56 protein-coding genes and 1 tRNA gene (2 of these 57 only partly in view) are annotated in these 57,671 nt (G+C 45.4%); 31 read left to right on the top strand and 26 right to left on the bottom strand.

Features of this window, described 5'->3' with window-relative positions:
* Window positions 1–1,469, bottom strand: the 5' portion of a protein-coding gene (locus DP923_RS14550) for an ankyrin repeat domain-containing protein (RefSeq protein WP_165838206.1). 235 nt of this gene lie to the left of the window's left edge; only the first 1,469 of its 1,704 coding nucleotides appear in the window; its start codon is at window positions 1,467–1,469; its stop codon lies off the left edge, out of view.
* Window positions 1,470–1,800: 331 nt separating this feature from the next.
* Here DP923_RS14550 and DP923_RS14545 point away from each other — a divergent pair, with 331 nt between their 5' ends.
* The 7 genes from DP923_RS14545 to DP923_RS14515 all read left to right on the top strand — a co-directional run bounded on the left by DP923_RS14545 (window position 1,801) and on the right by DP923_RS14515 (window position 9,447).
* Window positions 1,801–4,038, top strand: coding sequence for an ATP-dependent helicase (locus DP923_RS14545; protein WP_112306583.1), 2,238 nt, complete (start codon window positions 1,801–1,803; stop codon window positions 4,036–4,038).
* A gap of 143 nt (window positions 4,039–4,181) precedes the next feature.
* A complete protein-coding gene (locus tag DP923_RS14540; protein WP_112306582.1) occupies window positions 4,182–4,865 on the top strand; it encodes a DUF4290 domain-containing protein in 684 nt (227 codons plus the stop codon).
* A 3-nt stretch (window positions 4,866–4,868) separates the two neighbouring features.
* A complete protein-coding gene (gene murA / locus DP923_RS14535) occupies window positions 4,869–6,173 on the top strand; it encodes a UDP-N-acetylglucosamine 1-carboxyvinyltransferase (protein WP_112306581.1) in 1,305 nt (434 codons plus the stop codon).
* Between the two features lie 241 nt (window positions 6,174–6,414).
* The gene (locus DP923_RS14530; RefSeq protein ID WP_112306580.1) at window positions 6,415–6,975 is read left to right on the top strand and encodes a hypothetical protein; all 561 of its coding nucleotides are present in this window, start codon (window positions 6,415–6,417) and stop codon (window positions 6,973–6,975) included.
* Window positions 6,976–7,062: 87 nt separating this feature from the next.
* The gene (locus tag DP923_RS14525) at window positions 7,063–7,869 is read left to right on the top strand and encodes an alpha/beta hydrolase family protein (protein ID WP_165838205.1); all 807 of its coding nucleotides are present in this window, start codon (window positions 7,063–7,065) and stop codon (window positions 7,867–7,869) included.
* Window positions 7,870–7,950: 81 nt separating this feature from the next.
* Entirely contained in the window at window positions 7,951–8,385 is a 435-nt protein-coding gene (locus tag DP923_RS14520; RefSeq protein WP_112306578.1) for a DUF1810 domain-containing protein, read from the top strand.
* Between the two features lie 219 nt (window positions 8,386–8,604).
* Complete coding sequence (locus DP923_RS14515) at window positions 8,605–9,447, top strand: 1,4-dihydroxy-2-naphthoyl-CoA synthase (protein WP_112306577.1); 843 nt, start codon at window positions 8,605–8,607, stop codon at window positions 9,445–9,447.
* 104 nt (window positions 9,448–9,551) lie between these two features.
* On the opposite strand, the gene DP923_RS14510 is transcribed toward DP923_RS14515, so the two are convergent.
* The gene (locus DP923_RS14510; protein ID WP_112306576.1) at window positions 9,552–10,745 is read right to left on the bottom strand and encodes a THUMP domain-containing class I SAM-dependent RNA methyltransferase; all 1,194 of its coding nucleotides are present in this window, start codon (window positions 10,743–10,745) and stop codon (window positions 9,552–9,554) included.
* Window positions 10,746–10,923: 178 nt separating this feature from the next.
* Here DP923_RS14510 and murB point away from each other — a divergent pair, with 178 nt between their 5' ends.
* The 3 genes from murB to DP923_RS14495 all read left to right on the top strand — a co-directional run bounded on the left by murB (window position 10,924) and on the right by DP923_RS14495 (window position 13,067).
* Entirely contained in the window at window positions 10,924–11,940 is a 1,017-nt protein-coding gene (gene murB / locus DP923_RS14505; RefSeq protein WP_112306575.1) for a UDP-N-acetylmuramate dehydrogenase, read from the top strand.
* Window positions 11,941–12,029: 89 nt separating this feature from the next.
* On the top strand, window positions 12,030–12,485 hold the full coding sequence (locus DP923_RS14500) for a hypothetical protein (RefSeq protein WP_112306574.1): 456 nt from the start codon (window positions 12,030–12,032) through the stop codon (window positions 12,483–12,485).
* 147 nt (window positions 12,486–12,632) lie between these two features.
* A complete protein-coding gene (locus DP923_RS14495; protein WP_112306573.1) occupies window positions 12,633–13,067 on the top strand; it encodes a hypothetical protein in 435 nt (144 codons plus the stop codon).
* A 53-nt stretch (window positions 13,068–13,120) separates the two neighbouring features.
* Here DP923_RS14495 and DP923_RS14490 read toward each other — a convergent pair whose 3' ends face one another.
* Window positions 13,121–15,526 (bottom strand): endonuclease MutS2, encoded by a 2,406-nt coding sequence (locus DP923_RS14490; protein ID WP_112306572.1) that lies wholly within the window; start codon window positions 15,524–15,526, stop codon window positions 13,121–13,123.
* A gap of 238 nt (window positions 15,527–15,764) precedes the next feature.
* Between DP923_RS14490 and DP923_RS14485 the strand changes: the two genes are divergently transcribed.
* Window positions 15,765–16,220: a YhcH/YjgK/YiaL family protein gene (locus DP923_RS14485; protein WP_112306571.1), complete on the top strand. Its 456-nt coding sequence runs from the start codon at window positions 15,765–15,767 to the stop codon at window positions 16,218–16,220.
* A 15-nt stretch (window positions 16,221–16,235) separates the two neighbouring features.
* Window positions 16,236–16,859 (top strand): FMN-binding negative transcriptional regulator, encoded by a 624-nt coding sequence (locus DP923_RS14480; RefSeq protein WP_112306570.1) that lies wholly within the window; start codon window positions 16,236–16,238, stop codon window positions 16,857–16,859.
* Here DP923_RS14480 and DP923_RS14475 read toward each other — a convergent pair.
* From DP923_RS14475 to DP923_RS14465, 3 genes are all read right to left on the bottom strand, one after another.
* Window positions 16,856–17,632, bottom strand: coding sequence for a TIGR02757 family protein (locus DP923_RS14475; RefSeq protein ID WP_112306569.1), 777 nt, complete (start codon window positions 17,630–17,632; stop codon window positions 16,856–16,858). The two genes, DP923_RS14480 and DP923_RS14475, sit on opposite strands and share 4 nt — an antisense overlap.
* Before the next feature lie 117 nt (window positions 17,633–17,749).
* Window positions 17,750–18,697, bottom strand: coding sequence for a LysM peptidoglycan-binding domain-containing protein (locus DP923_RS14470; RefSeq protein WP_239021047.1), 948 nt, complete (start codon window positions 18,695–18,697; stop codon window positions 17,750–17,752).
* A gap of 16 nt (window positions 18,698–18,713) precedes the next feature.
* A complete protein-coding gene (locus DP923_RS14465; RefSeq protein WP_165838204.1) occupies window positions 18,714–19,568 on the bottom strand; it encodes a DUF4905 domain-containing protein in 855 nt (284 codons plus the stop codon).
* Between the two features lie 3 nt (window positions 19,569–19,571).
* Here DP923_RS14465 and DP923_RS14460 point away from each other — a divergent pair, with 3 nt between their 5' ends.
* The 5 genes from DP923_RS14460 (at window position 19,572) to DP923_RS14440 (ending at window position 23,096) form a co-directional block, all read left to right on the top strand.
* Complete coding sequence (locus tag DP923_RS14460) at window positions 19,572–20,927, top strand: NfeD family protein (RefSeq protein WP_112306567.1); 1,356 nt, start codon at window positions 19,572–19,574, stop codon at window positions 20,925–20,927.
* Between the two features lie 67 nt (window positions 20,928–20,994).
* Complete coding sequence (locus DP923_RS14455) at window positions 20,995–21,378, top strand: hypothetical protein (protein WP_112306566.1); 384 nt, start codon at window positions 20,995–20,997, stop codon at window positions 21,376–21,378.
* A 105-nt stretch (window positions 21,379–21,483) separates the two neighbouring features.
* Window positions 21,484–21,834 (top strand): hypothetical protein, encoded by a 351-nt coding sequence (locus DP923_RS14450; RefSeq protein ID WP_112306565.1) that lies wholly within the window; start codon window positions 21,484–21,486, stop codon window positions 21,832–21,834.
* A 75-nt stretch (window positions 21,835–21,909) separates the two neighbouring features.
* Window positions 21,910–22,644 carry a 3-deoxy-manno-octulosonate cytidylyltransferase gene (gene kdsB, locus DP923_RS14445; RefSeq protein ID WP_112306564.1) on the top strand — a complete coding sequence of 245 codons (735 nt, stop codon included), beginning with the start codon at window positions 21,910–21,912 and terminating at the stop codon, window positions 22,642–22,644.
* A gap of 20 nt (window positions 22,645–22,664) precedes the next feature.
* Window positions 22,665–23,096, top strand: a complete 432-nt coding sequence (locus DP923_RS14440; RefSeq protein ID WP_112306563.1) for a hypothetical protein — start codon at window positions 22,665–22,667, stop codon at window positions 23,094–23,096.
* Between the two features lie 30 nt (window positions 23,097–23,126).
* Here the strand turns inward: DP923_RS14440 and DP923_RS14435 are convergent, their stop codons facing one another.
* The 4 genes from DP923_RS14435 to gap form a co-directional block, all read right to left on the bottom strand.
* Entirely contained in the window at window positions 23,127–23,474 is a 348-nt protein-coding gene (locus tag DP923_RS14435; RefSeq protein WP_112306562.1) for a translation initiation factor, read from the bottom strand.
* A gap of 4 nt (window positions 23,475–23,478) precedes the next feature.
* Entirely contained in the window at window positions 23,479–24,366 is an 888-nt protein-coding gene (locus DP923_RS14430; protein WP_112306726.1) for a diacylglycerol/lipid kinase family protein, read from the bottom strand.
* Between the two features lie 114 nt (window positions 24,367–24,480).
* On the bottom strand, window positions 24,481–25,323 hold the full coding sequence (locus DP923_RS14425) for a universal stress protein (protein WP_112306561.1): 843 nt from the start codon (window positions 25,321–25,323) through the stop codon (window positions 24,481–24,483).
* A 191-nt stretch (window positions 25,324–25,514) separates the two neighbouring features.
* Window positions 25,515–26,510, bottom strand: a complete 996-nt coding sequence (gene gap / locus DP923_RS14420; RefSeq protein WP_112306560.1) for a type I glyceraldehyde-3-phosphate dehydrogenase — start codon at window positions 26,508–26,510, stop codon at window positions 25,515–25,517.
* Between the two features lie 176 nt (window positions 26,511–26,686).
* On the opposite strand from gap, the gene DP923_RS14415 reads away from it, so the two are divergent.
* Window positions 26,687–26,758 (top strand) — tRNA-Glu (locus tag DP923_RS14415).
* Window positions 26,759–26,953: 195 nt separating this feature from the next.
* On the top strand, window positions 26,954–28,423 hold the full coding sequence (locus tag DP923_RS14410) for a caspase family protein (RefSeq protein ID WP_112306559.1): 1,470 nt from the start codon (window positions 26,954–26,956) through the stop codon (window positions 28,421–28,423).
* Window positions 28,424–28,645: 222 nt separating this feature from the next.
* Here DP923_RS14410 and DP923_RS14405 read toward each other — a convergent pair whose 3' ends face one another.
* Window positions 28,646–29,014, bottom strand: a complete 369-nt coding sequence (locus tag DP923_RS14405) for a hypothetical protein (RefSeq protein WP_112306558.1) — start codon at window positions 29,012–29,014, stop codon at window positions 28,646–28,648.
* Window positions 29,015–29,190: 176 nt separating this feature from the next.
* Between DP923_RS14405 and DP923_RS14400 the strand changes: the two genes are divergently transcribed.
* The 8 genes from DP923_RS14400 (at window position 29,191) to DP923_RS14365 (ending at window position 39,699) form a co-directional block, all read left to right on the top strand.
* The gene (locus DP923_RS14400; protein ID WP_112306557.1) at window positions 29,191–29,523 is read left to right on the top strand and encodes a hypothetical protein; all 333 of its coding nucleotides are present in this window, start codon (window positions 29,191–29,193) and stop codon (window positions 29,521–29,523) included.
* An 80-nt stretch (window positions 29,524–29,603) separates the two neighbouring features.
* Window positions 29,604–31,997 carry an EcoAI/FtnUII family type I restriction enzme subunit R gene (hsdR, locus tag DP923_RS14395; protein WP_112306556.1) on the top strand — a complete coding sequence of 798 codons (2,394 nt, stop codon included), beginning with the start codon at window positions 29,604–29,606 and terminating at the stop codon, window positions 31,995–31,997.
* Complete coding sequence (locus tag DP923_RS14390) at window positions 31,997–32,422, top strand: hypothetical protein (RefSeq protein WP_112306555.1); 426 nt, start codon at window positions 31,997–31,999, stop codon at window positions 32,420–32,422. The genes hsdR and DP923_RS14390 overlap by 1 nt, the downstream gene beginning before the upstream one ends.
* Entirely contained in the window at window positions 32,419–34,065 is a 1,647-nt protein-coding gene (locus tag DP923_RS14385) for a class I SAM-dependent DNA methyltransferase (protein WP_239021046.1), read from the top strand. Before DP923_RS14390 ends, DP923_RS14385 begins: the two co-directional genes overlap by 4 nt.
* Complete coding sequence (locus DP923_RS14380) at window positions 34,065–35,375, top strand: restriction endonuclease subunit S (protein ID WP_112306554.1); 1,311 nt, start codon at window positions 34,065–34,067, stop codon at window positions 35,373–35,375. The genes DP923_RS14385 and DP923_RS14380 overlap by 1 nt, the downstream gene beginning before the upstream one ends.
* Window positions 35,375–35,767: a hypothetical protein gene (locus DP923_RS14375; protein ID WP_112306553.1), complete on the top strand. Its 393-nt coding sequence runs from the start codon at window positions 35,375–35,377 to the stop codon at window positions 35,765–35,767. Before DP923_RS14380 ends, DP923_RS14375 begins: the two co-directional genes overlap by 1 nt.
* Window positions 35,733–36,500 (top strand): restriction endonuclease subunit S, encoded by a 768-nt coding sequence (locus DP923_RS14370; protein WP_112306552.1) that lies wholly within the window; start codon window positions 35,733–35,735, stop codon window positions 36,498–36,500. The genes DP923_RS14375 and DP923_RS14370 overlap by 35 nt, the downstream gene beginning before the upstream one ends.
* A complete protein-coding gene (locus DP923_RS14365) occupies window positions 36,481–39,699 on the top strand; it encodes a type I restriction endonuclease subunit R (protein ID WP_112306551.1) in 3,219 nt (1,072 codons plus the stop codon). The genes DP923_RS14370 and DP923_RS14365 overlap by 20 nt, the downstream gene beginning before the upstream one ends.
* 462 nt (window positions 39,700–40,161) lie before the next feature.
* Here the strand turns inward: DP923_RS14365 and DP923_RS14360 are convergent, their stop codons facing one another.
* From DP923_RS14360 to DP923_RS16740, 4 genes are read right to left on the bottom strand one after another with little or no spacing between them, the layout of a single operon-like run.
* Complete coding sequence (locus DP923_RS14360; RefSeq protein ID WP_112306550.1) at window positions 40,162–42,381, bottom strand: xanthine dehydrogenase family protein molybdopterin-binding subunit; 2,220 nt, start codon at window positions 42,379–42,381, stop codon at window positions 40,162–40,164.
* Window positions 42,378–43,373, bottom strand: coding sequence for an FAD binding domain-containing protein (locus DP923_RS14355; protein ID WP_112306549.1), 996 nt, complete (start codon window positions 43,371–43,373; stop codon window positions 42,378–42,380). Before DP923_RS14355 ends, DP923_RS14360 begins: the two co-directional genes overlap by 4 nt.
* The gene (locus tag DP923_RS14350; protein ID WP_112306548.1) at window positions 43,370–43,870 is read right to left on the bottom strand and encodes a (2Fe-2S)-binding protein; all 501 of its coding nucleotides are present in this window, start codon (window positions 43,868–43,870) and stop codon (window positions 43,370–43,372) included. The genes DP923_RS14355 and DP923_RS14350 overlap by 4 nt, the downstream gene beginning before the upstream one ends.
* Window positions 43,871–43,918: 48 nt before the next feature.
* Window positions 43,919–44,056, bottom strand: coding sequence for a hypothetical protein (locus DP923_RS16740; RefSeq protein WP_165838203.1), 138 nt, complete (start codon window positions 44,054–44,056; stop codon window positions 43,919–43,921).
* Window positions 44,057–44,194: 138 nt separating this feature from the next.
* Between DP923_RS16740 and DP923_RS14345 the strand changes: the two genes are divergently transcribed.
* From DP923_RS14345 to DP923_RS14330, 4 genes are read left to right on the top strand one after another with little or no spacing between them, the layout of a single operon-like run.
* Window positions 44,195–44,605 carry a c-type cytochrome gene (locus DP923_RS14345; protein ID WP_112306547.1) on the top strand — a complete coding sequence of 137 codons (411 nt, stop codon included), beginning with the start codon at window positions 44,195–44,197 and terminating at the stop codon, window positions 44,603–44,605.
* Window positions 44,606–44,621: 16 nt separating this feature from the next.
* Window positions 44,622–45,386 carry a sulfite exporter TauE/SafE family protein gene (locus DP923_RS14340; RefSeq protein WP_112306546.1) on the top strand — a complete coding sequence of 255 codons (765 nt, stop codon included), beginning with the start codon at window positions 44,622–44,624 and terminating at the stop codon, window positions 45,384–45,386.
* 27 nt (window positions 45,387–45,413) lie between these two features.
* Window positions 45,414–45,656 (top strand): MoaD/ThiS family protein, encoded by a 243-nt coding sequence (locus tag DP923_RS14335; RefSeq protein ID WP_112306545.1) that lies wholly within the window; start codon window positions 45,414–45,416, stop codon window positions 45,654–45,656.
* An 11-nt stretch (window positions 45,657–45,667) separates the two neighbouring features.
* Complete coding sequence (locus DP923_RS14330; RefSeq protein ID WP_112306544.1) at window positions 45,668–46,084, top strand: molybdenum cofactor biosynthesis protein MoaE; 417 nt, start codon at window positions 45,668–45,670, stop codon at window positions 46,082–46,084.
* 1 nt (window position 46,085) lies between these two features.
* Here DP923_RS14330 and DP923_RS14325 read toward each other — a convergent pair whose 3' ends face one another.
* The 11 genes from DP923_RS14325 to DP923_RS14275 all read right to left on the bottom strand — a co-directional run.
* Window positions 46,086–47,147, bottom strand: a complete 1,062-nt coding sequence (locus tag DP923_RS14325) for a HesA/MoeB/ThiF family protein (protein WP_112306543.1) — start codon at window positions 47,145–47,147, stop codon at window positions 46,086–46,088.
* Entirely contained in the window at window positions 47,137–48,318 is a 1,182-nt protein-coding gene (locus DP923_RS16800; RefSeq protein ID WP_207801977.1) for an NTP transferase domain-containing protein, read from the bottom strand. Before DP923_RS16800 ends, DP923_RS14325 begins: the two co-directional genes overlap by 11 nt.
* On the bottom strand, window positions 48,299–48,775 hold the full coding sequence (gene moaC / locus DP923_RS14315) for a cyclic pyranopterin monophosphate synthase MoaC (protein WP_112306542.1): 477 nt from the start codon (window positions 48,773–48,775) through the stop codon (window positions 48,299–48,301). The genes DP923_RS16800 and moaC overlap by 20 nt, the downstream gene beginning before the upstream one ends.
* A 53-nt stretch (window positions 48,776–48,828) precedes the next feature.
* Complete coding sequence (locus DP923_RS14310; protein ID WP_112306541.1) at window positions 48,829–50,031, bottom strand: molybdopterin molybdotransferase MoeA; 1,203 nt, start codon at window positions 50,029–50,031, stop codon at window positions 48,829–48,831.
* A 75-nt stretch (window positions 50,032–50,106) separates the two neighbouring features.
* Entirely contained in the window at window positions 50,107–50,418 is a 312-nt protein-coding gene (locus DP923_RS14305) for a GIY-YIG nuclease family protein (RefSeq protein ID WP_112306540.1), read from the bottom strand.
* 96 nt (window positions 50,419–50,514) lie between these two features.
* Window positions 50,515–51,501: a GTP 3',8-cyclase MoaA gene (gene moaA / locus DP923_RS14300; protein ID WP_112306539.1), complete on the bottom strand. Its 987-nt coding sequence runs from the start codon at window positions 51,499–51,501 to the stop codon at window positions 50,515–50,517.
* Between the two features lie 133 nt (window positions 51,502–51,634).
* Window positions 51,635–53,782, bottom strand: coding sequence for a xanthine dehydrogenase family protein molybdopterin-binding subunit (locus tag DP923_RS14295; protein WP_112306538.1), 2,148 nt, complete (start codon window positions 53,780–53,782; stop codon window positions 51,635–51,637).
* A 2-nt stretch (window positions 53,783–53,784) separates the two neighbouring features.
* Window positions 53,785–54,249 (bottom strand): (2Fe-2S)-binding protein, encoded by a 465-nt coding sequence (locus DP923_RS14290; protein ID WP_112306537.1) that lies wholly within the window; start codon window positions 54,247–54,249, stop codon window positions 53,785–53,787.
* A 70-nt stretch (window positions 54,250–54,319) separates the two neighbouring features.
* Window positions 54,320–54,919, bottom strand: coding sequence for a nucleotidyltransferase family protein (locus DP923_RS14285; RefSeq protein ID WP_112306536.1), 600 nt, complete (start codon window positions 54,917–54,919; stop codon window positions 54,320–54,322).
* Between the two features lie 318 nt (window positions 54,920–55,237).
* Entirely contained in the window at window positions 55,238–56,464 is a 1,227-nt protein-coding gene (locus DP923_RS14280; RefSeq protein ID WP_112306535.1) for an XdhC family protein, read from the bottom strand.
* A gap of 72 nt (window positions 56,465–56,536) precedes the next feature.
* Window positions 56,537–57,671, bottom strand: partial view of a xanthine dehydrogenase family protein molybdopterin-binding subunit gene (locus DP923_RS14275; protein ID WP_112306534.1) — the 3' portion only. 1,109 nt of this gene lie beyond the right edge of the window; the window shows 1,135 of its 2,244 coding nt (coding positions 1,110–2,244); its start codon lies off the right edge, out of view; its stop codon occupies window positions 56,537–56,539.

The following is a 57,671-nucleotide window of genomic DNA, read 5'->3' as shown; positions in this document are numbered from 1 at the left end:
ACTTCCATGATGCCAACGTGCTGCCCAATGGTAGCCTTTAATCCTTGTGCCAGTGCTGTATTGCCCTCGTTATCTTGTATGTTCAGGTCAGCGTTGTAGTGCATCAGCGTATCAATGAGTTGGATCTGCTCCAGCTCAAACAACTCCGTTTTTACCCGAGAACTGCCAACTACGTGGTGCAAGGCTGTTTTGCCAGATCTGTCGCGGGCATTTACTTCGGCTCCTTTCCTGAGCAAGATACTTGCGCCCTGCAAACGTACTTCCGGTTCATAAATAACGCCGTAATCTTCTAATAGCAAGGGTATAAAAATAGTATGCATCAGGGGTGTGCGGCCATCCAGGTTATCGCCAAAATCATCCGGTTCAGCCAACGTGTTCACGTCTGCGCCTGCATTTAGAGCGCGCTTTATCATTTCGGGGTTACGGGTTACAGCTGCAATCACCAGTTTCTGATCTGTTGTCTGGTTAATATACTTTAGCTGCTCAAATGCATTTATACTTCCCTTTGATACGGCCTGCCGGTAAAGTTTGCGCGCTTCGGGTAGTTTGATCTCTCCTAAATTACCTTCTTCGTACAACAGCCCCAAAGTATAAAGCGACTCACGGTCGCCGGCTACTACACCTTTTTTAAGCCAGTAAACTGCTTTATCCATACTTGGCTTTACGCCCTCCCCTTCCAGGTACAGGTTAGCCAGCTGGCAATAGGCCACCACATCGCCTTTTTCAGCAGCGCGGTTCAGGTAGTTAAAGGCAAGACCAAGATCTTTCATTTCGCCGTAGCCGGTGTAGTACATACTTCCCAGCAGGCGGTTAGCAAAGGCATCGCCCTGCACGGCTTTTTCGCGTATTTCGATGGCGGCAGTACGCATGCGCTGCAAAAAATTCTGTTTATCGGCCTGCGTCTGTAAAATCATCAGTTCAGCCAGGCCCAGGTGGCCCAGTAAACTATTTTCGGAGATGGCTCTATCGAAATAAAAACGAGCCGAGTCGGTGTTTGCTGCAAAATACTGCGTTGCGTCCTGGATATCTTTCAGCGTATCGATCTTTACAGCATTATACTTCAGCTCGCGGTACTGGTGCATCCGCCCCAGAAAATAATAGGCATCTTTATCGCCCTGCGCAGCCGCTTCCCTGAATTTTGCTTCCGCTTTGGCATAATTAAGGCTCATGTAAAAACCTAAACCTTCCTGCAACGCCGGCGTCCGCCAGATCAGGGTTGCAGGAGCCGCTGGTTTCGCTTCAGGAGTTACATTGGCTGTAGTGGTTTTGCCTGGAGTTGCTTTTTTAACTGGTTTAGCCGCAGGTTTCTTTACAGATTTGGCTGTAGATTGCTTTGCTTTTACTGCCGGCTTCGTGGTGGTCTGAGCCTGCACATTAGCAGCTATCAAAAAGCTGAAAAACAATAAAAAGAAGTACTTTGGAAAGTATGAATCAGTAAAAAAGAAACGAAATGCTGAGGTATTTTTCATAATGTTTTGGGCCGGCACAGGCTGCAATTTAAAAGGAATAGCTGTATTCATCAAAAAAGTGCCTGTTGCAAAGTATAGCCATCCTGCTATACTTAGATAAACTGTTTATTGTTCGGTGATTTATACTTTGTAAACTGCGCGTAAACCTGCTTTCAGCTTTATACTTTAATTTAATTCCTGCTACTAAACACTTTCTCTTTAAATGGTGTTCAATAACGGGGTTACTGCGCTATACAAGCACGCTCCGTGCCAAAAGTATAAGCGCCATTCTGAATACGGATTTGTATTCGTAACTTGCATAGATTTTTAAGACGCACGCCGAAGAGAAGAAATGGATTATATCAGTTTATTAAACGAATCACAGCGCAGGGCCGTGCTGCACACCGATGGCCCGGCCATGATTATAGCAGGTGCAGGCTCAGGCAAAACAAGAGTACTTACTTACCGGATCGCTCACCTCATTAGCCAGGGAGTAGACCCGTTTAACATACTGGCCCTTACTTTTACCAACAAGGCGGCCAAAGAAATGCGCAAACGCGTGGAGAAAGTGGTGGGCGCCGAAGCCAAGAATATCTGGATGGGCACGTTTCACTCGGTGTTCTCCCGCATACTTCGCGCCGAAGCCGACAAAATTGGTTACCCAAAAAGCTTTACCATTTACGATACCGACGACTCCAGAACACTTATCCGGAACATCGTAAAGGAAATGAACCTGGATGATAAGCTCTACAAGCCTAATGTAGTGTTAGGCCGTATCTCATCCGCTAAAAACAAACTGATCTCGGTGCGCCAGTACCTCAACGATGCCACTATTCAGGCCGATGACGAAGCTGCAATGCGCCCGAAGATCGGAAAGATCTACGAGATGTATCAGAGCCGTTGTTTCCGGGCGGGCGCGATGGATTTTGATGATCTGCTGTTCAATACCAACGTGCTTTTCAAAGACCACCCGGATGCGCTGAACAAGTATCAAAACATCTTTAAGTTTGTGATGGTGGATGAGTACCAGGATACCAACTACTCGCAGTACCTGATCACGCGCAAGCTGGCTGCTCAGAACCGAAATATTGTAGTGGTTGGTGATGATGCCCAGTCTATTTACGCTTTCAGGGGTGCTGATATCCAGAACATCCTGAACTTTGAACGCGATTACCCGGAGCTGGATGTTTTCAAACTGGAGCAGAATTACCGCTCTACCCAGAACATTGTACACGCAGCCAACTCGGTTATCAAGCACAACCAGGCGCAGCTGCGCAAAGATGTTTTCACGGATAATGAGCAAGGCCCGCTGATCGAGGTTATAAAAGCCAACTCCGATAACGAAGAAGGCAAGCTGGTAGCTACTACCATTTTCGAGGAGAAGATGAACAACCACTTCTCTTACGATGACTTTGCCATACTTTACCGCACCAACGCGCAATCCAGGGCTATGGAAGAAGCCCTGCGCCGCATGAACATCAAGTATAAAATCATCGGTGGCCTCTCCTTCTATCAGCGAAAAGAAATAAAAGACCTGATCGCGTACCTGCGCCTGACGGTGAACCCCAACGACGAACAGGCACTCCGCCGCGTAATCAACTACCCGAAACGCGGCATCGGCGAAACTACCGAACAGAAACTGTTCGTAACTGCCAACGAAATAAACCACAGCGTTTGGGAAGTGGTGATGAATGCAAGCGAGTTTATGGGCAACCGCGTAGGCACCGCTATCGAAAACTTCTCGTTCATGATCCGGGAGTTTGCCTTGATGGCCGAGAACAACGATGCGTTTGAAGTAGCCAAACACGTAGCCAAAAAGTCCGGCATCGTGGAAGACCTGTACCAGGATAAAACCGTGGAAGGCCTTGCCCGCTACGAAAACATACAGGAATTGCTCAATGGTATTAAAGAGTATGTAGATGATCCGGAGAAGGAAGATAAAAGCCTCGGCGCTTTCCTGCAGGATATTGCCTTGATTACCGACGCCGATACCAAAGCCGATGACGGCGGTGAGTTTGTAACCCTGATGACGATCCACTCTGCCAAAGGGCTGGAGTTTAAGAATGTGTTTATTGTGGGCATGGAAGAAAACCTGTTCCCGAGCCAGATGATGCTGAACTCGCGTGCCGACCTGGAAGAGGAACGCCGTTTATTTTACGTAGCTATTACACGCGCCGAGAAAAAACTGTTCCTGACCTACGCTACCAGCCGCTACCAATGGGGCAACCTGCGTGCCTGCGAAAAAAGCCGCTTTATTGAGGAAATTGACCCGAAATACCTTAACTTTAAGTATGGCGACACAGCAGGCGGCGGAGGCGTTTTTGAACGCGTTATGCAACGCAAAAGCAATTTAGTTTCGCCACCGCCGCGCAAACAGGTAGCTGCCAACTATACGCCACCTGCCGATTTTAAAGCCAGCGATACCTCGAAACTGGCCGCCGGCATGAAAGTAGAACATCCAAAGTTCGGATTTGGCGTAGTGGCTAAGATGGATACGCAAGGCAATAGCACCAAAGCGATCATCAACTTTGATGAAGTAGGCGAAAAAACGTTGCTCCTGAGCTTTGCCAAACTGCGCATACACACTTGATCAATTACGAATTAAGAATTACGAATGTGAAATGATTTACTACTGTCCTGCTTTTCAGCATCAAATAATTCATTTAATGTCATAATTCGTATTTCTGATTTTTTAATTCGTAATTCGTAACTCTTAATTCGTAATTAATAAAAATGGAAGCGAGTACCTCCTTTAAACAAGACCTGCTGCTGCGCGAATATGGCCGCAACGTGCAAGACCTTGTCAACTATATCTGTAAAGTAGAAGACCGCAGCGAACGTACACGCCTGGCTCAGTTGCTAATTAACCTGATGGCTAAGCTGAACCCACAGCTGCGCGATACGCTGGATTACCAGCAAAAACTCTGGAACCACCTGTATGTAATGTCCGGCTCTACGCTGGAGGTGGATGCGCCTTATAAATTAAGCGCCATGGAGTACCTGAACGATAAGCCGCAACGCATGGATTATTCGCTGGTAACGCCGCGCTTTAAGCACTACGGTACCAACGTCGAGAAGCTGATTCAGAAAGCCACGGAACTGGAAGATGAGAAAGAGCGCGAAGGAGCCATTATTTCGATTGGCAAGCTGATGAAAACCCTGTACCGTTCTTATAACAAGGAGTCCATTACAGACGAAATCATCCTCAACGATATCAAGTCGATCTCAAGAGGTAAGCTGAACATGGACCTTGCTTTTATCGAGAGCAATAATCTGTTTGAATCGAATATAGGGGGCCGTCCGCAGCAGGACAACCAGCGCAACCAGCAACAGCAAAACCGTGGAGGCAGCAACGACAACCGCAACCGCAAAAACACCAACAACCGATCTCAATCCAACAACCAACGAAATAAGTAATACATGGCTTCTTTCGAAGTAAAAGGTGGTAATAAACTGAAAGGCGAAATTTACCCGCAGGGCGCAAAAAACGAAGCGCTTCAGATATTATGTGCCGTACTCCTAACACCAGAACCTGTCCGGATCTCTAATATTCCGGATATCCGGGATGTAAATAAATTAATTGAACTGCTCCGTGACCTGGGTGTAACCGTAGAGCGCAACGCACCGGATACCTATACTTTCACGGCAGCGAACATCGACCTGGATTACCTCGAAACAGAGCAATTTGTAGAGCAGGGCCGTGCCATACGAGGTTCGGTGATGATTGTAGGTCCGATGCTGGCGCGTTTCGGAAAAGGCAAAATGCCAAAGCCCGGAGGTGATAAAATCGGTCGCCGCCGACTGGATACGCACTTTACCGGCCTGGAAAAGCTAGGCGCTAAATTTAACTACGATACTCCGGACAGCTTTTATGGTGTAGAAGCCGATAAACTCAAAGGCGCTTACATGTTGCTGGACGAGGCTTCCGTAACCGGAACGGCCAACATCCTGATGGCTGCCGTACTCGCCGAAGGTACTACCACTATTTACAATGCCGCCTGCGAGCCCTACGTGCAGCAACTTTGCCGCATGCTGATACGCATGGGCGCTAAAATTACAGGTACCGGCTCTAACCTGTTGGTGATTGAGGGCGTTGAGAAACTGCATGGCACCGAACATACTATGTTGCCGGATATGATCGAGATTGGTTCGTTTATCGGGCTGGCTGCCATGACGGGGTCAGAGATCACGATCAAAAACTGCCAGATTCCAGAACTGGGTCTTATACCTGAAACTTTCCAGCGATTGGGTATTAAGATGGAATTCCGGGGTGATGATATTTTTATTCCGGAGCAGGACAAGTATGAAGTAGATACTTACATTGATGGTAGCATCCTGAATATATCAGACCATACCTGGCCGGGCCTGACGCCAGACCTTTTAAGTATAGCGCTGGTAGTTGCCACGCAGTCCAAAGGAACGGTACTGGTGCACCAAAAGATGTTCGAAAGCCGGTTGTTCTTTGTTGATAAACTGATCGATATGGGTGCGCAGATCATACTTTGCGATCCGCATCGTGCTACCATTATCGGCCTCAACAAGAACATCCCGTTACGCGGCATCCGCATGGCCTCCCCTGACATTCGTGCAGGAGTAGCCTTGCTTATTGCAGCTCTCTCCGCCGAAGGTACCAGCATCATCGATAACGTAGAGCAGATCGACCGTGGTTACCAGAACATTGATGGCCGCTTAAATGCTCTTGGCGCTGATATCAGAAGAATTTAAAGTATAAATCTTAAGTATAAAGTATAAAAAGGAGCACTCAGAAATGGGTGCTCCTTTTTTGTGCACAAGAATTATAAATGAAAGTTTCTATATTAGCTAAAACTTATCCCCTTGTCTACCTCGCTCAATCACTTTACAAAATTTGGCACATAAATTCCCAGTGGTAGACTTAAGGAGTTACATACATAGTGCAGATAAGCGTATGTTGTACTTTATCCAGTAGTTACATGCAATTATAATTATGAAAAAACTCTCTATTCTACTTGTAATATTAAGCTCATGCGTAGCCAAAGAGAACGTTAGAATGGAGAAACAGGAATTTGGCGCTTTCTCCATTGACCTGCCAGCAGATTGGAAAGTGAATGAAGTACAAGGGATTGACTCCTATGTCAGTGAAATAGTCACAGGTGACGGAGATACCATCCACATCGATTCTGGAGTATATTCAAACTCTTTAGAAGAAGAAAGTGTATGGATGTACCCAAGCAGCATGATTCCTTTCTTTCTGGAAAGAGAAACAGATACCACGGGAATGGTGTTCCTAAACAAAGAGAAAATAGAAGAGGCGGATAGGGAGAAGTACAGAAAATGGAAGAACTCCTTTGAGAGGATTGATGGCTATCAAGCTAAGATAGTAGAACCTAAAGTAGTTGGAGACGGACTAACAGGAGTTTACTTTGATAGCTTAGGCGTTGGGCCCATGGGTAAGCTAAAGTTACAGATTTCTGGTTTTGACCTTACACCTGAAAGCAATAGGTTATTTCTCAAATCAATCATGACTATCAAAATAAAGGAAAAATAAAAGCATGTAACAAGGTGCAACCCTAACCCTTGCTACGCTATGGGCTTTGGCTGCACGAACACGTTACCTTTAATCCCCAACTATAAAATGAAAAACATACTCTTAACATTTGTTTTACTGTTTTCTCTCGACTGTTATGCCATCAAGCCAGTAAGAGAGTACGTAACCACACCAGATAGCTTAAAGATGAGCTATAAGCAGCAGGTAGTAAAAACTCCTGATGGGTATGACCTGAACACGTGGCATATTAAGCCAGAACCATCTAAAGACAACAAGACCACCTTAGTGCTGGCTTATGCCGACGGGGGTAACATGTCCTATTGGCTTTACCACATTAAGGCGCTGACAGAAAGCGGCTACACGGTGGTTGCCTTTGATTACAGGGGCTTTGGACAAAGCTCAGACTTTGAGATAAACCCGCTGAACCTCTATTACAACGAGTTTGCCACTGACCTTCAATCCGTGTTGGGATGGACGAAAAAAAACATCAAGGGACACAATACTGGTGTGCTGGCCTACTCTATGGGCACCATCGTCGCAACTTTTGCCCTGCAGCAGGAGAAAGCGGACTTTCTGATAGGGGAAGGATATGTATATGACCCGTCTGCCTACGTGGCAAAAATAAAGGCACTGAAGGGCAGGGATATCGTCTTGCCAAAGGGTGTCGACAAGTATACCTCACAGCTGAAAAGAATAAAGTGCAGCATGCTCCTCGTGGCAGGTGAGAAAGACGAATTCACGACAGTGGAAGAGAGTGAGAAGATTGCCCAGTTAAGGAAAAACAGAGAAATCTTAAGGCACAGCGGTAAACACACAGAAGGATTTATTACAATGACCAAAGAAAGCTTCGGTGATATGTATATAAAAGAACTCATTAAGTTCACTCAAAAGTAAAAAGCACTATAAGGGAACCACACCCATAAGCCAGCTACGCCGCCTTATGTCCAAGACCGTTATAAAATCAAAATAACCACCATGCCCGACACCCACAACCTTAACCGATTCATCGAAGCGCAGGAAAGCTCCTACCAAAACGCACTTACTGAAATAAAAAACGGACGAAAAACCAGCCATTGGATGTGGTATATTTTTCCGCAGGTAGCCGGGCTGGGCTTCAGTGAAACATCAAAATTCTACGGAATCAAAAGTATAAACGAAGCAACCGCATACCTGAACCATCCGGTGCTGGGCAAACGCTTATATGAAATAACTGAAGCTTTACTCAAACACGAAGGCAAATCCGCTAACCAGATTTTTGGCAGCCCCGACGACATGAAGCTGAAATCAAGTATGACGTTGTTTGCAGCAGTTAGCCCCGGAGATACAGTTTTTGAGAAAGTGCTGGCCAACTATTTTGCCGGCCAAAAAGATACAAAAACGTTACAGCTACTGAAAATAACCAAGCCGTAAGCCTTTCTATACTTTTACGCTTGCTGGTGAAAACATGCAGGAAGGGCAGCTCTGATTAATTTTAAATCGCTAAACAATTTCTTGGTCATAGCAATCAGGATGTATTGTATAGTCCCACATTGGCTTTTGAACGAGCATTTTCTCAGTTTAATACATATCCACTCAAAAACCTTTTGAGCCAACGTATAGAATAAGCTAAATTGCAGCAAAATTCTAAATATGAGCAAAGCAAACTGGACAACCGTTAAGGAATACGAAGATATAACTTACAAAAAAGCAGACGGCGTGGCCCGTATCGCTTTCAACAGACCAAATGTGCGCAATGCATTCCGGCCGAAAACTGTGTTCGAATTATTCGATGCGTTTCTGGATGCACGCGAAGATACAAGTATAGGTGTGGTTTTGCTTTCTGCGGAAGGCCCGTCTACTAAAGATGGCGTTTATTCGTTTTGCAGCGGCGGCGACCAGAATGCGCGTGGTTTCCAGGGGTATGTAGATGAAAGTGGTACGCCACGATTAAACATACTGGAAGTGCAGCGCCTGATCCGTTTTATGCCGAAAGTGGTAATTGCCGTGGTTCCGGGCTGGGCAGTGGGCGGCGGCCATAGTTTGCACGTTGTCTGCGACCTGACTATTGCCAGCAAAGAGCACGCAATATTTAAACAGACTGATGCCGATGTTACCAGCTTTGATGGCGGCTATGGTTCTGCTTATTTAGCGAAGATGGTAGGCCAGAAGCGCGCCCGTGAGATTTTCTTTTTAGGCAGAAATTACTCCGCACAGGAAGCCTATGACATGGGTATGGTAAATGCCGTTATCCCGCACGACGAACTGGAAGATACCGCTTACGATTGGGCTCAGGAAATACTGGCTAAATCACCAACCTCTATTAAAATGCTGAAGTTTGCCTTTAACGCCACGGATGATGGCATGGTAGGCCAGCAGGTTTTTGCAGGCGAAGCAACCCGTTTAGCTTACATGACCGAAGAAGCCAAAGAAGGCCGAAATGCATTCCTGGAAAAGCGCAAGCCAAACTTCAAAAACATCCCCTGGATTTCGTAACCCACCCCTGCCCCTCCGAGGAGGGGAATTAGGTAAAGTATAAAACAAAGGCCTGCTACTTAATGGTAGCAGGCCTTTGTTTTGAAAAATTAATATCAGAAAATCTATTCTATACTTTCTTTGTTCTTCTCCTCTCCCCTTTTGCTGCCACGGTACAATTCATACTTCAGCAGGCGGCAATCGATGGGGCCGTTGTAAAGCGGTGTGCGGCGCGAGGCACGCAGGCCAATATTTTTAGCTGCTTCCAGGTTACCGGTCAGTATAAACGCATCAAAACCCTGGTAATTTGTTTTCAGGGTATCGCCTATACTTTTATAAAGCTGGTTGATATCATCGGATAAGATACGCTCGTTGTATGGCGGGTTCATCACTACAACGCCTTCTGATGTTGGGGCAACGGTTTCGAAAAAGTTGGCCTGTTGCAGCTTAATCACTTTCTCAAGGCTGGCGTTATCGATGTTATTTTGTGCAGCTTCAATGTAATCGGCATCAATATCGTAGCCAATAATCTCTGCCTGCGGTTGCTCTTTTGCTTTGGCTTCGGCGGTGCGCCACACCATTTCAAAAGTCTTTTTATCGAAATCTTTCCACTTCTCAAACCCGAAATCATCGCGGCGGTATAAAGCTGGGGCAATATTCTGCGCCATCATAGCCGCTTCGATCAGCAAAGTACCAGAACCGCACATCGGATCGATAAAAGTAGATTTTTTATCCCAACCCGAAAGCATGATGATACCCGCAGCCAGTACTTCGTTCAGCGGCGCTACGTTGGTTTGCAAACGATAACCGCGGCGGTGCAGCGAGTCACCGGATGAATCCAGGGAAAGCGTGACCATGTTTTCGTGCATGTGTAAATTCAGGCGCAGGTCGGGCCGCACACGGTCTACGGAAGGCCGTTCGCCGGTTTTACTTCTAAACTGGTCTACAATGGCATCTTTGGTAAGCTGGGCCAAGAACAGCGAGTGCTCAAATGTGGAATGACTCACAGCTGCATCAATGGCAAAGGTCTGGTCCAAAGTCAGGTAATCAGACCAGTTAATTTTCTGAACCTGCTCGTACAGGTTGCGTTCGTCGCGGGCTTTAAAGGTGGCAAAAGGTTTTAAAACACGAATGGCCGTGCGGCACCACACATTTGCTTCGTAAAGCTGGCGTTGGTTGCCAGAGCAGGTTACAGCACGTGTTCCTACTTTTATATAGTCCATATCCAGCGCACGCAGTTCTTCTGCCAGAATTTCTTCCAGGCCTGCCAGCGTGGTGACCGTTATATTAAAGTTGCCGTTCGGATTTTTCTTTGCCATATTTTATACTTTCTAATATGCAAAGATAGCTTTCTGAGTTCAGAGTTTCGAGTTTAAAGTTACGAGTTACTCCATTTTCAGCTTAAATAACTGGCTTGATAAAACTGAAGTTGAAATTCGTAACTCGTAATTCGTAATTCGTAATTCGTAAACCTATCTTTGTAGCAAATTACGACCCATGAAACTACAGGCAGATTTTTCGCTGAAACCTTATAATACCTTCGGAATCGATGTAAAAGCAAAACTTTTTGCCCGCTTCGAAACGGTGCAGGAATTACAGGAGCTGCTCCGGATGCCTGAACTTGAAAACGAAGAAAAGCTTATACTGGGTGGCGGCAGCAACCTGCTTTTTACGAAAGATTTCGACGGTGTAGTCTTACAGAATGGCATCAAAGGCATTGAGATAATTGCTGAAAATGACACGCATACTTTTGTAAAAGCAGGTGGCGGCGAAGTATGGCATCGCTTTGTTCTGTATACGTTAGATCAAAACCTGGGCGGCGTCGAGAACCTTTCGCTGATTCCGGGTACGGTGGGCGCTTCGCCTTTACAGAACATCGGGGCCTACGGCGTGGAACTGAAGGATGTGTTCGAAGAACTGGAAGCAGTTGAACTGGCAACCGGCGATATTCATACATTTGACAAAGAAGCCTGCAGGTTTGGCTACCGCGAAAGCGCTTTTAAAAACGAGCTGAAAGGCCGCTACCTTGTAACAGCTGTCACCTTCAAACTCCAGAAAAACCATACCTTAAACACGTCTTATGGAGCTATCAAAACCACGCTGGACGAGCTGAAAGTAATACAACCCACCATACAGGATGTAAGTGCGGCCGTTTGCCATATCCGCCAGAGCAAACTTCCTGACCCTGCCCAGATCGGAAACGCAGGCAGCTTCTTTAAAAATCCTGAAATACCGCTGGCCCTTTACGAAACCCTGAAAGTTAACTTTCCGGAGATGCCGGCTTACCCGGTATCGGAAACAGCTGTAAAAGTACCGGCCGGCTGGCTGATAGAACAATGCGGCTGGAAAGGAAAAGTGATCGAAAATTACGGTGTACATAAAAACCAGGCACTGGTGCTGGTTAACTATGGCGGTGCTTCGGGAGGTAAAATTCAGCAACTTGCTTATGATATCATCGCTTCTGTAGAGCAGAAATTTGGCATAACGCTGCGCCCTGAAGTAAACATTATCTAATATTCGGCTGCCAGCGGAAAATATACCTCTTTCAGGTCAACCTTATGTATAGTTGTAACGGTATACTAGGGTTATTTAAAATATCGACCATGACAAAACATACTTTCCGCACCCTGCTTTTAATGCTGTTATCGCTCACCGTTTTTACTGCCTGCGATTCTGATGACGACGAGGATACAACCTTAACTAATACAGACCTGATCACAGCCGAGACCTGGAAAGGCGACGAAATTCGTGTTCCGGCACTTGATGCTCTCAATATATCGTATAAAGACAGGCTGCCGGACCCAAAGACCATGACCATTAAATTTGATAGGAACGGCACCTACGAAGCCCAGTATACTTTAAACGGCCAATCTACTAAAACTACCGGCGACTGGGAATTTACAGATAACGAGAGAAAATTATCTGGCAACTTTTTCAATTTCCCTTCTTCTGAGGCAGATATTGATGAGTTATCGGCAACACAGCTTCACCTGAGTACCATGATAACGGCTCCCAATATTCCGATACCGGTAAAAGCTGAAGTACGGTTAGTGCGGTAACCATTTTAAAAACTATTTAAAACAAGACAAGCTCCTGAAATCAGGGGCTTGTCTTGTTTTAGGGAAGGCTTCCTTTTAAAAGTATAAGTTCATTTGAAACATATTATTAATTATATATTTATATTTATGAAAAATATACTCCTTTAAATGAAAAAATTAAGACTCATCGCTTTTCTGTTCTCATCACTTTTCCTGCTTACACTGGTAAGTTGTAAAGATGATGCTAAAGATACAGAGCCTACAAAACAAGACTTACTGACTTCGGGTGAGTGGACTGGTGCTAAAATTTATATGTCTGGCAAGGATGTAACACAGCTTTATAAAACTGAGCAAAACTACGACATGTCAAAAAATATCCTGAAGTTTGAAAAAGCAGGGACATATACCGATTCATACGAACGCTCAACCATCTCAGGTAAATGGGAATTTTCAAAAGATGAGCAGTATATCATCCATGATAAAGGTACAGCGGATGAAAGTAGCTTCAGAATTAAAGCACTTTCTGCTAAACAACTTATTATGACGCAGGAATTCTCCAATCAGGGATATACCTCAACTTTTGAGCTTGAATACAAGCGCTAAAACAGAAAGGCTACCAAAACTGGTAGCCTTTCTGTTATATAAATGATTATACTTTACTTCAGCACTGCAAGCGTTGCTCCATCTCCGCCGCGTTCTTCGGCTTCGCTGCCCAGGCTGGCTACTTCGCGCACCGAGTATAGGTAGTCGCGCACAATCTGGCGCAAGATACCGTTGCCACGCCCGTGAATGATCTTGATCTCCGGCATGCCCAACATGATGGCTTCGTCGGTAAAGTTCATCAGTTTGGTCAGGGCTTCTTCGGCATACTCTCCCCTGATATCGAGGGTACTGCCAAAATCGGCCATGCGCTGCGTGATATTCATGCCGCGTGTATAACCTTCGGCTGCTTTGGCTTTGGCATCTTCTTTCTTCTTCCTGTTGGCAGCTTCTACTTCCACACGCTCCAGGTTATCCAACTTCACAAAAGTTTTCAGGCCGCCAAATAGCACCTCGGCATTTTTGCCTTTTATACTTACCAGTTGCCCGATAGAGTCCTGCCCGATGAGCGAAACATGATCGCCTGCTTTTAAAGGGCCGCTGTTTGCCAGGCGGCGGTGTAACGGACGCGGTTCTTCCTTGCGCACTTCGGTTGCAAAAGTTTCCAGTTCCTGGCGCGCCTGCTTGATCTGCTCTTTTTCTGCCTGCCCCTGCCTGATCTGGTAAATCGTAGACTCGATCTTCTGATTAGCATCCCGCAGCAGCAACTTGGCTTTGCCTTTGGCTTCGCGCATGACGTCCTGCTTGCTTTCCTCGAGGTAGTTTTTCAGGTCGGTATACTCTTTTACAGAGCGTTTCAGCTTCTGCTCCAGCGCTGCGGCTTCGCGGGTTTTCTGCTCCAGTTCCTGTTTTTCGGTTTCCAGTTCTTCGAGTAACCTATCGTAGCGTATCTTGTCTTTACCAACCAAACTACTGGCTTTATCTACGATCTGCTTTGGCAACCCAATTTTACGTGCAATCTCGATAGCAAACGAAGAACCCGGCTTTCCTATTTCGAGTTGATAAAGCGGCGCCAGGTTTTTATGATCGTAACGCATCGCGCCGTTTACAATCCCCGCTGTGCGCTCGGCAAAGTTTTTCAGGTTGGTATAGTGCGTTGTAATCACACCGTATACTTTGCTGTCGTTTAAAGTCTGAAGAACGGCCTCTGCAATGGCACCACCCAGCACAGGTTCTGTACCCGTACCAAACTCATCTATCAGCACCAGGCTTTTATGATCGGCTACCGTCACGAATTTCTTCATATTGGTCAGGTGCGAACTGTAGGTACTCAGGTCGTTTTCGATGGACTGCTCGTCCCCGATATCAATAAACACATCCTGAAAAATACCTGTTTCCGAACCATCTGCTGCCGAAATCAGCATCCCACACTGCACCATGTACTGCACCAGGCCTACTGTTTTTAAGCTCACTGATTTACCACCGGCGTTTGGCCCCGAAATCAACAGGATGCGTTGGTCGCGGTTCAGTTCCAGATCCATGGGCACAGTTGGTTTGCCCATTTGCCTGTGCGACAAGTATAAAAGTGGGTGTACCGCCTGTTTCCAGTGGATATGCGGATATTTGTGTATGGTTGGCAACGTGGCGTTTATACGGCGTGCAAAAGCTGCTTTAGCACGTATAAAATCCAGCAAGCCTAAGTATTGGTAAGCTTTGCGAAGTTCTGGTATGTGGTTACGGAGCGTATTGGTAAGCCCGATCAGGATGCGGATAAGTTCGCGGTGGTACGCGTTCTCCAGGTCCTTGATGTCGTTGTTGAGTTCGAAAATAGATTCCGGCTCGATGTAAACAGTTTGCCCCGTATTCGACTCATCGTGGATCAGACCTTTTACGCGGCGCTTATACTCTGTGATAACCGGAATTACCAAACGGCCTCCACGTATCGTCGGCTCCGCATCAGAAGGTGTCCAGCCTTCGTTTTTAGCGTGCCGAAGTATGGAGTTTATCTGCTTCCGAAGTATGGATTGCTGCCCGATCAGGTCGCGTTTGTAGCGTTGCAGTTCGGGTGTGGCATCTTCGCGCACGGCACCGGCATCGTCTACTACTTTATCCAGCGCCGCGATCAGGTTTCGTTCTACGTTTATGTCTGCGCCTAACGCTTTCAAGGCTTCATACTTGCCCTCCTCCGACTGCGAAATAAAACGCTGCGAATCGCGGATGGTACGCAACGACATCTTGATTTCGGAAAACTGAACAACATCCAGGTAAGTACCCGGAATGGCAGCACGATCGAGGTAAGTTGTTACATCGAAATAATGTTGAAGCGGAATTTCGGCGTCTGATTCCAGCAGTTGCCGGAACTCGTCGGTTTGTTGTAAGAGCCGCTGCACCAGGTCGTGGCGGTTCAGAAATTTCATGCGGTTTACATGGTGTCGGCCCAGTGCGCTCAGGCAAAGCTCCGAAAGCATTTCGCGTACCTGCGTAAACCCTATTTTAATTTCAAAGTTTTCTGGATATGTCAATTGTTATCTCTTATTTTAAAGCAAATTTAGCATTTTATAACAAGTAAAACCTGTGGTTTAGTTCGAATTGAAAGACACGAAGTAAGCTGAAAGATGTACGAAATAAGAATATTAAGTTATGCGTTTATTTGTTAGATTTCAGATTAACTTCTTAAGGATTTATACTTTGTCAAACCGTAAAATTTAGTTTGTAATTCATACCTCTAAATTCGTACTTCCTCCCTCTTACTTCAAAATAATGATCTTAGATAAACTTGCCAACGCCGACCGCTATAACTGCCTGCACCCGCTTTTCGGAAAAGCATTTGATTACCTGAAAAATACAGATTTAGCAACCATTGAAGCAGGCGTACACGAAATTCAGGAGAAGCAGCTTTTTGCTATTATTTCTGAAGCGGCCGGCGTAACCAAAGACGCTTATAAACTGGAAGTACACCGCAAGTACATTGATATACAATACATTATTTCCGGCACCGACCACATGGGCTGGAAAGACCTGGCGCTTTGTTCTGAGCCAAACGACCCTTATAACGAGATCCGCGAAGCCGCCTTTTTTCCGGATAAAACGGACAACTGGTTTGATGTACCAGCTGGCTCTTTCACCATTTTTTACCCTGATGATGCGCACGCTGCCATGGTAACCGGCGAAAATGTAGTCCGGAAAGTAGTGCTGAAAATTGCGGTGGAAGTATAAACAAGCATAAACCTGATGTATATTCCTAAACTTAACCGCACCACAGATCAGGAAGAGATTATAACTTTTATGCAGAAGTATAGTTTCGCCACTATTATTACCGTAAAAGACAACTACCAGACTGCCACGCACCTGCCTTTTATTATCAGTAAAAGGGAAGATAAAATCATACTTACTTCACATTTCGCGAAGGCAAACCCACAGTGGCAGGAACTGACAGCCAATCAGGTATTAGTTATTTTCAGTGAACCGCACGCCTACATCTCCCCAAAACATTACGACAAGCAACTGAACGTACCAACCTGGAACTACATCGCCGTACATGCCTACGGAAACGGAACACTTCTCCTGGATACAACAAAGGCATTTGAGGTACTGGAAACTACAATCGAAACGTACGAAGCTGCCTATAAAGCCCAGTGGAATAAACTGCCCGACGACTATAAACTGAACATGATCAAAGGTATTGTAGCTTTTGAAATTGAGGTCGCAGATTTACAGGGCAAAAAGAAACTGAGCCAGAATAAAACCGCAGCAGAACAGGCCAGTATTGTTGCAGCCTTGGAAAGCAGCGACAGTACTACGGAGAAAGAACTTGGCCTGTATATGAAAAAAGAAATGCTGAAGAAGAAAGTTTAAAACTTTTCCTCTACGCCCATCCCAAAGAGCGCATAATCATACTTTACTGGGTCTGTTGGGTCGAAAGTGCGGAGGTGGTCGGTTAGCTCTTCGGCGGTTTGCCAGTTCATACCGGTGCGTGTTATCAGGCCAAGGCGGCGGGCAACGCGCTCTACGTGCACATCACAAGGGCATACCAAATCAGCAGGTTGCATATGTTGCCAGATACCAAAATCCACGCCGTTGCTATCGTTCCGGACCATCCAGCGCAGGTACATGTTCAGGCGCTTGCAGGCCGATTTGCGGGCTGGCGTAGCGATATGCTTTTTGGTGCGGTGGGGCGCATCTTCCAAACTAAAAACCAGGTTATGAAAATGCTCCAGCCGCTCTTCTTGTGTTCGGATCTGGGTTTGCTCGCCTGTAAATGCAGTTTCGAGGCTATTGTGCTGGCTGTAATACCACCTGAAAAAATGGATCAGGTACAAGAGATCGGTATCGTTAAAAGTGCGGTGCTTAAAACCCAAGAAACGTTTCAGGTCCTGCTCTTCGTGCTGCAATATAAACTGGTGCGGTGCATTATCCATCAAATCCATTAGTTTAATGCAGTTGTTGATGATGGTTTTGCGTTGGCCCCAGGCAAGTATGGCTGCAAAAAAACCGCTCAGTTCGATGTCCTGCTTCTGCGTAAACAAATGCGGAATCGAAACCGGGTCGTTTGGAATAAAAGCGGGTTGGTTATACTTCGCCACTTTCTCATCGAGCAGAATTTTGATAGCGGCCAGGTCTTGTTTCATAAAGTATAAATTGTTTCTAAAGTATAAAATATACCTGCTTGGATAATTGGGCTTCTAACGCAAAAGACCCGAGTTTTGGCTCAGGTCTTTTGTAAAATCTATACTTGCTACACCAACTTACGGCATGTACGAAACTTCTACTTTAAACCTGGCATCGGAAGCATTCAGTTTCTGGTAAGCTTTCTTGGATACACGCACAATCAGATCGTTGTTGCTATCCTGTAATTTGCCGATGACGCGCACATAAACCACCTGGCCGTTGTTCAGGTTTTTTACCTGCATAATGGTGCCCACCGGAGCGGTGCGGTGCAAAGCTAAGTATTTGTTTGAGTCAGCTTTCGGGTCGATGGATTCGGCCATACCGGTTTCAATCGTTTTCTTTACGCCCGATTCATCTGCCTCACTGTTTTCCACGCGCTCAGAAGTAGTAGCAGCTGGCTCTGTTCTGGCAGGCTCAGATTTAACCGGGGTTGCCAGTGGCTCCACTGTTTTAGGCTTGGTCATTTCCTCGTCGCTCTCCGGCACGTAAACCGGGTTTTTGGTTGGCTTCGAAGCACCTTTTCCTACAATAATGGAAGCACCCACGTTAATGCTGTTGTCTGTAATATTGTTCCAGCGTTTGATATCATCCACCGACACGTTATACATTTTTGAGAGCGAAAACAAAGTCTGCTTGGCCGCTACCGTGTGTAGTTTATCGCCGTTATCATTCACGGTAAACGTGCGGTTGCTGGCAGTGGCTACTGTCGTATTGGCTGCCGGTGTTTTGGCAGCTGTTGTAGCCGGGCTGGCGGCCGGCGTTTTGCGCGGAATAAGCACGATCTGGCCTACATTAATGCTGTTTTGTACGCTTGGGTTGGACTCAACGATCTTAGCTACCGGCACATTATACTTTCGTGATAGAGCATACAGCGTTTCTTTGGGCTCTACTTTATGCTGCACAAATACTTTCCCGTTTTTACGCTCTATGCCCACCGAGTCGGGGAGCGCCGTAAAACCTGCCGCCATGGCTGTAAAAGTAAGGAAAGGTGCTACCAACAAGGCAGTAACTAAAACTCGTATCATAGCTAATAATAATCTGTTAAATCAAATCGTAAACATGCAAACTTACTTTTTCTTTGATAAAGTATAACCTGCCCTCAAAGATAAAAAAAGTATCTGAACCTATGCCACTTAATCCGGTAGCAAGCTCGATCTGCAATAGCAATTCTCCTGCCAGAGTCCAGGCGGCCAGATTATTCTGCCATGTTTCTTTACCCGACGAAGTATAATAGCTGATAATGATCGCATGATCGGTTTCGGCATACTCCATACCTGCTATGGCCGTAACTCCCAGTTGCTGCTCCAGAAAAGCCTGTACCTGTTCAAAGTAAGGTTCCCCCTGCAAGTATAAATCGGGGGTAATGTGCTGCTTAAACCGCTGTAGTGTATGTTGTTCTACCAGTTGCAGGGCCTGTTGCTGTGCCAGGCCGGTCTGTATGATTTTACCTGAGGAGGTTTCTGCAATTTCAAAACCGGCTTCGGGCTGCTCAGGGTCATAGAGCACGATGCCTGCTTTGGAAATGCCATAAAAGGCTTTGGCTGGTTGCTGCCAGCTAATCTGGTTTTTAGCGGCATCAAGCGCAGTTATACTTTTATGCTGACCCAGTTTACGGTCGCCGTAGCCATGCAACAAAACCATGCCCTGGTGCGCATCTTCCAGGCCAAGCCACCAGGCAGGTTCTTCGGGGGTGTTCAGTTGGGTTAACGTAAAATGGGCCAGATCTAAGGTATAAAAATGAGCCAGCAGCACGTCGCCGTCCCGGATCTCGAGCGCGAGACGGTTGCCTTCCGTATCCAGGGCCATGCGCCAGACGGGAGCTTTAAAATCGAATAAGTATAATAAGGAAAGTATAAGCTTGGCTTTTTTTGTTATCTTAGGTTTGTGAAGCTCCAATTTATGAAATCTCCTGCAAAGCACCGGCATCCTTATTTTTTATACTTCCTGTTTTGCCTGCTATTGTTCCCTTTGGTAAGTATGGCCCAAACCACCAAGCCCAAAGTATTTGTATTTGAGATCAACGCTGAAATAGACCCGCGTACCAACCGCTACACCGAACTTGCCCTTACTGAAGCAACTAACGCCAAAGCCGACCACGTGTTGCTGGTGCTCGATACGTTTGGCGGCGCCCTGACAGATGCCGACCAGATCCGGAAACGCATTCTGGAATATCCGAAGCCGGTGTATGTGTTCATCAACAAAAATGCTGCTTCGGCGGGTGCGCTTATTTCGCTTGCCTGCGACAGCATTTACATGGCTCCCGGCGGAAATATCGGTGCGGCCACGGTGGTGGGTGCCGATGGGCAGGCTGCCCCCGGAAAATACCAGAGTTACATGCGCTCTATTATGCGCTCTACCGCTGAGGCCAACGGCCGCAACCCACAACTTGCCGAAGCCATGGTAGATGCCAACGTAGACAGCACAATTTCTGCCGGACAGGTGTTAACGCTTACCACTGCTGAGGCCATAAAACAGGGCTTCTGCGAAGGCACTGCCACTGATGTGAAAGGCGTACTGTCCAGGCTGAACCTGGCAGATGCCGAGGTCATAAATTTCGAGCTCAGTACAACAGATAAGATCATTTCATTTTTCCTGAACCCTGTTATAAGTGGTATTTTACTGTTGCTGATCATCGGTGGGTTATACTTCGAGCTGCAATCGCCGGGCATTGGCTTTCCGTTGCTTGCGGCGACTGTGGCCGGTGTTTTATACTTAGTACCGTATTACCTGAATGGCCTTGCCGAAAACTGGGAAATCCTGCTCTTTGTGGTGGGGCTTATCCTGATTTGCGTGGAGGTTTTTGTGATTCCGGGGTTTGGCGTAACAGGCATCAGCGGCATTATACTGGTCTTTGCATCGCTGGTGCTGGTGATGGTGAACAACCAGAATTTCGACTTTACGTTTGTGCCTGCCAGTGACCTGAAACAAAGTCTTGTAGCGGTGCTAGTAGGCATGGTGGGGGCCGCGGTACTGATCGCACTGACCTGGAACAGACTCTCGAATAGCAAAGCCATGCAGCGCATTGTGCTCACCAATACCCAGCAAAGCAGCGAGGGCTACCGCGCTGCTGAGGCGCAATACCAACTGATCGGCAGAACCGGAGTTGCCCATACCCGCATGGCGCCTAGCGGTCGTGTGTTGATAGATGATACTTTGTATGATGCGCAGGCCCGCGAAGGGTATATCGAAGCCGGTGAAACCATCGAAGTGATCGACCAAAGTACCTTCGCCCTTATCATAAAAAGAGTTAGCTGAATTCCGGCAACAATTTCAGCTATACTTGCCTTTGCTATCGTATTGACTCAAAAAACAAACCTAACCTATGAAATTCACAAAACTGTTTTTACCAGCCATACTTGGTCTGGCGCTTGTAACCACCGCTTGCCAAGAAGGCGCTATGCAGCAGAAAAAGGACGATACAACCGGCAGTACTTCTTCAACAGAAGGAACTGAAAAAGCCACCGGCACACTTACATGGGCTGGAGAATACATGTCTGATGGTTGCGGCTTTACTTTAGAGATAGACGGTAAAACCTACAAACCGGAAAACGAAGATACCATTGATGCTGCTTTTAAAGTAGAAGGCTCGATGCCGGTAGAAGTGGAATTTGTGCGCCTGAACGAGCAGATCGACCGCCGTTGCGGCCTGTCGCCGGATAGCAAAGCCATGGATGGCATCCGGATTGTGTCTATCACAAAAAACTAGCGCATTTTATACTTTGTAATGGGTTGCAGGCTTTTGTTTAAGAGGCTTGCAACCTTTTTCTTTTGTAGATGCTCTTGTTGGCAACTGATTTGCTAGACTTCTTTTATGAAAAAACTACGTAACAACGCTTTCTCCTTTCTACTGCTTTTCGGGTTGCTTGCCTGCGATACCGATGACGAAACTACGGTTGATCCGGTTGCTAAAACAGAAACGATACAGGCTTCCCTGCAATGGACCGGGGACTATGCGGCAGATGGCTGCGGTTATATTTTAAATGTGGGGACATCAAAGTATAAACCTACAAACGAAAACGACATCCCGAACAGCTACAAAACACAGGACCCGACTTTGGTGCAGGCCACTATTATCAACTACCGGAAGTCTACTTCGGTTTTCTGCGGATTTGCCAACACTAACATGAACAGCGTTAAAATTGTGAAGCTCGAAAAGTTGTAGCCTGCAAAAAAGTGAAATAGCGCTAGTATAAAAGGCACGCTTCTGTAACTTGCACCAAAATCATACAGCACAACCATGGATATACTTGGCATTATACCGGCCCGCTACGCCAGCACCCGTTTCCCCGGAAAACCGCTTACCCTTATCAACGGCAAAAGTATGATCCAGCGGGTATATGAACAGGCTACCAAGTCGGGTTTAACAGCTGTGCTGGTTGCCACAGATGATGCGAGTATACTGGAACATGTGGAAGCATTTGGCGGCAAAGCTATACTGACAGGCGAGCATCACCAGAGTGGCACCGACCGCTGTTTTGAAGCCTACCAGCGCTACGACAAGCCTTTCGAATACATCATCAACATACAAGGCGACGAACCTTTTATAAAACCGGAACAGATCGATCTGGTAGCTTCCTGCTTTCAGAACCCGGCTACGCAGCTGGCCACGCTCATTAAAAAGATCACGCAGGAAGAAGACCTTTTTAATGTGAATGCGCCTAAAGTAGTGATTAACCAGAATGGCGAAGCTTTATACTTTAGCCGGCAGGCTATACCCTACTGCCGCAACGTACCTGCCGATATCTGGCACAAGCAACACACGTATTACAAGCACATCGGCATTTATGGCTACCGCGCCGATATTCTGGAGCAGATAACGCAACTGCCGCCCTCTGCACTCGAACTGGCCGAATCGTTGGAGCAACTGCGCTGGCTTGAGAACGGTTTCCGGATCGCTACGGCCGTAACCGCGTTTGAAACGATTGGCATCGATACACCCGAAGATCTGCTGAAAGTGCAACAGTTCATGTAATTATCCAGCCCGGCTCTCTCATGAAAAACTATACTTTGCAGCGCTTCGTGAAGCTGAATTTATACTTCTTTTGTATGTACAGCGTGCTTACGGCGATATGGTATGGTATAAATGGCAGGTTCAGCGAAAACTTCGGAGCGTTGGATGAGATTTTCCTGAATGCGGCTTTCTTCTCGCTGATCTTTACAATAAGTATACTGGTGTGGTACCGCAGAACCGAGCTCAGGATTCCGGTAACGGCTCTGAGCCAAACGGCCCTGGACAAAGCATTACAGGAAATTGGCTTTCTGAAGATCAGCGGCGCGCATCAGGATAAGTATAGCCTCTACAAACCAGCACCGCCCAAAGCGCCTGTTTTGGCTGGTAAAATATTTGTGGCCAGGTCAGCTAACTTTTACCACTTGCAAGGCGCTACAAGAATCCTGAAAACACTAAGTTATAAGCCGGCCTAAAGTATAAATCTATACTTTCAAAAGTATAAATCAGCCGCCAGCTTTTTTTGCTTTATAACCAGCCGCTAAAAGTATCTGCAACACTTTATCCCGGAAATCTCCCTGAATCAGGATCTCGCCATCTTTTGCTGAGCCGCCTACGCCGCATTTGCTTTTCAGTGTTTTTCCCAGCTCTTTCAGGTCGTTATCGGTTCCAACAAAGCCTTCGATCAGGGTTACCTGTTTTCCGCCCCTGGATTTTTTATCGAGCATCACTTTCAGGTTTTGCTGTTGCGGCGGCAGCGTGGTCGCTTCGTTCTCCTGCTCATAGTCGTAACTGAAATCAGAACTGGTGGAGTACACAACTCCCTGGCGGCCTTTTTTATTTTTATCGCTCATAATTTTAAGTTGAAGGAAGTATAACGTGTAATGAAAGCGGTAATGTCTGCACCTCGAACTGCTTCGCTTTGCCGATAAATTCGCCATCCGCATGAAACATCATAGGTTCTTCGGTTTCTATTTCTACGTTGGTTGTTTTAAAATATTCGGCGCTGTCGGCGTTGGCCAGTTGTTTGGCGAGCATGCAATAGCTCAGGTTCAGGGCCTTTACAAAATCCAGTTGCCGGATCAGGCAAACATCCAGTAAGCCATCCCGGATATCAGCCAAAGGCGCAATATATGCATTGTTGCCGTACTGGGCCGCGTTGGCGAATGCCATCACAAAACAGTCGGTGCTTATACTTTGTCCGTTAATGGTAACTGTAACCGGCAGGTGTTTATACTTGCGTATTTCTTTCAGGATGAGCTCTACATACGTTTGCAAACCACGCTTTTTATTGCCGGCAAATACCGAACTGATGTAGGCATCAAAGCCAATACCAGCCGTCGTGAAAAAAGGATGCCCGTTAATACTGCCACTATCTATCCGGCTTTTTACCCCGTTGTTCAAGGCAAGTATGGCTTTATCGAGCTGCAACGGAATCTGTAAATGGCGCGCTAACCCATTACCTGACCCTCTCGGAAGTATGCCCAGCGCTGTGTCGGAGTGCAGCAAACCTTTGGCCACTTCGTTCATGGTGCCGTCCCCTCCTACTGCTACCACTACTTCATACCCAGCTTCGGCTGCTTCTCTGGCTAATTCGGGGGCATGGCCTGCATGCGTGGTATATACAATGTCGGGTTTATACTTTGTCTGATCGAGCAGCAGGTTAATGCGTGCAGCCACATCTACCTTGTTCCGGGGGCCGGACGTAGGGTTGATGATAAATCTGATAGGGGAAAGTTTGCTCATACTTTTGCAGCCAAAAAAAGCCGGTGGTAAAATTACGCCATAAACCACGTAATGCAAAAAAGCCTGCCACACAAAGTATAACAGGCTCTTCAGAAGTATAATTACGACAAGCAGTTAACGCAGGTGAAACGTCAGAACCGGCGTTGTAGTATGGTTTACAATATCTTCGGCAATACTGCCGCTCAGCAAATGCGACAACCCCGTACGTCCGTGTGTGGCCATCATGATCAGGTCGGCTTTAATATTGTATGCGAAATGCAGGATACCATCCTCTTCTGTTACATCGTTGAAAATGTTGACAGAGTAATTCTGTAAATTGTGGTCTTCAGCTAACTGCACCAGGCGCTGCTGCAGGTTTAGGCTGTTTTCGAATGCGCTCGGTGTATTAACATATACCAGGTGCAGCTTCGCGCCAAACATTTCCTGCAGCGATTTGAAACGCTGCATCGCACCTTTAATCTCACGTTTAAAATCTGACGCTACTACAATTTCACGCGGTTCGAAATGCTGCTGGCGGTCTTTTACGGTAAGTACCGGGCATGTAGCCGTACGCACCACTTTCTCGGTGTTCGAGCCGATCAAAATCTCCTGTAGCCCGCTTGCCCCTTTGGAGCCCATCACGATCAGGTCAATGCCTTGTTCCTGCACCAGGTTATTTACTTTGCTGTGTAGCCTGCTCACATCCACCGCTTCCGTGACATGTAAGCCTTCGTATGGAAAAGCGTTTTTAAACTTGTTCATATCGCGCTTCACATTCTCCAGTAAATGCAGCATATATACTTGCTCCATACCATCCGAAGTGTTCTCGCCTGTTGTACTGAAAGTGGAATTATAAGGCATCTCGATTGTGTGAAGCAGCACTATTTCAGCATTTATTTTACGTGCTATAGCCAGCGCCACTTCGTAGGCATTTTTCGATTCTTCAGAAAAGTCGGTTGGGACAAGTATCTTTCTCATATGTATAGGGAAGGTTAGCGATACAATTATTCGGTTATAAAGTATAAACCCAAAAGTAGTAGTATTACTGATCCGGAAGTATGATATATATCATATCCTACATTTACTTTTGTCCGGTTATACGGTAATATAAAAATAAAAGCCCACCCTGGTTACAGGGTGGGCTTTCAAAAGTATAAATCGAATGAAGATTACTTTCCGATACGCGCGATCAGGTCGGCAGCACGGTTAGAGTATCCGGTTTCGTTATCATACCAGCCAACTACTTTTACAAGCGTTTCGTTTGCAGAAGTCAGTTCAGCATCGAAAATACAAGAGTGTGCATTTCCAACGATATCAATCGAAACGATCGGATCTTCTGTATATTCCAGGATGCCTTTCATTTCGCCTTCAGCCGCTTTTTTCATGGCAGCGTTGATTTCTTCTTTTGTAACTGGTCTTTTCAGCACAACAGTCAGGTCTGTTAAAGAACCATCCGGAATAGGAACGCGCATGGCAACACCATCCAGTTTACCTTTCAGGTGAGGCAATACAAGACCTACTGCCTTGGCTGCACCCGTAGAGGTAGGGATGATAGAATAAGCAGCAGCACGCGCTCTTCTCAGGTCGCTGTGCGGAGAATCCTGCAGGCTCTGGTCAGAAGTATAAGCGTGTACTGTGGTGATGTAGCCTTTCTCGATTCCGAAAGTATCATCCAGCACTTTAGCCATTGGCGCAAGGCAGTTCGTTGTGCACGAAGCATTGGAAACGATGGTTTCATCGCCTGTCAGGATGTCTTCGTTCACACCTAATACTACAGTTGGGATATCGCCTTTTGCAGGGGCAGAGATCACTACTTTACGGGCACCCGCTTCCAGGTGACCGCCAGCTCCCTGTGCATCCAGAAAACGACCGGTAGATTCCAGTACTACATCAACACCCAGTGTGCCCCAAGGCAAGTTCTTAGGCTCACGCTCAGCAGTAATTCTGATTTCACGACCATTTACAACAATACCGTTTTCAGTGGCTTCTACTGTACCATTAAATCTGCCGTGTACGGAATCATACTTCAGCAGGTGGGCCAGTGTTTTTGTGTTCGTCAGGTCATTGATAGCTACAACTTCTACATTGTCCTTCTCGAGCAGGGCCTTGAAAGTAAGTCTGCCAATACGGCCAAAGCCGTTTATTGCAACTTTAATTTTAGACATGGTATCTAGTTTTGAGAGGTTTATTTTTCCGATGCGAATTTACGATTACCTTGCTGGAAAACCAACATTATTTTAGGCATAGGTACGTGTGCCAATTAAATAGTTGAAAAAAATTATCAAATTATTTTGGAAAATCGAAAATAGGCTATACTTTTGCAGCATCAAAACAGTAGCACGGTCCGTTCGTCTAGGGGTTAGGACTTCAGATTTTCATTCTGGCAACAGGGGTTCGATTCCCCTACGGACTACTAAAAAGCCTCTCAGTTAACCCTGAGAGGCTTTTTTTATTTACTTCGGACACTATTCGGACACGTAGTATAGTTTAAGATCTTGATCTGAAGTCAAAATGTAATTAATGTATAACCAAACGACAAATCTTAAACTCACAGTAATAACTATTGCAAACAAGCAATTTGTATCTATAGAATCTGAATTAGTTAAATATGATAAAAGCAAAAGCACTTATAATAGGAAATTCAAATTATTCTGGTAATCAACTTGACAACCCTATAAACGATGCAACAGATATAGATGAAGTACTTTCACGTTTAGGTTTTAAAACTACTCTTATTACAGATGCAGATAAAATTACTCAAGACAAAGTTATAACTGAATTTGCTACAAGTTTAGACAATTTTGATATTGGGTTATTTTACTTTGCGGGTCATGGTTTTCAAATAAATAATGAAAACTATCTAGCTGCAATAGATACCGACTTCAATGACGAAGAGCATGCAAAACATACTGCTTTCCCTCTAGATATACTTCTATCCTACTTCGGCAAATCAAAGAACAGTACAAGCATTATAATTTTAGATGCATGTCGAGAATTGCTAAAAAAGAAAGCATGGTATCGTTCTGTCGAAGATTCAGGGTTAGCCCCAATATTTGCACCTAAAGGAACGCTAATAGCATATGCTACTTCTCCAGGAGAAAAAGCATTAGATGGAACTGGCCAACGTAATGGTATTTATACTAATGCACTTTTACAGCATATTACTGTAGAAAATATACCAGTGGAAGAGATGTTTAAAAGAGTGAGAAATTCAGTCTTCGCGTTTTCTAAAGGAAGGCAAACTAGCTGGGAACATACTTCTTTAACAGGTACTTTCTACTTTAATAGTGGCCAGCTGGCACATTCTATAACTATTGAATATTCACAGTTAGCAATTCAAGATGGCTTATATGTAGCTAATACTTCTACCTTAATAGACTCTATAATTAAAGACTTAAAATCGTATAATTATTACACTCAAAATCCTGCGATAGATAAAATCAGCCAAATTAATGTTAGAACCGAAGACAAAAATAAACTTTTTATATTAGGTAGGAACATATTACAGGCAGCCTGTGGCAATTCTGCTGCAGCAATACAGTTCATGGATAATCTTGCTACTAATCTACCTTCTTTAGATATCGGACATAAGAACCATGTCCTGAATGGCATTATTTATGAAACCTTTTTTAACTCATATGGGAGTTTTAGACAAGATGAGATTAAATCCTGTTACTTATCCGCTACCTACCAATTACTAGAAGATAAGAAGTATGAAGAAAGCTTGAAGTTTCTAAACTTAGTACTTGAGCCATATAGAGATATTATTTTTTATATACCATCCATACATCAAAGTGGAATTTCTTTCGATGTTGAGCTTCAAAAGGCAGGCGAAGAAAAGTATTTATTGAAAACAATAAGATATGAAGGTAATGAAGTTCTAAGAAAACAAGAATCAAATTTTTCTTGGGAGAGAGATAATGATCAAACATATTTTGGTGTTAATTTCAAAGGTCTAAAGCGATTAATTAGCCAAGAAATCAACACACCTGAAAATAAACTAAGTATTAATACAAATCTAATGTTAGATGATAATTCCAGAATCGATTACCCAGATAATCATCGTATTTTAAAATAATAAGTTTTTGAATAGTCATACGCTTTAAAGACTTTTACTTCAATTCACGAACGGAAAATTTACACTTTTAATTTTTTCTAAAAATTCCTTATTAATGTAATAGAGTTTAGCAAAATATTTTGCTAAACTCTATTACATTAATAAGGAATCACAAACCTAGTATTTATCAATATGAGCAAATTGAAATTAGCAAAATATTTATAAATTCTATAATCTTAAATATTAATCAAAATTATTATTAATACTAAGTTGTATAATTGTATTCCCATCATTCTCAAACTTATACCTTCCAGGCCCCAAAACAATCCAGTCTTCATCAGATCGATCATCATCCCACTCCTCTTCATCATCTTCATAACGTTTTTTTACATAGGTATACTTCGTCTCTTCACAGTTTATACTTCCAGATTCGAAATCACGAGAGATAGTAAACTCCTCTCCTGGCTCTACTTCTATCTCATCAATATTAAAGCCCTGGCTAAACATTATGTCATAGTCATTAGATTCCTCTTCATCTAGGTTGTAGCCACGGTTACGAGCTGTTGCAGTATAACTGGGTTTTAGCTGCACTATTAAGTTTTCTATTTCCATAAGTTAATTTTTTATAAGCTATTAATTATCTGCTGTTTGAGTTTTATACCAACCCCATTATGGTATGTATTACAGCTAATATAGAAATAAATATATAAATTGGGTAAATCTTAATTTAAACTAAGATTACATCAATTCTATAAAACATTTAATAATCATACCTCTAACTAAAAAACATGGCAGGCCACAGCTTAGATTTGACTAAAGACATCAATATTTTAAATATCAACTCTCCTAAGAAATCAGTTGATGGACCATACAAAGTTGTTTATAAAAATGTAGACGAAAGATGGGCTATAGTGGCCTTAGATTGGGACGGAAATCCAAACTTAGGAATGAGGTGGTTTTGGGGTAATGGAGGGAATCCTTTTTCTACTGGCAAACCAATTTGGCTTATCATACCTAACGCACTAATTAACTCTATCTTAGATGGCCTACCACTTGAATTTAAATTCAGAAAAAAAATTGAGAAGTTTTTGAATGGAGAAATAAAGGGTTCAGATCTTTAAAAAGCTATCTTTAACATCAAGTAATTAATCAAGTAAACAACCTAAACTCCTCGTCTGCCATTCACTTATTTTTAGACGCTATGAACAAAAAGAGCCTATCAGAAAGAGATATTTGTACCAAATTCATAACACCCGCTTTAGAAAAGGCAGGTTGGGATAAGCAGTTACAGATATTGGAAGAAGTATCTTTCACTGATGGTAAAATACACGTTCGTGGGAAACTAACCACTAGAGGAAGCAAAAAACGAGCTGATTATATACTGTATTACAAGCCTAACATCCCTATTGCTATCATTGAAGCAAAAGACAATAATCACTCTGTAAGAGCTGGTATTCAGCAAGGACTCGATTACGCTAAAATATTAGATATACCCTGTGTATTTAGCAGTAACGGTGATGGGTTCTTTTTCCACGACAGAACTGCAGAAGGCAAAAACATCGAGAGCGAAATCGGTTTAGAAGACTTCCCTACTCCAGATCAGCTTTGGGAGCGTTATAAAAAGTACAAAGGTATAGAGACGCCTGAAGCTGAAAAGATTGCTGCACAGGAATACTTCTTTGATGGCACCAATAGAAAGCCAAGGTATTACCAACAGATAGCTGTAAACAGATCGGTTGAGGCTATTGCTAAAGGGCAAAACCGCGTGCTACTGGTTATGGCTACAGGTACAGGTAAAACCTATACTGCATTTCAGATCATTCATAGGCTTTGGAAAAGTGGAGCGAAGAAGCGTATTCTGTTTTTAGCAGACCGCAACGCTTTGATAGATCAGACCAAACGCGGTGACTTCAAGCATTTTAAAGATAAAATGACCGTTGTGAAAAAGCGGCAGATAGATAAGAGCTTCGAAGTTTACCTGGCACTATACCAGGGCTTAAGCGGTAGCGATGAAAAAGCAAATGCTTACAAACAATTCTCAAAGGACTTTTTCGATCTTATTGTTATTGACGAGTGCCACCGTGGGAGTACTAAAGAAGACAGTAACTGGCGCGAGATCTTAACCTACTTTAGTAACGCTACACATATTGGTTTAACGGCAACACCAAAAGAGACAGAAGAAGCAAGTAATTCTGAATACTTTGGCGACCCAATTTATACTTATTCTTTAAGACAGGGTATTAATGATGGCTTTCTGGCTCCTTACAGAGTAATTAGGGTTGCCTTGAATGTAGATGCGGAAGGATGGAGACCAGAACAAGGTAAAACCGATAAGGATGGCAATGAGGTTGAAGATAGAATGTATAACAAGAAAGACTATGATCGAAGCCTTGTTATAGATGAACGCACAGATACAGTAGCAAGGAAAGTAACCGAATTTTTAAAAGGGTATGACCGCTTTGCCAAAACTATTATTTTCTGCGTGGATATTGACCATGCTGAGCGCATGCGTAGTGCTTTAGCCAGACATAATGCCGACCTAGTAGCAGAGAATTACAAATATGTAATGCAAATTACCGGGGACAATGAAGAAGGCAAAAGGGAGCTTGACAACTTTATTAACCCGGAGGAAAAATACCCGGTTATAGCTACCACATCTGAATTGATGACCACTGGTGTTGACGCACAAACCTGTAAGGTAATTGTGTTAGATGCCATTATCAATTCAATGACTAAGTTCAAACAGATTGTTGGACGTGGCACCAGAATAAATGAAGAGTATGGCAAACAATATTTTACCATACTTGATTTTAGGAACGCCACAGACAATTTTGCAGATCCGAAATTTGACGGAGAGCCAATAAGAATTAAGCCAGTTACCGAAGGTACAAACCTAGGAGGTATTATTGATGAAGAAGAAGCCAATACAGACCCAATCACAGATGACGATACAGGTGAAGAGATTATAATTGAAATACCTAAAGTACGTCAGCCAGATCCATCAGGCACTCCACCTACAAGCGACCCGAAATCCAAAGTGTATGTAAACGGCGTTGATGTTTCCATTCTAATTGAGCGTGAGCTGCATTTTGATCAGCATGGTAAACCTATTACTTCCAGTCTGAAAGACCATACTAAGCAAATCATAAAAGGCCAGTTCGCATCCTTAGATGACTTCCTGAACAAGTGGAATAACACAGAGCGTAAAGAAGCTATAGTTGCCGAACTTGAAGATCAAGGTGTGATGGTAGATGCGCTACTTGAAGCAGTTGACAAGCAGGTAGACTTGTTTGATTTAATCTGCCATGTTGCCTACGACCAACCTCCGTTAACACGTAAAGAAAGGGCCAACAATGTTAAGAAAAGAGACTACTTTACGAAGTATGGTGAACAGGCCCGCCAAGTTTTAGAAACACTGCTTGAAAAGTATGCCGACGAAGGCATTGAGAACATTGAAACATTGGAAGTGCTACAAGTAAAACCACTAAGTGATTTTGGCTCCACCGTCGAAATTGTAAACGGGATCTTCGGAAGTAGGAAAAAATACATGGAAGCGATAAAGGAATTAGAAACAGAACTTTACAGAATTGCCTGATGTGCTTAGTTTCTGATAATATTAAATTCTGTACCTGCAAGAGTTCTTCACCGGACAGGCTGAACCATTATTGGCTTTTACACCGCTACAATAAAGATAAACATGACTTCTTTATGGGCGTGCCGATGATACCTTCAGAATTTACCGACCCTAACTTTATTATTAATAATTTTACACTTGAAAGCAGGTTAAATGAACCGGATGCTTTTGATTTTCCGGCTTCATTCAAACCAAAAGACCAACTTGTAATAGTATTCAACAACCAGGCTAAAGAGTACGACAAAAGATTAACCTACTGCTTCCGATTTAAAAAAGGCAGATGGGTGAGCGAAAGCTATGACGTATTTGAGCTAATGAATCACTACGACGAGTTTGCCTTTGGCAAAATGAACCATATTAATACCAATACAACAAGTACCAAATGAGTAACATAAGCGGAATTATAAAGTCCATTAGAGATATTTTCAGAAAAGACCCTGGCTTGAGTGGCGATGCACAACGCATTGAGCAGTTAGGCTGGATGATCTTTTTAAAGCTTTTTGATGATAAAGACCAACAGAGAGAATTAATTGACGAGAACTACACTTCCCCGATACCAGAAGAATTGCAATGGCGTAACTGGGCTGAAAACGACGAAGGTATAACAGGAGATGAACTGATTAATTTTGTAAACAACCAGCTGTTTCCGCAGTTAAAGGAAATACAGGTTGCGGCAGATAACAGGTTGGGTGTTATCATCCGTAATATTTTTGATGGCACAAATAACTACATGAAGAGCGGGACTACTTTCCGCCAAGCCATTAATAAACTAAACGAGATTGATTTTAATAGCAGTAAAGATCATCATATCTTCAACGTTATCTACGAAGATATTTTACAAGGCCTTGCTACTAAAAAAGATACGGGCGAGTTCTATACACCAAGAGCTGTAACACAGTTTGTCGTGGATATGGTAAACCCAAAGCTAGGCGAGAAAATAGCAGACCCGGCGTGTGGTACGGCAGGTTTCTTGGTTTGCGCTATAGAACATTTGCGGAATCAGGTAAACAGCGTTAATGACCACAAAACGCTACAGGACACAATTACTGGTACAGAATTAAAGCCATTGCCATACATGCTTAGCGTGGTGAACCTGATTACGCACGATATAGAAGTTCCACAGATTGAAAATGGTGATGCTTTGAGCCGTGAGTTAACATCTATCAAGCAGGCTGACAAAGTTGATATAATTGTGGCTAACCCTCCTTTTGGTGGCGTAGTGGGCGATGGTATGGAAACCAATTTCCCGCTAAACTACCGCACCAAAGAAAGTGCAGATCTGTTCTTGATTTTATTTATACAGATGCTGAAAGAAGGTGGTCGTGCCGGTATAGTACTGCCTGATGGCAGCTTGACTGGTGATGGCGTAAAGGCAAGGGTAAGGCAAAAGCTATTAGAAGACTGCAACGTGCATACCATTATTCGTTTACCACAATCTGTTTTTGCACCTTATGCAACCGTAAACACCAATCTTATCTTTTTTGAGAAAGGTAAGCCTACTACGGACATCTGGTATTACGAGCATACTTTGCCCGAAGGCCAGAAAGCTTATAGCAAAACACGCCCAATACGAATAGAAGAATTTGAACCAATAAAGAACTGGTGGAACGACAGGCTGGAAAGCGAAGTATGCTGGAAGCTAGACTTTACCAAAAGAGTACAAGATGCCAAAGTTAAAGCTAAACCTTACTGGGACAAGGCTGAAGAAGCAGAGAACACCATTGCTGAACTAAAGAATAAGCTATTTTTTGTAGTTGAAAAGATAAAAGAAAATAAAGCCAAGGCTCCAGAGTTTGAAGGTGTAAGACAAGAGCTATCTGCTTTAATTTCTGAGAATGAACAGCTGGCTAAATCTAACAAGCAAACTGGCGATATTATTTACTGGGCAGCTTTTGATCTGGATATTAAAAACCCCAACAAGGTTAAAGAAGAAGTAACTTACGATAGGTTAGCTATTATAAAGAAAATTGAGAGTAACCAGGTAAAGATTTCTCAGATTCTTAACGAACTTAAAGAGCTGGCTTTATAATGAGATACAGATTAGGTGATATTTGCACTATCACAAAAGGTGCAACAGGAATCATGAAAGCTATTCCTGGCGAATACCCAATGGTAACATTAGGTGAAATTGATAAGACACATAATGAATACCAGTTTGATGCAAAAGCCGTAATTATTCCTTTGATCTCTTCCACTGGCCACGGACATGCCAGTATGAAAAGAGTGAAGTACCAGGAAGGAAAATTTGCACTTGGCAATATACTTTGTGCAGTAATCCCCAAAGATGAAAGCTTTGTTTTAGCTAAATACCTGCAAATTTATCTGCATTGGAACCGGGAAGAACTACTTGTTTCTCAAATGAAAGGAATGGCAAATGTAAGCTTGCCAATGAATAGAATTGCCGACACGGAAGTTATTATACCAAGTTTTGAAGCTCAACAGTATATAGTTAATCTGGAAAGAAAGCTTATGGCGAAAGAGCTAGCAGCTTTTAAACTTATAGATGATCAGCTTATTTATACAGAAATACTTCATCAAGCTATCTTACAGGAAGCGATTCAAGGTAAATTGGTAAAACAAAATATAGCTGATGAGCCTGCAAGCGATCTACTAAAGAGAATTAAAGTAGAGAAAGTAAAATCAGGTATAAAAGAAAAGCATTTGCGTCCAATTGAATCTGATGACATACCTTTCGACATTCCTGAAAATTGGATTTGGTGTAAACTAGGTGATATAGTAGAAAGTTACCAAAATGGAATTTCAACGCGAGGATCAAATGACATCACAAGTGCTATAGTTCTTAGATTAGCTGATATTAAAAATTCTAAAGTTGATGTTTCTGATACTAGACTTATAAATCTACCTTCCAAAATAATTGAGAATCATAAACTGAGAAAAAATGACATATTAATTACTAGAGTAAATGGAAGTATAGATCTAGTAGGGAATTTCAATTATGTTGGTAATTCTGATAAAGTTCTAACCCCTTGTGATCACTTTATCAGAATGAGATTTGGTGTTCTTGTAAATGCAGATTTTATCTTCCTTGTTGGCAAGGCTCAACATGTAAGAAAAACTATTGCGGATAATTTCAAGACTACATCTGGTCAAAAAACAATTAATCAAGGTCATATAGATAACTTACTGATACCTCTGCCGCCACTTAGTGAACAAAACCGGATCATTGCGGAAGTTGAAAAACAAGCAGCTAAAATTGAACAACTAAAAAAATATGTCATCTCAAACCAACAAGCTACTGAGCAGCTATTAAAAGCTTTGCTGCACCAGGCTTTTGAACTGGAAGAATCACAGGAAGCAGAAGTATTAATGGAAGTATAATGGCAGAGATTCAATCCAGCAGTACAGGGCTTTCTGGTGAGTATTTTGTAGCTGCTGAACTACTTAGGCGGGGGTTTAGTGTTGGCATTACAATGGGTAATGCTAAGGCCATTGATATTTTAGCTGAAAAGGAGAATAAGCAGTTTATAATTCAGGTAAAAGCCATCTATAAGAAAAAGAACGTAGGTTGGCCCATGATGAGAGATAGAGTCCATGTAGGCCACTACTACATCTTTGTAAACCTTAACGGTGATAAAATGACCGAACCCGAGTATTTTATCTGTACTGGCGAAGAAGCTAAATCAAAAGTCAAGCAATACTCAACAAGAGGTATAGTTGATCTTAAAAGCCTAAATAGTGACGATTTTAAAGATAGGTGGGCGGATTGGTGAGATTCTTAAAAGTATAGATGACAAAATAGAGCTGAACCGCCGCATGAACCAAACGCTGGAGCAAATGGCGCAAACGCTCTTCAGGCAGTATTTCGTGGATGGTATTGATGAAGAGAATCTGCCGGAGGGATGGAAAATTGGTAAGCTTAGTGATGTGTCAAAGAATGTTCGTATGACTGCAAATCCTAAAGACCTACAGGAAGAATGTAAATATGTTGGGTTAGAGCATATACCTCGTAAATCAATAGCCTTAACTGATTGGTCTACTTCAGCTGGAGTAGAAAGCCAGAAGTATAGATTTGAGCAAAATCATATCCTTTTTGGAAAGCTTAGGCCATACTTTCACAAAGTTATACTTGCACCATTTGAAGGTATATGCTCAACAGATATTTTGGTCATTGAGCCACTAAAAGATTACATGTTGGCGTTCTGCCTTCTTCATTATTCAAGTGAAGAAGTAGTACAGTATTCAAATCAATTATCTCATGGTACACGAATGCCAAGAGCAGATTGGAAAGGCTTATCAGGCTATGAAATAGCTATACCTCCTAAAGAGCTATTCATTAAATTTAACAACTTAATATTACCTTCTCTTCAGAAGATAAAGACAGACATAGAAGAGATTCAAACGCTTACCCAACTCCGCGACACCCTCCTTCCCAAACTCATGTCAGGAGAAATTGATGTAATGCAAACCAAACCAGAAGAGCTGCATGAGCCAGTACTTAGCTGAAGAAGCCATTGAGCAAGCGGCCATTGCCTGGCTGCGCGAACTGGAGCCCTATACCTACCAACACGGCTCCGATATAAAGCGCGACCTGAGCAAAGCCGTGCTAGAAGATGTGTTTGAGCAATTTCTGCAGCGCCGCTACCCGCAGGTGCCGCCAAAGGTGCTGGCCGAACTGAAGCAGGAGTTCCTCTACAACACGGGCGCAGACCTGCATCAGCGCAACCACGCCTTCCACCTCAAGCTCAGCAAAGGCATCAGCAAAACCTGGAAAGACGACACCGGCAAACAACACTTCGGCCACTTCTACCCCATCGCCTACGACGATGTTCACCAGAACGAATTTCTGGTCGTTAACCAGTTCACCATCATCGGCAAAAGCAAACGCATCCCCGACCTGATCATTTTCGTGAATGGCCTGCCGCTGGTGCTCTTCGAATTCAAAAACCTGTTCAACCAGGATGCTACCGTAGAAGCCGCCTACAACCAGGTGCAGCACTATACCTACCAGATTCCGCAGCTCTTCGAGTACAATGCCCTGACTATAGTGAGCGATGGCCAGACCACCCTGCACGGCATGTACAGCAGCGGCCTGGAGTGGTTTGCCGCCTGGAAAAGTATAGACGGCCGCGAGGTAGTCGGTAACGGCTTCGCGCTGGAAACGCTTATTAAAGGTTTGCTCGTGCCTGAGCGCCTCTTGCAATACGTGCGCCACTACATCTTCCACGAGCTCGACAAGGGCCAGCTGATCAAGAAAGGCGCCAAGTACCACCAGTTCTTCGGCATACAGTACGCCCTGCAGGAAACACTGAAGTCGGTAAAGCCCTACGGCGATGGCCGCATTGGCGTGGTATGGCACACCACCCGCTCCGGCAAAAGCATTACGATGGCCATTTACACCGGCATCCTGCGCCAGCTGCCCGAACTGAAGAACCCAACCATAGTGGTGCAGGTAGACCGCTTCGACCTCAACCGCCAGCTCTTCGACGATTTTGTGGCCGCTAAAGACCTGGTAGGCGATGTAAGCATAGCCAACACCACCGACGAGCTGCGCAGCCTGCTCAGCGGCGATAGCGGCGGCGTGGTATTCAGTACCGTGCAGAAGTTCAACCTGAAAGACACCGCCACAGGCCGCGAGCTGGAACACCCCGTCCTGAGCACCCGCGACAACATCATCGTGATTGCTGACGAGTGCCACCGCACACAATACGGCCTGATCGATGGTTATGCCAACAACCTGCGCCGCGCCCTGCCGCAGGCGAGTTTTATCGGCTTCACCGGCACGCCCGTGGATAGCAAAGACGCCGACACCGTAGCCGTGTTCGGCGACATCATCCATACCTACGACATCCGCCAGGCCACCGAAGACAAAGCCGTGGTGCCGATCTATTACGAGCCGCGCCTGGCCAAACTGCACCTGGGCAATGCGCAACTCGAAGAAGAAGCCGAAGAGATAACCGGCGGCCTGGAAGAAAACGAGAAGAACCGCATTTTGTGGGCAGCCATGGAAGACGCTGCCGGATCTGCCGGACGAGTGGAAGCCATTGCCAAAGACATTTTGCAACACTATAGTTCGCGCAGTGCCAACCTGGAAGGCAAAGCCATGATTGTGTGCATGAGCCGCCGCAACTGCGTGAAGCTCTACGATGCGTTAACCGCACTGGAAGGCTGCCCGGAAGTAGCCGTGATCATGACCACCAACATCGCCAAAGACCCACCGGCCTGGAATCCGCATGTGCGTTCCAAAGAGCAGATGGAAGGCATCAAAGCCCGCTTCAAAGACCCCGACGACCCATTGAAACTCGTGATCGTGCGCGACATGTGGCTCACCGGCTTCGACAACCCTGCCATGCATACCTTGTATGTAGACAAAGTGATGAGCGGCCACAACCTGATACAGGCTGTCAACCGCGTTGCCACTGTTTTCCGCGACAAGCCCAGCGGCCTGATCGTAGACTACATTGGCATTGGCGACAGATTACGCGATGCTACCAAGAAGTATACTGCCGCAGGCGGCGAAGGCCAGATAGCGCTGGATATAGAAGAGGCTTTTGAGCTGGCGAAGGAAACGATTTACCAATTGCGGGAAATGCTGCCAAGTGGGCCGGTTGAAGTCTTTGCTGCTGTTCGGGATTTGCAATCCCGAACCACTATACCTGCGGATTTGCAATCCGCTACTCTGCAGACTCACGATAACAGTGAACGGGGATTAAAAATCCCGGTCGTAAGTGCCTCCGGATTACAAATCCGGAAGAGCAGTTCTGTTACAGGCACACCCACTAGGGAGTTCGCTTCCGTGCATGCGGCTATACCTTACTTCCTGTCTTTACCTAAAACCGAAAAGTTCAAGCTGATACAGCATGCCGTCAACCACCTTGTTGCCGATGACGAAGTATGCAAAACTTTTATGCTGAACGAGAAGATACTCAGCAGCCTGGCTCCTATCATCAAGAGTCACGAAAGTATAAACGTACTCTCCTCCGACATCATTTACCTGCAGCACGTAGGCGCAGCCCTGCGCAAGGCCAAGAATCCGGATCGAAATATCAGGAAGTCAGCAGAACAGGTTAAAAATCTGATTCACCGCTCCATCGAAAGCGAAGACGTAGTGGACGTGTTCCAGATGGCCGGCATCGAGCGCTTCGATATTTCTATTGTTACCGACGAGTTCCTGGCAACGGCAAAGGAACAGAAGACCGGCAACGAACTGAAACTGGAGTTGCTGCGCCAGATCATGAACGATGAAATAAAAGTGCGCTCCAGCAAAAACCTGACCAAGTATAGAAAGCTGCGGGAAGAAGTAGAGCGCATCATCGCCGACTACCACAACCACTTTTTCGACAGCCTGGTGGCTATGGAAAAGCTCCGCGAAGTTGCACGTCAGATGCAGGAAGAAGACCAGCGCCGCAATCAGCTCGGTCTAACTGACGAAGAAGAAGCTTTCTACGAGATTCTGGCAAACCACCCCAACGCCGTGCAGGATTTCGACCTGATAAAAGAGCTGGTGCAGAAGATACTGGCCCAGGTTAAAAAGAGCGCCTCCCAACCCGACTGGTACAAAAAAGACGACACCAAAGCCCAGCTGCAATTAGCGGTAAAATCCGTGCTGCGCTTCAAGGTAAAAGCCGAACTGCAGGAGATTCTGGATGAAATTATGGAGCAGGCCGAAGCCAGGTACAGGGAATATGATACGAAAGTGGCGTAAATTAAAAAGAAGTTTAAAAATGTAGAGTGCCCAGTAAAGCTTTATTAACAATCTATTGGGTTTGAGTAAGTCACAGCTTGGTTTAATACTGTTCAATTTTAAAATAGCAAAAGTATTCCGTTCATTACTACCTCATTGGAGCGATGTTAACGTGGATAAAATCAGGCGAGATAGCTATTTCTTAAATCTAGTGGTGCTGCTTTCAATCGCACCTTAGAGGTATAAAAAGGCAATATGTTTTGGAATACACTTCCCTTTATGGTTCAATAAGCAGGCTTTTCTCTCTAGTACGATCGTATCTTGTTAGCTTTAACACTTGATCCCCTAACTTTCAAAGTATAGTATAAACTCCTGGTATAAGCAAAAGTGAGAATTCCTTCAGTAAATATAGTGCTGTACTATAAGGAAAGAATACTCACTTTTGCTATAAACTACTTACGAAATTTGCATTGAAACTCTTTACTACAAGAGTTTATCCAGGGTAATTGGCAGTTCTCTTACCCGCTTACCTGTAGCATGGAAAACTGCATTAACTATAGCCGGTGCTACACTTACAATACCAATTTCGCCTAAGCCCTTTACCCCTAACGGATTCACGATATCGTCTTTTTCTTCTACAAAGATCACCTCCGATTCGTGGATGTCTGCATTAACCGGCACATGGTATTTGTCCAGATCGTGGTTCATGAAACGGCCCAGGTTGTTGTCCATTACAGTTTTTTCCTGCAGGGCTGCCCCAATACCCCAGACCATGCCTCCTAATATCTGGCTCCTGGCTGTTTTCGGGTTTACAATGCGTCCTCCGGCTATAGCACTTACTACTCTTGTTACTTTAATCGTACCCAGGTCTTCGTCTACTTTAACTTCTACAAACGTGGCAGAATGGGCATACGAAGCATACTTTTCCTGTTTATCTGCAGGCTTAGTAGTCAATTCTTCTACTATTGGTTTACCGCCATTTTGCTTTAACGCAGTAGTAAAGGCAACTGCTTTTGTGGTATCATTTTTCAGGCTGATCCGGCCATTAGAGAAAGTAACATCTTCCAACGTGGCGTTACCGAACGTTTGGTTATCTGCCTGCTTAGCGAGTTCAAAAAGCGTTTGTTTTACTTTATCGCATACTTCCTTCACAGCTGAACCTACCGATGACACCGTCCAGGAGCCACCTTCGAGCGGGGACTTTGGAAGGGAAGTATCACCGAGGTTAAAAGTTACGTCCTCCAGTGGCATTCCCATTGTTTCAGCAGCAATCTGGGTCATAACGGTATAAGTACCAGTTCCGATATCAGCTGTGGCTGTGCCAACGGTTAACTTACCGTCCGGAGTTAACACAGCTTTAACGGATACCTCTTTCTGCTGTGCTTCCCAGGCACCGTGCGCCATTCCCCAACCAATCAGGTTACGCCCTTCGCGCATAGAGCGAGGTGCCGGGTTGCGTTTTTCCCATCCAAACTTTTCAGCACCCTGCCGGTAGCATTCTTTCAGCTCTTTACTCGAGAATGGCTTGCCCTTAGACTGGTCCTCTTCAGCGTAATTCTTTAACCGGAACTCCAGTGGGTCCATCCCTATTTTGTAGGCAAGTTCATCCATAGTACACTCCATCGCATAAATACCGGTTGTACCTCCCGGAGCGCGCATATCAAGTGGTGTGTATACATCCAGCCCGACCAGTTTGTGGCTTACCTGCACATTATCGCACTGATAAAGTACACCGGGCCAAATCGTAACATCTTCGGAGTAATCTTCGAACCGGGAAGTTTCTGCAAACACATCCTGCTGAATGGCTTCTAACTTACCATCTGAAGCGGCGCCAACGGCAAAACGCTGCATGGTTTTGGGCCGGTGGCCGAAAGAAAACATCTGTTGCCTGGTTAATACCACCCTTACAGAACGCTTCAGTTCAAGCGCTGCCAGCACAGCCAAAAACAACTGGTACTGCGGCCGTAAGCCAGACCCAAAAGCGCCACCCACAAACGGTGAAATAACACGCACATTTTCTTTATTCAGGCCAAAAGCTTTACCCAGGTAGTTCTGGCTATTTTCCACTCCCTGAATTTTATCATAAACCGTCAGTTTACCCTCTCCTTCCCAAACAGCCGTAGAAGCGTGCATTTCCATCGGGTTGTGGTGCTCGCTGGGGTGTGCGTATTCTGTTTCTACTTTAAATTCAGCTTCTCTAAAAGCCTTCTCCGGATTACCTCGTGGGTCTGGTGGCGGGGTAGATTTATACTCTTCAGGCTCGTAAGCTTTTTCAATGTTCGCTTCAAAGTCTGTTTCAAAAGCAGCAGTTTCATATTCCACTTCCAGTAGCATAGCGGCATAACGGGCCAGTTCAAACGAATCGGCTACCACCAACGCAATAGGCTGCATGCTGAACTGTATCTCATTTTGGTAAAGCGGTCGAAACGGAGAACCGGGAGGCGAATCCTCATCCTGGTAATTTTTATCACCCCAGATATAGCCCGGCCTGTTCTCATGCGTGAAAACTTCCAGCACGCCATCCAGCGCAAGTGCTTTAGAAGTATCTATACTTTTGATCTTACCTTTGGCAATCGCGCTGTTCACTACAAACCCATATGCCAGATCAGGAGCGTTAAATTCAGCTGCATACTTTGCCTGGCCCGTAACTTTGGCATAACCATCCACGCGGTTAGCCGGTTTTCCTATCTGATCTGTATTCATGATGCTGCCTCCATTTTTAAAGCCTGCTCCAACGCCCGTACAATAGCCCGTTTGGCAAGCTCGATCTTAAAATCATTGTCTCCATACCCTTTTGCGCCTTCCAGGTACGCTTCTGCTACTTCCCTGAAATTTTCAGTTGTGGCGGCCTTTCCCTGAAGTATAGCTTCGGCTTCCGGTTTTCGCCAGGGTTTGTGCGCTACGCCACCCAACGCGATGCGGGCTTCCTTTATGGTAGTACCATCCAGTTCAAGCGCAGCCGCTACAGACACCAATGCAAAGGCATAGGAAGCACGGTCGCGCAGTTTCAGGTACGTATAATGTTCCGGAAATCCTTTCGCTGGCAGGTCGATAGACGTGATAAGTTCATCTTCTTTCAGATTGGTATCGATATGCGGCGTATCTCCGGGCAACCTATGAAAATCTAAAATCGGAATGGTACGCTCGCCATCTTTACCGGTAACATGTATACTTGCATCGAGCGCCGCCAGCGCTACAGCCATATCGGAAGGATGCGTGGCAATGCAATGTTCGCTGGTGCCAAGTATAGCCAGGTCGCGGTTATAGCCTTTTATGGCCGAACACCCGGAGCCGGGTTCGCGTTTGTTGCAGGGTGTGGCGGTATCGTAAAAATAATAACAGCGCGTGCGTTGCAGCAAATTACCGCCATCCGTAGCTACGTTACGCAACTGCGCAGTAGCGCCGGCAAGTATGGCATGCGACAATAAAGGATAACGCTTTTCTACCAGTTCATTATAAGCTGTATCATTATTTGTTACAAGTGCTCCTATACGCAACCCTCCTTTGTCGTTTTCTTCAATGGTTTTATGAGCGATGTGCGTAACGTCGATCAGGTGTGCCGGCCGCATCACATCTATTTTCATCAGGTCGAGGAGGTTGGTGCCGCCTGCTATAAATTTGGCGCCTTCGTGCGTGCTGACTTCCTGTACAGCTGCGTTTACATCTGCGGCTTTGGTATAAGTAAATGGCCTCATCGTATTTCGCCCCTTTCCAGTGCTTCCTGCGCTACCTTCACTATATTGACATAAGCCCCGCAACGGCACACGTTGCCGCTCATCAAATCCCGGATGTCATCCATGGTTTTAGCTTTACCTTCGTTGACCAAACCTATCACCGAACAGATTTGCCCGGGTGTGCAGTAACCGCATTGGAAAGCATCATGATCAATAAAAGCCTGCTGCACCGGGTGCAACTCGCCTTCTTTGGCCAGGCCTTCTATGGTTGTTATTTTCTTATCCTGTTGCATCACTGCCAGCGAAAGGCAGGAGTTGATCCGCTTTCCGTCTACCAGCACCGTACAGGCGCCGCATTGCCCGTGGTCGCATCCTTTTTTGGTTCCTGACAGGTGCAGGTGTTCGCGTAAGGCATCCAATAGCGTGGTCCAGGGTGCTATATTCAGCTGCCTGCTTAAGCCGTTAACGCGTAATGTAACGCTACTGGTCGGGGGTAACTCTACCGTATTTTTTTCCATAATTTTACTCGGTTATGGTTCAACTAAAGTTTATGTAAAGGGAGGCCATCAAGCACGCAACAGTAACCTAAGCGCACGGTTTACAAAGTATAAACACATACTTTGCTTCGCGTTAAATAGCGGCTTCAGATCGCTGTCAGGTTGTATTTCATTTGTCTGAGGTTTAACGGGCAACTTTAACTTCATGTTCAGGATTAATTTCTGACCCGCAACATAGTGCCTTATACTTTGTAGCAAATACACTCGTCTTTATGCGAAGGAAGCCTTGCGTTATTTAGGTGGAATATTTATTTTACTTATCTTAGCCTACCAATTCATCACAACATGTTCAAGACATTCCTATTCTCCATACTGATCATTACAGGTTATAGTGTTACAGCTGCTCCTACGGGTACAGATCAGCTTACAGAAAGTATAAAAAGAGGCAAACAAGTATACCTGGCCAATTGCCAGAGCTGCCACATGGAAGCCGGCGAAGGCGTACCGGGCGTTTTTCCGCCTTTGGCAAAATCTGATAACCTGAAGAAAGACCCGAACAGAGCAACCAAAGCTGTTGTGCACGGCATGAGCGGAGAGATTACCGTGAACGGCCAAAAGTATAACATGGAGATGCCAGCCCAGAGCCATTTATCAGACCAGGAAATAGCCGATGTGGTCAACTATATCCAGAATAACTGGGGCAACAAAGCCAAGGCTGTAACACCGGCGCAGGTAAAAGCAACACGTAGTAAGTAAGTGAAGTATAAAACCCATGCAGCACCCGGAGCTATTGTTGTTCTTTTTCGTGATAGCTTTTGTGTATGCTTCGGTCGGTTTTGGCGGAGGCTCGAGTTACCTGGCCATACTTGCTTTGTACGCTTTGCCTTTCCAGGAAGTACGATTAATTGCCTTGATCTGTAACATTGTGGTAGTAACGGGCGGCACTATACTTTACATCCGAAACCACCACGTCAGCTGGAAAAAAGTAATTCCGCTGGTACTGCTTAGCGTACCGATGGCTTATTTCGGGGCTTCTCTTAAAATGGAGCAGGAGACTTTTTATGTGTTGCTCGGATGTAGTTTGTTGCTGGCAGCTGTACTATTATGGATTAAAAAGCGTACGAGTTCCGAGAATCCGGAAGCTCCTGCAAATCAGGTTAACCCTATAAAAAACAGCTTTTTAGGCGGAATCATTGGTTTCTGTTCTGGCTTACTAGGCATTGGCGGTGGCATTTTTCTTTCCCCTATCCTGCACCTGATGAAATGGGATGGCACTAAGAAAATAGCGGCTACAGCCAGCATTTTTATACTTGTAAATTCGCTGGCAGGTATCGCAGGTCAGCTTTCTCAACTCCCGACTTCTATGGATTACTCGCGTATACTTCTGCTGTGCGGTGCCGTATTAGCAGGCGGGCAGTTAGGCTCCCGTGTAGCCATATTTAAGTTTAATCCGCTGATGATACGCCGCGTAACAGCAGCGCTTATCTTTGTGGCTGGTATTGAAGTATTGTACAAGCACCTGCTCCTCTTTAACTAAGTATAACATGAAACTAATAAGTATAACATGAAACTAAATGTACTGGCATTTGGCATAGCCAAGGATATTTTCAGCGGCTCTGCCATAGACGTGGAGCTTACCGGAGAAGCGACTGTTACTGCATTGCGTATCTCACTTGAAAACCAATTTCCGCGCCTAAAGCAGTTGGCCTCTTACATGGTAGCCGTCAACAACGAATATGCGTCCGCTGAAGACGTACTGCAGCTGCGCGATGAAATTGCTATCATTCCGCCGGTAAGCGGAGGTTAATCCAGGTATAAATGATTGATATAAAGTTAACGGAAGAACCATTGGATATTTCTGCCTGCGTGGAGTGGGTCATGTCGCCGGAGTGTGGGGGGATTGATGTTTTTATTGGTACTGTCCGGAATGCTACCAAAGGCAAAACGGTTTTGCGCCTGGAGTTTGAAGCCTATGAACCAATGGCACTGAAGGAAATGCAAAAGATAGCGGATCAGACGATGCAGAAATGGCCGGTGCAGAAGATATTGCTGCACCACCGCACCGGCACGTTAGCAATTGGTGAAGTACCCGTTATCATTGCAGTCGCTGCCGCCCACCGCGATGCAGCCTTCGACGCTTGTCGCTACATCATCGATACGTTAAAGCAAACCGTACCTATCTGGAAAAGAGAGATTTTTGAAGACGGCGAAGTATGGGTAGCCGCGCATCCTTAATTTATACTTGCCCTTCCCGCCAGGCTTTCATGCCCCCATCTAAAGAATAGAATTGTTTATCTGGATAAATTTTCTTCAGCATCTTAACACCTTCCCCACTCCGCTTGCCCGAAGCGCAGTAAAGTATGATAGGCTTATTTGTAGCTAAGAATGATGTATTGCTGCTTAGCTCCTCCAACGGTACATGTTCACCGCCGATGTTAAAACTCTCCCGCTCCGCCTGACTTCTGACATCTACCAACACATAAGCATCTGAATTTATACTTTGCTGTAACTCCTTTACAGAGATTGTCGGTACTTCTTCGGTTTGTGGCAATGCCTTTATACTTGTTTTGGTAACATTTCCTAGTTTGATGATGCGGCTCTGCATGGTTTGCGCATCGAACAGAAGCAACTTGCCAGCCAATAATTCGCCTGTTTTTGTAACGTATTTGATTACTTCGTTTGCCTGCATACAGCCTATCATCCCTGCCAGCGTAGGAATAACGCCACCTTCCGCGCAGTTGGGTACCTGCGAAGCATCAACATCCGGGTACACATCGCGGTAATTAGGCGAGAAACTTCCATCCGGCAGCGCTACATTCCAGACGGCTACCTGCCCATCAAACTGGTAAATAGCACCGTACACCAACGGCTTCCCGGCCAGCACACAGGCATCGTTCAGCAGGTATTTCGTATCGAAATTATCAGTACCGTCCAGCACCAGATCATACGCTTGCAGTAGGGCCATAATGTTTTCGGAAGTAACTTTAAAGACATGCGGTACCAGCTTCACATCCGGGTTCTGCCGCTGGAGTTTTTCACAGGCAATTAAAGCTTTTTTCTGACCTACTTCATCCGGCGTAAAAAGTATCTGCCGGTGAAGGTTTCCTATAGAAACCACATCAAAATCAGCTATACCCAGGGTGCCCACACCAGCCGCAGCCAGGTATTGCGCCGCCGGACAACCCAATCCGCCTGCCCCAACTACAAGCACGCGGGCGTTATGCAAAGCCTGCTGAGAAGCCTCGTTAAATCCCGGTAAGGCGATCTGGCAAGTATAGCGCAGTAAATTATTCTGCATGTAACTGTTTTGTTCTTTGTTGAAGTATGAGTTGCACACGCTCCAGTTCATCGGGCGTGTTCACATTCAGTAACGCGTCCGGGTCAAGTGGTTTTAATAGCGTAACCGCACTGTTAAGCAATACTTTTCTGGGACATGTATAGCCCTGCGCCAGAAAAGCCAGCAACTCCGGATAGCTCTTCGGTTCCCAAATCGTGATCAACGGCTCCGGAAAACCATCGTGCGGACTTTGGAATGTCGTTGCAACAGTAGATGAGTTCCGATGCTTAGTTAACTGTTGTAGTGTTGTTTCATCTAGTAAGGGCAAGTCGCAGGCAACGACAAGCCAGGCTGCATCCGGCTGCTCGCGGAAGGCAGAAAGTATAGCCCCGTACGGCCCCAAACCGGTAAAGGTATCTGGCAGCAATTTATACTTTTCGCCTGTTTCCATTTCCTGTTCAGGTCGGCAGGAGATGAACACTTCGTTGCAAAACTGCTCTAACAACTCGGCCATAAAATAGCGTTGCTCCTTGCCGTGCCACTGCATAGCGCTTTTATCCTGCCCCATACGCAGGCTTTTACCTCCAGCCAACACCAGTCCATTTAAAACTGGCTTTGCCTGCTGCAACTGCACCTCAAAGAAAGAAATAATCTTGGTTGTATTGCTAAGCTGATAGATCGGGATTTCCTGCCAATTTGGTAAAGCATCCTTTACAAAGTCAAACATCTCATCAGTATTATCGGCAAGTATAAATAACTGCACGTTCGTTAGCTGTGGAAGCCGTTTCTGCAACGATGCTTTTTTAGCGTTGTCGATTATTACCACCTGTGCCTTTGCTTGCTGATGATTGCCGTTTACCAGCACCAGATCCATTTCTGAAAATAGCTGTCTGAACTTAAACGGATTCAGCTCCTTTTTGAAGTCGAACTGGTGGTAATGGATCTGGTCTGTATACTCCGCTACAGCACCTGAGTTCAGGCGTCCGGGCAATGCTGTTTGTTCATCCGCATTTGCATGTTGAGCATCCACGTAAGCACATTTATACTTCCCAGACAAAGCTTTTATCACAACATCAGCAAGATCCTTTATTACTCCGCAAGGTGTGCCAAGTATAGCCCATTCATTTCGGGCAAAGTTGCCGTAGGCTGGCCTTGTGATGATGCTGTGTTTTTTATGCTCTTTTGAAGTCACGCTTCCCTCCTGTCTTTTCTATCAGCTTCGTTTCTTTGATCACAATGTCGTGGCTCAGGGCTTTGCACATATCATACACCGTAAGCGCGGCCACCGAAGCACCCACCAGCGCTTCCATTTCTATACCTGTTTTGGCTGTAATACTGGCTGTACAGTCGATGACAACTTCTTGCTGCTCATTTAGCTGTATACTGATGTGGCAATTATCCATGCCGATGGGGTGGCAAAGCGGAATCAGATCACCGGTTTTTTTGGCGGCCATAATTCCGGCAATAATAGCCGTCTGGAAAACTGAGCCCTTTTTTGTCTGAATGTCTCCTTCCACTAATTTTTCCAGTACCTCAGAAGGTAACGAAACTATACTTCTGGCAGTAGCGGTGCGGTGGGTCGCCTGCTTTCCTCCCACATCCACCATCGTGGCTTGTCCTTTATCGTTCAGGTGCGAAAATTCACTCATGTTATACTTGCTAATTTATACTTCAGTTGCTGTATGTGGGCCGGTTTATACTTTTATACTAGCGGCTTAAACGGCCAAACTCTGTATACTTCTCCCTGCTTAAAATTACTTTTTTCAGCGGGCAGCTCCAGAAAAGCATTGGCCTCTACCAGGTTCGCAAAATCACCGGAACCGTTTCCTGCCAGTGGCGTGGCAATCAATTGGCCTTTCGGGTTTATACTTAAACTTACCTGCAGAAAGTATTGCAGAGGTGCCTCAAAAACGAAGTCTATACTTAAAGCAGCGTATACCTTAGCTTCAGGCAAACCTATACTTTTCTGTAGCCACGGCATAAAGTAGCGGTGCAGGCACATAAATGTGGAGGCCGGATTGCCGGGCAATGCAAATACCAGTACGCCGTTGGCATGCTTTCCAAACCAGAAAGGTTTGCCGGGTCGCTGCTGTACTTTATGAAAAAGTTTTTTCACTTCCAGATCTTCCAACACTTCGGGTACATAATCAAACTTGCCCATCGAAATGCCACCGCTTAGTATAATCACATCATACTTTTGCAGGCATTTCTGTAGTTGCTGCTTTATACTTTGGCGATCATCCGGAATATGAAGCAGCTCAGCCTCAATTTTATACTTTTGCAAAGCCGCCTGTATCGTATAAGTATTCGATTTTCTGATCTGATACGGTAGTGGCGAATCCTGTATAGCAACCAACTCATCTCCGGTAGAAATAACCACCACTTTCGGAAGCGTTTTCACGCGCAGTTCTGTTGCACCCACCGATGCGGCCACTCCTATTAAGGCAGCATCAATAAGCTTGTTTGCAGGCGCCACCACATCGCCAGCTTGCTTATCTTTTCCTTGCTGATGAATGTTCTGGCCCCGCTTAATTTCATCCGTTAAAATGGTGGCAGTACCATTCTTAATTTCCAGATCTTCGTACCGGATTACCGTATCGACAGTAGTTGGCAAAGCGGCACCGGTCATGATTTCGTTGCAGGCATCCAAAGTATAAATCTCCACCGGTTTATCGCCGGCGGCTTGTGTTGCATTGATATGAAAAGTGCGCGTGCCTTGTTTAAACGCTTCATACTTGATCGCAATGCCATCCATCGCAACCCGGTTAAATGGCGGAAGATCCCGGTCAGCTTTCAGGTCTATGGCCAGCACCCGGCCCAATGCCTGCTCCAGGGGCACAACTTCTACTCCATAGTTTCGGGCCTGCGCCTGTATGATCGCTTCCGCTTCTTCTACTTTAATCATAGGTGTAAACTATACTAGCCTTTTTGTCATCTCGAACATCGTGAGAGATCTATCTCAGATTCCTGAAAGCCTTCATCAATCCTGATCATCCTGTATCTCATGATTTAAAAATTTCATGAACGGATTTGATGCCTTAACCAGTGCTTCCTTTTTGCTACGACTCCATTTTTTAAGCTCTTTCTCTTGTGCTATTGCATGTTCAACTTGGGTAAACCTCTCGTAGTAGATTAAGTTGTAGCAATAGTATTTACCAGCAAAAGTTTTACTGTTTCCATCGTTTTCAAAGTGCTCCCGCAAGCGTCTTACCAGGTCATTTGTAACTCCAATGTAGAAAGTTGTTCTTTTGGGATTAGTCGTGATGTAAGTAAAATAGTTGTGCGAAGGCATCTAAGTTTTAGCTGTATTTATACTTACTATAAAATGCTATTTTAGATAGATCTCTCACGTTGTTCGAGATGACAAAAAAAGAAGAAACCTTACAAGCTACCCTCCAATAGTGGCCATAGAGGCATTAAGTATTGGCAAACCCACCACGTTCTTTTCTGCTTCCCAGCCATTTGCTTCTTTCTTACTGACAGCTTCTCGAAGCGCTGTTTCAAGTCCGTTCAGCGTTGTATCTGCGCGCATCAGGTCTTTTACGTTCAGCACGCTGTTGCCATAAAGGCATGTTTTTAAATCTCCTTGTGGTGTTAAGCGAATACGGTTGCAAGTGCCGCAGAACGAGCGGGTATACGCCGCAATAATACCGACCGTGCCTTTATAGCCGGGTATCTGATAATTGTATGATGTTGAATAAAGCGGGTCCGGTAGTTTTTGAATAGCAGCATGTTTATACTTGATCGCTTCCAGAATCTGCACATGATCCCAGGACAAGGACGCTTGGTGAGAACCACCGTTGAAGGGCATCTCTTCAATAAAACGCACACTAACGGGCAAGTCTCTGGTCAGTTCTACAAGCGGAAGTATGTCTTCGGTATTTCTGCCTTCCATCACCACGGCATTTATCTTTACTTCGATGTCATACTTGAGCAAAGCCTCCAATGTACCCAGTACACTTGGCAGTTCATCGCGGCGGGTAATATCCAGAAAGCGCTGCCGATCCAGGGTATCCAGGCTGAGATTTACAGAGGAAACACCGATCTTTTTTAGTTCGGGCACGAAGGGAGCCGTGAGTACGCCGTTAGTTGTGAGCGTTAGTTGTTGCAGCCCATTCAGTTTTGAAAGATCAGTCAGAAAAGGCATAAAGTCTTTGCGCACGAAAGGTTCTCCTCCGGTAATGCGGATCTTCTCTACTCCCATCCCCACCAGCACCGAACTGATCTGCAGCATTTCTTCATACGACATCAGTTCCTGCCGCGAAAGCCAGTCAATGCCTTCTTCGGGCATGCAATAGAAACAGCGTAGGTTGCACCTGTCAGTTACTGCCAGCCTTAAATAATTGATTTTTCTTCCGTGTCTGTCTATCAACATGCTCTGCTATACGGGATATTTTGAAAAGTATGGGTAAAACTGACGGGTCCGCCAATGCCTTTTCATAAAATAAAAACACACCGCCTTCTGATTTGATTTACTGAAGACGGTGTGCTATACTTGCTATTAACTTTTATACATTTTTCAGCTCCGGCTGATTGATGAAGGGCTGGTTTCGCAAACGCTTGCCAGTTGCTTTGAACAGGGCATTTGCTACGGCACCACCTGTTGGCGGTAATGCCGGCTCTCCCAAGCCAGTCGGGTCGATGCCGTTATTAATGAAATGCACGTCTACTTCCGGTACTTCCTTCATGCGTATCAGGCGATAATTATTGAAATTGCTCTGCTCGGCAGCACCAGCTTTAAACGTCAGGTTGCTGTACATGGCGTGGCCTAACCCATCGATCACACCACCGCGCACCTGCTGGTAAGCACCACTCAGGTTCACTACAATACCGCAATCTACAGCAGCATGAATTCTATCGATGGTCGGCTTGCCATCTTTCATCACCACATCGGCTACCTGCGCTACATACGACCTGTGCGAAAAGTATACACTGAAGCCTTGCGAAACGCCTTTCTTTTTGCCCCAATTTGCTTTTTCTGCTGCCAGCGTAATCACGCCTTTCATCCTGTCGAGGTCATACTTGATGGCACCAACCGGAGCCGTTTTTGCTTTGTCGAGCAACTCCAGGCGGAATTGTATTGGATCTTTTTTAGCTGCCTGGGCCACTTCATCCAAAAATGCCTGCTCTGCAAACGCCAGGAAGTTGGTAATTGGTGCGCGCCATGCTCCGGTCGTAATAGGCGATTTATGTTCTACTGATTCGATGAGTAAGTTTTCTACAGCACCTGACGGGAAATTATCTTCCCGGGTAGGATTACCAGAATTGATGCCTGCGCCGCGCAGCTTATAGCCGATCATGTTGCCTTTTTTATCCAAAGCAGCCTCAAAACGATAACGCACCGCCGGACGATACGTACCACCGGTCATATCGTCTTCGCGGGTCCAGATCAGTTTGATCGGCTTCTTAATTATGCTTGAAAGTTCGGCAGCTTCCAGCACATAATCGCCGTAAAGTCTTCTGCCGAAGCCGCCACCCAAACGGGTTAATTCTAAGGTGATCTTTTCAGGGGCGATGTTCAGGAGTTTCGCCACGTCGCCGCGTGCTCTTTCCGGCGTTTGTATCGGTCCGATCAGTTCCACACCATCCGGGCGAACATCCGCAAAGAAGTTCATGGGCTCCATCGGGCTATGCGACAGGAAAGGACATTGGTACTCGGCTGTGATTACTTTTGCTGCATTTTTAAAGGCTGTGTCAACATCTCCGTCTTTGCGGCGCTCTGTGGCTTCTTTTCCTGCCAGTAATTCTTTGAAAATACGGTCGTGATCCGCAGAACTCTCCAGCGTGCCTTCTGCTTCGTACTCCACTTTAAGCGCTTTCCGTGCTTTATTAACCTGCCAGGTAGAGGTACCCACCACTGCTACATTGTTTTTGAACGTAACCACATCCACTACGCCAGGTACAGCTTTGGCCGCTGCCGCATCTACGGATTTCAGTTTCATACCGAATGCCTTTGGCCGCTGTATGACAGCATACAGCATGCCTTCTTTATAGACATCCAGTCCGTAAAGCGGTTTGCCGGTTATCATTTCGTAGTTATCAACGTTGCGTATAGCTTTGCCGATCAGCTTGAAATCTTTCTGATCTTTTAGTTTAACTTCTGTTGGAACAGCAACTTTAGATGCTTCTGTTGCCAGCTCGCCATAGCTAAGTTTTCGATTACTTGCTTTGTGCAGCACCATGCCGTTTTCGGTTGATACGGTGTCTACAGAAACTTTCCAGCGCTTGGCTGCCGCTTCCATCAGCATGTGCCTGGCGGTTGCTCCGGCTTTGCGCAGTCGCTCCCAGGAATGCGGTACGGCCCCACTGCCACCGGTTACCTGGCGCTCAAACTTGTTGGTATCTAAGGCAGCTTGTACTACTTTCACTTTCGTCCAGTCCGCATCCAGCTCTTCGGCCACAATCATCGGGAAAGAGGTTTTGATGTTCTGCCCCAGTTCCGGGTTTGGTGAAAGTATGGTAATAATATTATCCGGAGAAATAGAAAGATAGCTGTTGAAGTTGATATTGCCGCTTGCCAGTTGGGTATCGGTTAGTACTTCCATAGCCGTTGAGGCCAAGGTGCTGGTCCAGCTGAAGCCTAACATAAGTCCGCCGCCAGCCGTGGCAGCAAGCTTCATAAAACTGCGTCTGCTTGTTGTAGAGATGTCGGTCATGGCTAATTCAGTTTTGTGGCGGCTAAGGCAACAGCTTCACGGATGCGGTGATACGTACCGCAGCGGCAGATATTCCCATTCATGGCGGTTTCTATTTCTGCTTCGGTTGGGTTCGGGTTTTTGCTCAGGAAAGCAGTTGCTGTCATGATCTGGCCAGCTTGGCAATAGCCACATTGCGCCACGTCTACCTTGTCCCAGGCCTGCTGCACGGCATGCAGTTTTCCGTTGGTTTCGAGGCCTTCAATGGTGGTGATCGTGGCATTTGCTGCAGCTGAAACCGGGTACACGCAGGAGCGCATCGGGTTGCCGTTTACATGCACGGTGCAGGCGCCGCACTGCGCAATACCACAGCCATACTTTGTACCTACCAACCCCAGGTTATCGCGTAGCACCCACAAAAGCGGGGTATCCGGTTCCACATCGGCCTCATAGGCACGGCCATTGATTTGCAGCTTATACTTTGCCATCCGTAAATTCTGTTAAGTTTAAACACTAAGATAGAAAATATCCGGAAGCAACCATATAGGCAGCCGCAATTTAGAATGTATCGTTTTCTGGTTTAATCAGCGCGTTGTAATCGTCTGAGGTGTCTATATCCACATAGCCAAGCGGAAAATCAACAGCTGCAACATCCTCTTTATACTTTGCTATCAATCTTTTTGCGCCTTCCTGCCCTTGCAGCGCCAGCAGTTCGGGGAAGTATCTTTTATCAAAAAGCACAGGGGTACCCAGCGTATCTTTATACTTGCTAGCCACTATACCTTTGCCACTTTCTGTTTTCGTTTGCACGATGTTATGTAGCAAAGCGGCCTCTACAAAAGGCTGGTCGCATACCATAAAGATACTGGAAGTAATCTCTGAACTTGCTTCGAGTAAGGTTAGAAGTCCAATGCGAATTGAAGATGCCATCCCCTCCTGCCACTCTGAATTCCGAACAATGGTAACGGTTTTGGTTTTGTCTTCAGGTAAAGTATAACTGGCATCAGGACTGAGCACCACTATAATAGGATCGCATACCGAAATCAAGGCTGTTTTCACAGCGCGCTGCAGCAGCGTGGCCCCTTCAAAGTATAAATTCTGCTTCGGTTTACCTAACCGTGTGGAAGCTCCTGCTGCTAGTATGACCAGTCCCGTCATGGCTTTTTGTTATAAACTTAGCTTTATAATCGCTTCAAAGTATGATGTCATTTCGGCAATAGGAGAAATCTTATTAAAATTCCAACTAGATCTCTCATCGACGCTATCAACTTAAGTGTTTTAAGCTATTAAGCTGCTTTATTAAGCTGTCATTTCGAGTGCAACGAGAAATCTATCTGGGATACAATTACGGGTGTTCTAAACAGATCTCTCCTGTTGTCGAGATGACAAATCTGGCTTGAGTTGACCGCACTTGATCTCTCACTGTGTTCGGGATGAAAACTATCACAGAAGTATTATTCCTGAACCGTTCAAATTTTAAATACCACAGGTAAAGCTGCCTTTTATACTTAAATCAGCTACTTCATTTATACTTTGCGGAAGCTTCTCACCTAAAAACTCAACTCCGATCGCAGCTTCATCACGCGGATGGATCACGTCCTGTTTATACTTTAATGACGCTCCTTTTTTATGGGCAAGTACAGATTTAATTTCTGAGATGATGGAAAGCGCAATTTCTTCAGGGGTTTCAGCACCGATGTCTAATCCGGTTGGTCCGTAAACATGCGATATTTGCGCTTCTGTAATAACCATCCCTTCCTCCTGCAACTCCGTTAACATGCGGTCCAGTTTCTTTTTGGGGCCTAATGAGCCGATATAAGGCAATTGTAACGGCAATAACTGTCGCAGCATGGCCAGGTCATAAATATAATTGTGCGTCATCAAGACAAAAATAGTTTGATCGTCTGTTTGAACCTGATTAAGCACCTGCTCCGGTTTAGCAACTAGTACACGCTGCGCAGCGGGAAAACGAACCACGGTAGCGTAATTAGCCCGGCCATCAACCACCGTAACCTGCCACCCAAGTATGGCGGCCAGTTGCGTAAGCGGAATGGCATCGTTGCCGGCACCCACCACCACAAGCGAAACAGCAGGCTTCAGTATTTCTACAAAACCAGTTAGCGAAGTATCAGCAGAAATATACGTTTTAGTTACGGAGCTGCCTGTTTCAAGTACAAGTTGTGCCTCAGCCAATAACGCCTCCTGAATGGTTTTGTCCTTACATTGGCCGGCCATACTTCCGTTTTCAGGTATAAAAAGGCACGTACCCGGCTGTTCCGCAGTTCTGCTTTCCAAAGAAAAAAGTGTGACGAGAACTGCTTTCTGGCGGCTGCTTAAAAACGACCTGAAGTATGAAATCGGGTTATCCGGATCTTTGGGGTTGATGGGTTCGATCAGGATTTTGATAATGCCGTTGCAGCCCAGCCCTACGCCCAGTTTAGCGTCATCATCATCCGTGGTATCGTAGGTGATGAGCATAGCCTTTTGCTCCAGCATGACGCGCCGGGCTTTGCGCAACGCATCACCTTCCAGGCAACCGCCGCTTATGGCGCCGGTCAGTTGTCCGTCTTCTGTTACCAGCATGCGCGCGCCCGGCCTTCTGTACGAAGAACCTTCTACGTGCACCACAGTTGCCAGCGCAGCTTTTTTATGCTGCATCCGGGCCTGCTCAAACGCTATAACTATATCCTGAATTTCCTTCATTACACATCCACTTTAAGCCTGTATGTTAAAGCTTAAACAAGGTACGAATATCGCAATTATAAATTATCTTCCTTAGATCAGCTTATCTGGTGTAATAGGCAGCTCTCGTATACGCTTGCCGGTTGCGTTGAAAACAGCATTGGCAATTGCCGGTGCCACACCGATGATCGCAATCTCTCCTATTCCTTTTGTACCATTTGGGTTGTTGATCAGGTCAGGTTTGTTTACAAAAAACACATCAATAGCAGGGGCATCGGCGTGAACAGGAACGTGATACTCAGCCAGGTCTTTGGTTACGTACCGCCCGAACCGATGGTCCATTACCGTACCTTCCGTTAACGCCATACCAATGCCTCCTACTGCGCCGCCAATCATCTGGTTTCCGGCCGTTTTCGTGTTGACAATCGTTCCTGCATCGGCACAAGAAACGATTTTGGCAACTTTAATTTGTCCGGTTAGCGGGTGCACATGCACTTCAGCAAAATGCACCGAGTAAGAATACATCGAATATTTTGTGCGCTCATCTCCCGGCTTGGACTCTTCTGTCACCTCGATTTCTTTTAGCTTCTGTCGCTTTAAAACATCTGCAAAGGAAACTCTGGCCGCAGGCGTTGCTGCCAATGAAAGGTAGCCATTATCGAAGGTGAGTTTATCGGCTGTCGCTCCTTTAAAGCCCGCATCGTTATCTGCTACCAAAGTAGCCAGGCGTTGTTGCAGCGCTTTACAGGCCGCATGCACCGCAGAGCCTACACTGGCTACAGTGGCAGAACCGCCCTGGCTTGGTGATGGCGGGTACAAGGAACTCCCCAGTTCAAAAATGATTTTCTCGGGTGCTAACCCAAGGTTCTGGGCTGCGATCTGCACCATGGCTGTTCCCGTTCCGGGGCCAATGTCTGTGGTGGCACATTGAAGCACTACGGTCCCATCATCATGTAATACGGCTCTAACCTTGGCGCGGCCTCTGTTAGCCCCAAACGTACCTACGCCCATACCATACCCGACCAGCCACTCGCCGTTTTTCAGGGTTCCCGGTATATTAGGGCGTTTGCTCCAGCCAATGCGCTCGGCTCCCATTTGCATGGCTTCTTTCAAGTATTTGGTAGACCACGGAAGATCTTTTTCCGGGTCTCTGTCAGTGTGGTTACGCATCCGAAATTCCAGTGGGTCCATCCCTATTACATGGGCCATCTCGTCCAAAGCAGATTCC

It is taken from the genome of Pontibacter arcticus, assembly GCF_003284895.1.
Taxonomy (GTDB): Bacteria; Bacteroidota; Bacteroidia; order Cytophagales; family Hymenobacteraceae; genus Pontibacter; species Pontibacter arcticus.
This window is presented reverse-complemented; position numbering and strand designations above follow the sequence as displayed.

What these genes read in the sequence shown, in the direction of transcription:
- DP923_RS14545 (WP_112306583.1), top strand. Translation starts at nt 1,801, where the DNA reads ATGGATTATATCAGTTTATTAAACGAATCACAGCGCAGGGCCGTGCTG.
- DP923_RS14540 (WP_112306582.1), top strand. Translation starts at nt 4,182, where the DNA reads ATGGAAGCGAGTACCTCCTTTAAACAAGACCTGCTGCTGCGCGAATAT.
- murA (WP_112306581.1), top strand. Translation starts at nt 4,869, where the DNA reads ATGGCTTCTTTCGAAGTAAAAGGTGGTAATAAACTGAAAGGCGAAATT.
- DP923_RS14530 (WP_112306580.1), top strand. Translation starts at nt 6,415, where the DNA reads ATGAAAAAACTCTCTATTCTACTTGTAATATTAAGCTCATGCGTAGCC.
- DP923_RS14525 (WP_165838205.1), top strand. Translation starts at nt 7,063, where the DNA reads ATGAAAAACATACTCTTAACATTTGTTTTACTGTTTTCTCTCGACTGT.
- DP923_RS14520 (WP_112306578.1), top strand. Translation starts at nt 7,951, where the DNA reads ATGCCCGACACCCACAACCTTAACCGATTCATCGAAGCGCAGGAAAGC.
- DP923_RS14515 (WP_112306577.1), top strand. Translation starts at nt 8,605, where the DNA reads ATGAGCAAAGCAAACTGGACAACCGTTAAGGAATACGAAGATATAACT.
- DP923_RS14510 (WP_112306576.1), bottom strand. Translation starts at nt 10,745, where the DNA reads ATGGCAAAGAAAAATCCGAACGGCAACTTTAATATAACGGTCACCACG.
- murB (WP_112306575.1), top strand. Translation starts at nt 10,924, where the DNA reads ATGAAACTACAGGCAGATTTTTCGCTGAAACCTTATAATACCTTCGGA.
- DP923_RS14500 (WP_112306574.1), top strand. Translation starts at nt 12,030, where the DNA reads ATGACAAAACATACTTTCCGCACCCTGCTTTTAATGCTGTTATCGCTC.
- DP923_RS14495 (WP_112306573.1), top strand. Translation starts at nt 12,633, where the DNA reads ATGAAAAAATTAAGACTCATCGCTTTTCTGTTCTCATCACTTTTCCTG.
- DP923_RS14485 (WP_112306571.1), top strand. Translation starts at nt 15,765, where the DNA reads ATGATCTTAGATAAACTTGCCAACGCCGACCGCTATAACTGCCTGCAC.
- DP923_RS14480 (WP_112306570.1), top strand. Translation starts at nt 16,236, where the DNA reads ATGTATATTCCTAAACTTAACCGCACCACAGATCAGGAAGAGATTATA.
- DP923_RS14475 (WP_112306569.1), bottom strand. Translation starts at nt 17,632, where the DNA reads ATGAAACAAGACCTGGCCGCTATCAAAATTCTGCTCGATGAGAAAGTG.
- DP923_RS14470 (WP_239021047.1), bottom strand. Translation starts at nt 18,697, where the DNA reads ATGATACGAGTTTTAGTTACTGCCTTGTTGGTAGCACCTTTCCTTACT.
- DP923_RS14460 (WP_112306567.1), top strand. Translation starts at nt 19,572, where the DNA reads ATGAAATCTCCTGCAAAGCACCGGCATCCTTATTTTTTATACTTCCTG.
- DP923_RS14455 (WP_112306566.1), top strand. Translation starts at nt 20,995, where the DNA reads ATGAAATTCACAAAACTGTTTTTACCAGCCATACTTGGTCTGGCGCTT.
- DP923_RS14450 (WP_112306565.1), top strand. Translation starts at nt 21,484, where the DNA reads ATGAAAAAACTACGTAACAACGCTTTCTCCTTTCTACTGCTTTTCGGG.
- kdsB (WP_112306564.1), top strand. Translation starts at nt 21,910, where the DNA reads ATGGATATACTTGGCATTATACCGGCCCGCTACGCCAGCACCCGTTTC.
- DP923_RS14440 (WP_112306563.1), top strand. Translation starts at nt 22,665, where the DNA reads ATGAAAAACTATACTTTGCAGCGCTTCGTGAAGCTGAATTTATACTTC.
- DP923_RS14435 (WP_112306562.1), bottom strand. Translation starts at nt 23,474, where the DNA reads ATGAGCGATAAAAATAAAAAAGGCCGCCAGGGAGTTGTGTACTCCACC.
- DP923_RS14430 (WP_112306726.1), bottom strand. Translation starts at nt 24,366, where the DNA reads ATGAGCAAACTTTCCCCTATCAGATTTATCATCAACCCTACGTCCGGC.
- DP923_RS14425 (WP_112306561.1), bottom strand. Translation starts at nt 25,323, where the DNA reads ATGAGAAAGATACTTGTCCCAACCGACTTTTCTGAAGAATCGAAAAAT.
- gap (WP_112306560.1), bottom strand. Translation starts at nt 26,510, where the DNA reads ATGTCTAAAATTAAAGTTGCAATAAACGGCTTTGGCCGTATTGGCAGA.
- DP923_RS14410 (WP_112306559.1), top strand. Translation starts at nt 26,954, where the DNA reads ATGATAAAAGCAAAAGCACTTATAATAGGAAATTCAAATTATTCTGGT.
- DP923_RS14405 (WP_112306558.1), bottom strand. Translation starts at nt 29,014, where the DNA reads ATGGAAATAGAAAACTTAATAGTGCAGCTAAAACCCAGTTATACTGCA.
- DP923_RS14400 (WP_112306557.1), top strand. Translation starts at nt 29,191, where the DNA reads ATGGCAGGCCACAGCTTAGATTTGACTAAAGACATCAATATTTTAAAT.
- hsdR (WP_112306556.1), top strand. Translation starts at nt 29,604, where the DNA reads ATGAACAAAAAGAGCCTATCAGAAAGAGATATTTGTACCAAATTCATA.
- DP923_RS14390 (WP_112306555.1), top strand. Translation starts at nt 31,997, where the DNA reads ATGTGCTTAGTTTCTGATAATATTAAATTCTGTACCTGCAAGAGTTCT.
- DP923_RS14385 (WP_239021046.1), top strand. Translation starts at nt 32,419, where the DNA reads ATGAGTAACATAAGCGGAATTATAAAGTCCATTAGAGATATTTTCAGA.
- DP923_RS14380 (WP_112306554.1), top strand. Translation starts at nt 34,065, where the DNA reads ATGAGATACAGATTAGGTGATATTTGCACTATCACAAAAGGTGCAACA.
- DP923_RS14375 (WP_112306553.1), top strand. Translation starts at nt 35,375, where the DNA reads ATGGCAGAGATTCAATCCAGCAGTACAGGGCTTTCTGGTGAGTATTTT.
- DP923_RS14365 (WP_112306551.1), top strand. Translation starts at nt 36,481, where the DNA reads ATGAGCCAGTACTTAGCTGAAGAAGCCATTGAGCAAGCGGCCATTGCC.
- DP923_RS14360 (WP_112306550.1), bottom strand. Translation starts at nt 42,381, where the DNA reads ATGAATACAGATCAGATAGGAAAACCGGCTAACCGCGTGGATGGTTAT.
- DP923_RS14355 (WP_112306549.1), bottom strand. Translation starts at nt 43,373, where the DNA reads ATGAGGCCATTTACTTATACCAAAGCCGCAGATGTAAACGCAGCTGTA.
- DP923_RS14350 (WP_112306548.1), bottom strand. Translation starts at nt 43,870, where the DNA reads ATGGAAAAAAATACGGTAGAGTTACCCCCGACCAGTAGCGTTACATTA.
- DP923_RS16740 (WP_165838203.1), bottom strand. Translation starts at nt 44,056, where the DNA reads ATGAAGTTAAAGTTGCCCGTTAAACCTCAGACAAATGAAATACAACCT.
- DP923_RS14345 (WP_112306547.1), top strand. Translation starts at nt 44,195, where the DNA reads ATGTTCAAGACATTCCTATTCTCCATACTGATCATTACAGGTTATAGT.
- DP923_RS14340 (WP_112306546.1), top strand. Translation starts at nt 44,622, where the DNA reads ATGCAGCACCCGGAGCTATTGTTGTTCTTTTTCGTGATAGCTTTTGTG.
- DP923_RS14335 (WP_112306545.1), top strand. Translation starts at nt 45,414, where the DNA reads ATGAAACTAAATGTACTGGCATTTGGCATAGCCAAGGATATTTTCAGC.
- DP923_RS14330 (WP_112306544.1), top strand. Translation starts at nt 45,668, where the DNA reads ATGATTGATATAAAGTTAACGGAAGAACCATTGGATATTTCTGCCTGC.
- DP923_RS14325 (WP_112306543.1), bottom strand. Translation starts at nt 47,147, where the DNA reads ATGCAGAATAATTTACTGCGCTATACTTGCCAGATCGCCTTACCGGGA.
- moaC (WP_112306542.1), bottom strand. Translation starts at nt 48,775, where the DNA reads ATGAGTGAATTTTCGCACCTGAACGATAAAGGACAAGCCACGATGGTG.
- DP923_RS14310 (WP_112306541.1), bottom strand. Translation starts at nt 50,031, where the DNA reads ATGATTAAAGTAGAAGAAGCGGAAGCGATCATACAGGCGCAGGCCCGA.
- DP923_RS14305 (WP_112306540.1), bottom strand. Translation starts at nt 50,418, where the DNA reads ATGCCTTCGCACAACTATTTTACTTACATCACGACTAATCCCAAAAGA.
- moaA (WP_112306539.1), bottom strand. Translation starts at nt 51,501, where the DNA reads ATGTTGATAGACAGACACGGAAGAAAAATCAATTATTTAAGGCTGGCA.
- DP923_RS14295 (WP_112306538.1), bottom strand. Translation starts at nt 53,782, where the DNA reads ATGACCGACATCTCTACAACAAGCAGACGCAGTTTTATGAAGCTTGCT.
- DP923_RS14290 (WP_112306537.1), bottom strand. Translation starts at nt 54,249, where the DNA reads ATGGCAAAGTATAAGCTGCAAATCAATGGCCGTGCCTATGAGGCCGAT.
- DP923_RS14285 (WP_112306536.1), bottom strand. Translation starts at nt 54,919, where the DNA reads ATGACGGGACTGGTCATACTAGCAGCAGGAGCTTCCACACGGTTAGGT.
- DP923_RS14280 (WP_112306535.1), bottom strand. Translation starts at nt 56,464, where the DNA reads ATGAAGGAAATTCAGGATATAGTTATAGCGTTTGAGCAGGCCCGGATG.